Here is a 57,671-nt window from a genome sequence, read left to right on the forward strand (position 1 = left end):
AATTAATCCATGACACCGTCCAAAAACAAATGACCGATGTGCGTGAACAAATAAGCCATAGTTTTAAACAACATGCCAGCTCACTGACCTCACATTTACAATTACTTACAGAAGAAATTCGCTCACATCTGCATAGTTTGACACAGCAAGTGAATAACAAATTAACTGAAGGATTTGAAAAAACCTCATCAACTTTCATCGATGTGGTGAAACGATTAACCATTATTGATGAAGCACAAAAGAAAATTACCGAACTATCAAGCCATGTGGTTAGTTTGCAAGATGTACTCGTCGATAAGAAAGCACGTGGTGCTTTTGGTGAAGTGCAATTATCGACATTAATTAGCAATATGATTCCTGCTAACCACTATCAAATGCAATATACTTTAAGCAATCAAAAACGGGCTGACTGTATCTTATTTTTACCGGAACCTACAGGCAATGTAGTCATTGATGCCAAGTTTCCGCTGGAAACATATCAGCGTCTGATTAACATTGAGCCAGGCTCAATTGAAAAAAAATCATTGCAGCAACAATTTCGGCAAGATATTCAAAAACACATTAAAGACATTGCTGAAAAATATATTATTCCGAATGAAACCACCGATGGCGCCATGATGTTCATTCCCGCAGAATCCATCTTTGCGGAAATTCATGCCAATTATCCGGATTTGGTTGCCACATCACAACGCTTAAAAGTATGGCTGGTTTCTCCCAGCACTTTGATGGCCGTATTGACCACCGCCAAAGCAGTACTCAAAGATGATGCTACGCGCAAGCAAGTGCACATCATCCAAAAACATTTACATGCTTTGGCTGATGATTTCCAACGTTTTGAAAAACGCATGGATAAATTATCCAAGCACATTAATTTGGCGCATCAAGATGTCGGCGAGGTAAGCACTTCAGCGAAAAAAATTACGTCTCGCTTTCAGAAAATTGAATCAGTGGATATTCAGTTGGATGAGTTAGAATTAATTGAAAATAATACCTCAGCAACTGAAGAAGCACTGCTTATCTGAACCAGCGATTTAATGGCAGTGAGAAGATATGCAGCGACATCTCGACGCCTTGGCATCAAGATTACCAAGAAGGCTTATGGAGGAATTATCCAACACGCGCCCTTGCTCATAGAGACACTACACTATTTTTTTCTGCATCCAGGTATCGCAACTAAAATGCCCTGTTTGTCCTAGAGGAGCGTTTAAAAATTCAAATCCATGACGGCGATAAAGGGAAATTGCTTGAGTCATACTCGATAGTGTTTCCAAATAAATCGTATAATAATTTTTTTCTGCTGCCGCAGCTAAAGCAAGCCGAAGCAACTCATCCCCCACCCCTAATCCTCGCGCAGCACTAGATAAATACATTTTCTTTAATTCACCGATAGACTTATCGACTCCAGACAGTGGCCCAATGCCAACTCCTCCCAATAATTCATTTGCTTTTTCAGCAACTAAATAAATTTTATCTTTTCCCTGATATGCTTCAAACATGATACTAAGTTCAGCATCACAAAATGCAAACCCAGGTTTATTGGCACCAAATTCTGTTAATACCAATTTAATAAGGTTACTAAGATTAGTATTATCGCGTTTTTCAATAGGCCGAAAGCGAATACCTTGCAAACGGCGAGATTTTTTAAGGGCATTTGCATATAAATTCAATCCTTGCTTTATTGTAGAAACACCTTGCTCATCCAGATAATTCAACGCAGTGAGCACCTGTGCCTGAGCAGCATGGTTAATTTGTGTAATTAATTCCTTACCTTCCTGTGTTAGCGAAATATTTTTTACCCGACTATCAGAGGGGCAATTCACGATTATTAATAATTGCTTGCTTTCTAATGACTTCACCAACTTACTAATGTAAGACTTATTCAATCTTAAATTATTTGCCAATACTTGCTGGGTGATGACTCCTTGTTGTTCACATTCTAGCAATAGGTGTACTTTTGCAAAATTTAAATTGAGCGCTTGATAAGGATTGCCTAAGAATCCAAATTCTCGTATTAACTCACGCGCATAATAACGAAGCGCGTCTACATTTTGATTATTTTGTTTCATAACAAGACCATATAGTTTCCAAAGGAAACTATATTAATATAAAATTAACGAATAGCAAAGGTGCGAATACTTTTTCTCTGCAAACAGGTTTATACAGGTCATACATCAAATTCCTGAGTTTCGCTACACTGTGCCTGAGCGACGCGCCAATGCTCAAGAACTTCGCATCCGAACGTTAAGTTAAAACCAATTTAGTAATTTTTAAATAGATAAAGTTTGGGCCATCTAGCCTAATAGATCGACTGTTGGGTCTTGACCCAACCTACGTATTTTTTAATATCAGCAAATTAAGTGCAACAAAAGCAATACAAAGGTATAATAGCTATTTTTTCAAGCCGATTGCATAAGTCATGACCATGAATACGCTACTTTACCAACCCACGCAAGCCAAACAAATTTGGGCACAACTCCAAGGAAGCAGTCTACCACTGGCCTTGGCTGAGTACTGTCAGCAAACTCCTGGCATCAAATTATTGATTGCTCAAGATAACCTCTGTGCCAATCAATTACAGGCTGAATTAGAGTTCTTTTTAGACCAACAGCATTCGCCCCAGGAATTATTATTCTTCCCTGACTGGGAAACATTGCCTTATGATCAATTTTCGCCGCATCAAGACATTATTTCGGAACGACTCTACACGTTAAGCCGCATCCAACAAGTCACCAATGCCATTGTCATCACGTCAGCAAGCACCTTGATGCACCGCTTGTGTCCGCCTGCGTTTTTAAATCAATACGCCCTCATGCTTAAAGAAGGACAAACGCTGGATCTGTACGCCTTTAGAAACCAATTGCAACAATCTGGTTATCACAGCGCAAATAAAGTTTTGGAACATGGTGAATATTCCTTACGTGGCTCGATCATCGATGTCTACCCCATGGGTTCAGGCTTGCCTTTTCGCATCGAATTGTTTGACGATGAAATTGAAAGTCTGAGAAAATTTGACCCAGAAACACAGCGCACCATAGAAAAAATCACCCAAATTAACGTATTACCTGCGCGTGAATTTCCACTAAATGAACAAAGCCAACTCTTATTTCGCCGCGCATTTCGCGAGTTATTTCCAGGTAATCCGAGCCACTGTCCGCTGTATGAAGCAATCAGTGAGGGACAATTCCCCTCAGGCATAGAATATTACCTACCCCTGTTTTTTGAAAAAACGGTGACCTTTTTTGATTATCTGCCAACCAACGCCAAAGTATGTTTAATTGAAAACATCCAAAATAATGCAGAACAATTCTGGCAAGAAGTAAGTGAACGCTATGAGCAACGACGCCATGATGTAAGCCGTCCGATTTTGACACCAACCGCCTGCTTTATTAATCCAACAGAACTTTTAACCAAAGCGAATGAGTATGAACAGTTACGTTTATTCCATCATGCCTCAGAGAAAAAAGGTGCAATCAACTTTGATATTGCCCAAGCACCACAATTACCTATAGATAGAAAGACCGAAGAGCCGTTAAAAAATCTCCGCGAATATTGCGCCGACACCTCTCGTCGGTATTTGATCGTAGTTGAAAGTGCCGGACGACGTGAAGTATTGCTTGATTTACTCAAACTAAGTGGCATCTTCCCAAAAGTACAAGCATCCTGGCACGACTTTATCCATGATACAGCCCCAATTAACATCAGCACTGGCGCCCTAACCTTAGGTTGTGAATTAACTGCAAACACAACTGTTTTGATTGTTGAATCACAATTATTCGGTGAACAAAGCACGCCACAACGTCGCGGCACACAAAAAGCAGTCGATCCTGATTTAATTATTCGTGATATGGCCGAGCTACGCCTAGGTGCTCCGGTAGTTCATTTGCAATTTGGTGTGGGGCGTTATCAAGGATTACAGCATATCGAAAGCAATGGCGCCGCCAGTGAATTTTTAGTGCTTGCCTATGCCGGCGAAGATAAGATTTATGTCCCCGTTACCTCATTGCATTTGATTAGTCGTTATACCGGGATGGATAGTGAACACGCACCTTTACATAAATTAGGCTCAGATCAATGGCAAAGAGAAAAGAAAAAAGCTGCCGAAAAAATTCATGATGTGGCGATCGAATTACTCGACCTCTATGCCAAGAGAGAAGCACAACCAGGGCATCAGTACGAGTTAAACCATAGTGAATACATCAAATTTGCCAGTGCCTTCCCGTTTACCGAAACCGTTGATCAGTTACAATCGATTAACCAAATCATCACGGACATGCAATCGTCACGGCCAATGGACCGACTGATCTGTGGTGATGTAGGATTTGGCAAAACAGAAGTAGCCATGCGCGCTGCGTTTGTCGCCGTACAAAACAATAAACAGGTCTGTATCTTAGTCCCCACTACGCTGTTAGCAGGACAACATTTTGAATCCTTTAGAGATCGATTTGCTGATTTTGCCGTGAACATTGAATTACTTTCTCGTTTTCGCTCAGCCAAAGAAACCGAAGGCGTACTTGCCTCATTAAAGTCAGGAAAAACCGATATAGTCATTGGCACCCACAAATTATTCCAAAGTAATATCGCCTTTAAAAATCTGGGCTTATTAATTATCGATGAAGAACATCGATTTGGCGTAAAACAAAAAGAACACATCAAAGCCTTGCGCACCCATGTTGATATTTTATCCATGACGGCAACCCCTATTCCGAGAACCCTGAATATGGCCATGGCAGGCATTAGAGATATTTCTTTAATGACCACACCACCAGCGAAACGCCTAGCCATTAAAACCTTCTGGCAAGAGAAAAAAGATTCGGTCGTCCGTGAAGCCATTTTGCGGGAAATCTTAAGAGGTGGACAAGTATTTTTCTTGCATAACAATGTAGAAACCATTGAGCGAATTTGTCAGGATCTGCAAACCTTAGTTCCCGAAGCCAAAGTGCGCAGCGCTCATGGACAAATGCGTGAGCGCGAATTAGAACGTGTGATGTCTGAATTTTACCACCACCGTTTTAATGTACTGGTCTGCACTACGATTATCGAAACCGGTATCGACATCCCCACCGCCAATACCATTATTATCGACCGAGCGGATAAATTTGGCTTAGCCCAATTACATCAATTACGTGGTCGCGTTGGGCGCTCACATCATCAGGCTTACGCTTATTTGTTAACACCTGATGAAAAACTGTTAACCTCAGATGCGGTGAAACGTCTGGAAGCCATTGTCTCACTCGAGGATTTAGGTGCAGGGTTTACCTTGGCAACACACGATCTGGAAATTCGCGGTGCAGGCGAACTCTTAGGTGAAGATCAAAGCGGCAATATGCATGCAATTGGCTTTAATTTATTTATGGAAATGCTCGACAGAGCAGTCAGTGATTTAAAAGCTGGAAAAATCCCTGAATTATCAGCGCCAATGTATCAAGGCCCTGAAATTGATTTACGCATTAGCGCGATTATTCCTGAAGAGTACATTGCGGATATTCATAACCGCTTAATCATGTATAAACGAATTTCCAATGCGAAAGATAAACAACAATTACATGAGCTGCAGATTGAATTAATCGACCGTTTTGGTTTATTACCGCAGCCAGTGAAACATTTATTACTGATCACCGAATTAAAATTAAAAGCACAGGATATGGGGATTCAAAAAATCAGTGCGGGTGCTCAACAAGGTAAATTGGAGTTTAGTGAACAGCCTTCTATTGATCCTGGCGCATTAATTAGCCTGATCCAAGTTCATGCTAAACGCTACCAAATGGAAGGTCCTCAACGCCTACGCTTTACCTTAGACAGTGAAACTCCTGAAGAACGTATTTTTGAAATCAGTTCATTACTGAATAAATTAATGGCTAAAGCGTAGGAAAGAGTATTGACAATTGGTTCACACGACCTAGATGCCTCGGCTTACCGGGGCATCTAGTGAATGGTGAATTTAACATCTTCATTTTAAAAGAAATAAGCCCTTGCGCTTTGATAATAACACATCGCACTGAGATTATAATTCATAAGACTTATGATTTAGCGCATAGAATACATTTGTTCTATTTCTCCTAAAATATTACTTACTGCAAAAGGTTTAAAAAACAGAAAACGTCGTTTTCCACCAAATTTAACAAACTCTTCCTCTTCTTGTCGTTTTAATGTCTTTTCTAAAATTTTTTTTGATCCAATATTATCTGGATGAACTGTAGCGACTATTTCTCTAATCAAACCTTCAAGTGAGTCTGTGGGGGCTTCTGTAACAATATGTTTTATGTATTTCTTACCAAGAATAGCAATTTCAGTACCATATCCCTTTCCCCAAAAGGGTTGGTCAATAATGTAACCAATCTCAGCAACATTCTCATGCCCCACTCCCACTTTAGCAAATCCAGCAACTGAATGATCAATATTGAGACAACCCATAAATTCATTGGTTTCTTTATTAAAGATAGTAAACACCGCAAATTTTTGATTATCGTTCCATTTTTTCATCTCACCTTGGACAAACTCTGTAACCTGAGTCAAAGTCCAAGGCTTGCCTTCACCGAATAGAGCTACATTTTTAGAGTTCCCCAATAAGGCGGCATACTGTTCGATTAAGAACGATTCTTCATTTTGATTAAATGAGCGAAGTACTAATCGTGCCGAACAAATAGTGTATTGGTTTGCGTCATGACAAACCTCTACCACCCCTATTTTTTTAGATGAATAACTTTTTATTGGCATAATCAATCCCTTAATTAGTCACGGAGAATTAACATTAGGTTCTTTTTAGGCTACAACCATTTCACGTCGGTATAAAGGCACTTGTAATAAAAATTCACTGGCATTGTGCTTAACTACGTCTTTGAGGCAATGATTGTGCTCGAACACTTTTTTTTGGCGTTCCGAACTTGTACCCGAATCCATAATCGCCTGGAGGGTGGAAAAATAAGTTTGATAATCCAAGTGTTCAATGTAAGGTTGTAATTTTTCAATCCACTCCTGTAGGTCTTCACGCATTAATTTAGTTTTACCATCCGTATTCATCACTAATTCAGCATCTAAACCATAACGAATAGCACGCCATTTATTTTCTCGCGCCAGCCAATAGGGCGGATATGCTACAGATTCAAGCCAACTGCCATTATCCGTAAACCAATGTGCAAGAGCATGAATAAAAGCCACCAAGGCTAATGTTTCTGATAAAGTAGCAGTACCATCACAGACACGAATTTCCAGGGTACCAAAACCTGGACTTGGTCTTAGATCCCACCATAAATCTTTAAGTGATTTAATTGAATCACAAGATTTCAAACTCTTATAAAGGTATTCAAAGTCTTGCCAGCTACGTACTGGATAAGGCTGTCCTGCTGTCGGAAGCGCCTCATAGGTCGTTGGACGACATGAAGCCAATCCTGTATCAATACCCTGCCAAAAAGGCGAACTTGAAGATAATGCGAGCATATGAGGCAGAAAATACATAAAAAAATTATTAAAGCGGATGCATTCTTCACCACTAGCCATACCCAAATGCACATGCAAACCATACACGCTCATACGTCGAGTGAGCCATTGATTACGATCAATTAACTCTTGATAGCGTGTTGTTGGTGAAACCATCCAATCAGTGTATTTGGAAAATGGATGCGATCCCGTAGTTGAAAATAGAATACCCAAGTCTTTTGTAGCATATTGCAATGCAGCTAAGGTTGTGTAAAGGTCGTCTTCAACGTCTTGAACTGCAACACACTTACCAGTATTTACTTCAATCGTGCTTAAATAAAATTCTGGTTTAACTTTTTCAAGATGAGTGGTAGCCTTTAGCACTTCTTCCGCTCGTGCGCACAGATTATAGCTTTCAGGGTCAATCAATTGAAGTTCAATTTCCACTCCTAAAGTAAGTATACCATTACTGTTAAAGTAAATTTCATCCGCTTCTGAGGTATGCATTGATTGAGAAGCCAATTTGTTTGGCTTTAAGGATTTATTGATTTTTTTATGCATTATTAATCCTCCCTTTATAGGTAATATTTTGAGAGTTGCCAAGGTATTTGGCATTTTGAACGTTAAATCCGCTACTATTTTTGCAGGCGCTTCTATAGTTATATTTAATACTTGGATACAATAGATAATTCCCGTAAATATTAATCATTGTTGATATGATTCGTACACAAATCATTTATCATACTAACGATTTAACGGGGTCATTTCAACCTTAAATACTTAAAAGATCGTTTATGACTCATATCGGCAAAGAGCAAATTGAAGAACAAAAACCTGAAACCCCTCAGTCAGAACAACGCTCTAAAAGCATTATTCTGGCCTTGCGCAAGATCATGCAACAGATGGATTATCACTCCAGACGATTAAACAAATGTTATGGCTTAACTGTTCCACAAATTGTCTGTTTATATGAAATTCATGAAAATGGAATCATGACCTTATCCAGTTTATCGAAAAAAGTTTATCTCTCAATGAGTACACTTGTAGGCGTTATCGATCGTTTAGAAGAAAAAGAATTTGTTCGCCGAACCAGAGACAGCAAAGACCGCCGCATTATTTACATTGACATTACTGAAAAAGGCAATGAGTTTGTAAAAGCAGCCCCCTATCTTCTCCATAATCGACTACATGAAAATCTTCAGGTTTTAAGTGAAGAAGAACAATTAACTCTTGCTAACTCCATCAATCTATTAGTTAATCTCTTAAAAGATATATAAGTTAACATGAGTCCGGGATAAGAAGGTGTGCAGCACCATTTTAATGCCTTGGCATCAAAATTACCAAGGCAATTACGCTACCGATGGCGTAATCCAAAAAACAACCACTTGTTTTTCGGCGGTTTTAAAATAGCGCCAACCTTGCGCATGATAGGCGATCATTTCTTCATTGATTGGCAAATGCTTTGATGCAAGCCATGCATGGGTTCGATTAATGCAGTCTGTAATAAGACGAACATCATCTTTAATATTCTTCCCACAAATAATTGCACCATACTCTTGATTCCATGTTGCATGTGGATTAACCAGTGCCGGCATTTGATCAGGAAAAAAAGGTACTGCACGGGGATGATTTGGCAAATAAAAAGCCAAAGCAGCAGGATGATCCGGCCAACTAAAGCCACTAAGCCAGTTAAATTTTTTCCCAGGAAACTTTTTTTCAAACTGCTGTGCAATAGCTACTGCCATTTCTTTATTGGCTTCCGCATAATCTAAGCGATTTTCTTTCTGAGCTTGGTATGTCGCTACAAATAAAGTAAAAACCAATAAAAAAGTAACGGTAAAAGCCCAAAAATACGTTAACCTCTTAAGCAAGACAGTTAAGGGGACTTTAACTAAATCAACATGTTTACTCAATAGATTAGCCATCAAAATAGGTAATGCAAACCAAACTGATGTAGCCCAACGCTCCATTAAATGAATATTAAAAACAACAGCGCTTACGATTATAAGCGAAATGGGCAGAAAGCAGAGGTAATTTAAAACCCGCTTATTGCTCTTTTCGATACATGGCGCAGCAGACGACTTAGGAGTACGCTGTCTTAATATCAACCAAGTAGTCCAGGAGAGGACAAAATAATAAATGCCACTTAATGAAAAATTAATTATATTTGACAGGCATTCCCATAATGTAAAATTATTTTCGGGGATCGTACTTAAATAGCGGGAAGTATAGGTGCGAAAGGGAAAATCCATCCGCACTTCCCAGGCAATATGAGGCGTTAATAATAATAAAAACAATGCCAAACAGGCATATGGAAATGGGGTTTTATACCAAGCTCGATAACGTTGCTCGACAATCGAAATAATAAATAACGTAAATAAAAGCACCACTGAAAAGTATTTACCCAATATACTCGCAGCTGCTAACACGCTGAATAATAAAGTCCATAGCCATTTTTTAAATGAAGCGGTCGTATCCAGCGAAGCCAGGAATGCAACAGCAGTCCAAGGCCACAAGGAAAATAAGATGGTATCGGCATTAAATTTTACTGCATAAAGGTTATAGGGATAGGCAAAAAGACAGAAAAGCAGAACCAAGAATAAAAATAACTGCGTCTGAGCAAGATTAGATTGCTCCTTATTGGGGAGCAATTGTCTTGATAAACACAGAATGCCTAATAATGCGAGCGCATTATTTAAATAGGACAACGCATAGTATGCTATGGTGGTTGTGGGCCAGAGCATAAACCACCAACGGGTTATCCAACTAAACAGTGGTGGATGTTTGAAGGAGCCCCATTCAAAGGTTTGTCCCCATGCGTAATTTTCAAGCATGTCATGCCCTAGATTAGGCAAGCAAAACCACGCCAGAATGGCAAAAATGGTACAGTGTATGAAAACAGTACGAGATAATAAAAATGAAGACACAGCGCCCAAGACAGTATTTTCTTTTTGAAGAAAATGATGATTAGACATGGTATTTTTATCCATAATAATATCTAATTGATGACCTACAAAAAAATAGTCCCTTATTACCAAACTTTTTCCTATAAACAAGTTTTAGTTTCTTATTAAGGTCTGTTGACATGTCACTAGACCGAGCCCAAACCGGCTTATTTTGAGCACCTAAGCGGAGCATCCATCCGAGGAAAAAATATTATTCTTTGCGCCGCAATCCCGGATTAGGCTGTGCTAATCCGGGCTACGATCGGCCCGATATTTTAACTAGTACCACCTACAGTCAAAGCATCTATTTTTAAGGTAGGTTGACCAACGCCTACGGGTACCGATTGACCCTCCTTACCACAAACACCAATCCCACGATCTAATGCCAGGTCATTACCAATCATACTGATTTTTTTCATGACATCAGGACCATTGCCAATTAGTGTAGCGCCTTTAACCGGTGCCGTAATTTTTCCATTTTCAATAAGATAGGCTTCGCTCGCAGAGAATACAAATTGGCCAGAAGTAATATCTACCTGCCCCCCACCAAAATTCACCGCATACAAACCACGTTCTACAGAACGGATAATCTCTTCAGGATCATGCTGTCCAGCTAACATATACGTATTGGTCATGCGCGGCATAGGCACATGTGCATAAGATTCACGACGACAATTACCGGTGGATTGCATTCCCATTAATTTTGCATTCAATTTATCTTGCATGTAATTAACCAGCACCCCATTATCAATCAAGGTAGTACATTGAGAAGCTGTTCCTTCATCATCAATGGTTAATGAGCCGCGTCGCTCTTTTAAAGTACCATCGTCAACTACAGTAACACCAGGTGCAGCAACCTGCTGGCCAATACGCCCAGAAAAAGCAGATAAGCCTTTACGGTTAAAATCACCTTCCAAACCATGGCCGACAGCCTCGTGTAATAAAACACCGGGCCAACCTGGGCCTAAAACAACAGGCATTGTTCCTGCTGGGGCAGGTTTTGCGTCCAGATTAATTAACGCTTCACGCACTGCTTCACGGGCATAACTTAAAGCATTTTCTTTTTCAGTAAAATAAGAATAGGCCATGCGACCGCCACCGCCTGAACGCGCTGACTCTCGTCGGCCATTTTTATCTTCGACAATAACACTGACGTTGACGCTAACTAAAGGTCTAACATCAGCCACCATCTGCCCATGCATGTCAGCGACCATAACTACTTCATAGCAGCCACTAAGCGAAGCATTAACTTGTATCACGCGCGGGTCAATACTGCGGGCCTCTTTATCAATCGCTTCCAATAAGGCAATTTTTTCTTGCTTACTCATTCCTTCAATTGGATTTAAACCACGATAACGGCTTTCAGCAATGGTTTTCACGTGAACAGGTTGCACGGCTTTAGCGCCCGTCAGTGCAATCGAACGTGCCGCATCTGCTGCACGCAGCATGGATGGCAATAAGATATCGTCACAATAAGCAAAACCGGTTTTATCGCCACTTACTGCACGAATACCCACGCCTCGATCTAAGGAATAGCTACCGCTTTTGACCACCGAGTCTTCCAAATACCAGGATTCAGAACTGCAACTTTGAAAATAAAGATCCGCATCATCAATATGATTGCTCATCATTGTTTTAAACAATTTTTCAATACCAGTTTCATCCAACGATGCGGGAGCTAGTAAAATTTGTTTTGCTGTAGTTAGAGCTTCTGTCATTTAATTACCCTTTAAATTTAATACATGATGGTCCACACTTGGAAACGTTTTTCGCAAATGCTGTAGACCTTGCAAATCAATTTCCGCGGTCACTACGCCTATTCCATCCGCTTGCTGCGCGAGCACTGCCCCCCATGGCTCAATAATCATGCTATGCCCATAGGTCGAACGTCCGTTTTCATGATGCCCGCCTTGATTTGCGGCTAATACGTACGATAAATTTTCTATGGCTCTTGCTCTTAATAATACCTCCCAATGAGCAAGACCGGTTACTGCAGTAAATGCAGAAGGAACGGTAAATAACTGCGCACCTTGTATGAGTAGTTGTTGATACAGTTCCGGAAAACGCAAATCATAACAAACAGTTAAACCGATTTTACCAACAGGAGTATCCACGACAACAAGATCATGGCCGCGCTCGATAGTTGCTGATTCACAGTAAGCTTCTTGTGGCGATACACTAACATCAAATAAATGAATCTTGTCATAACGTGCAGCACATAAGCCTTGCTCATCATAAACAAGACAGCTGGCTCTGACTTTGGAACCACTCCCTTTCAAAGGCATAGTGCCTGCAACAACCCACAAACCTAATTGTTTTGCCAATTGACTTATTTTTTCCTGAATTGGTCCTTGACCATAGACTTCACCAATATGCAATTTATCGGTTTCATGACGCCCCATAAAAGCAAAATTTTCAGGTAATAAGACCAGCTGGGCATCATCTTCACGTGCTTGAATCATCAATTTTTCAACTTGTTGCAGATTTTCAACCACGTTTGCTGAAGAAACCATTTGTGCCAATGCAACACGAGCCATAATGAGCCTCAATTCACTGGGGTCTGCTGCAACCACTGCCATTAAGTTAAGGAAATCTGTCATTCCCGCGCAGGCGGGAAACCATCCATGAATTGGCATTATAGCCAGTGAAGAATGGATCCCCGCCTATGCGGGGACGACAGGCTCTGATAAATTTGAAGCCTAAAATCCTTAACTTAATGGCAGTGGCTGCGGCAATAGCCCCTACAAAAATTTAATTCATCATACTATAGAGTAGTATAGATTCTCAAAACAAAATTAATGATACAATTCCAGTGATGCAACAATACCCAGCTACAAACAAGGAAGTTTCAGTTATGGCAAAATTTATTAACGATTTTGCCTCGAACTACTTGAAATATAGGCAACATATCTATACATATGCTAGACTAAATATAAACAAAGAGGAGTTCTACACGATGAACCGCAATGATGTCACGCTAATCAGTCAGCGCAAGGAATCAGTGCTTTCAAGCAATAAGGTACTGCGTAATACATATCTGTTACTTAGCTTAACGTTCTTATTTAGTGCGTCCACAGCTTATTTGTCTCTTACCAGTGGCGCTCGCCCCATGAACCCATTGCTCATGATTGTTGGTGTTTATGGTTTAATGTTTTTAACACAAACGCTACGCAATAGCGTCTGGGGATTAGTTAGTGTTTTTGCCTTCACCGGCTTCCTTGGCTACACTCTAGGTCCAGTGCTTAGTTTTTATATTCATAATTTTTCTAATGGCCCACAGCTGGTTGCTACTGCTTTAGGTGGTACTGGCGTAATTTTCTTTGCTTTATCAGGTTATGTATTAACAACGAAGAAAGATTTCAGCTTCTTAGGTGGATTTCTTTTTGTTGGTACCATGGTGGCTTTGTTAGCAATGGTCGCAGGAATATTCATCCACATTCCTGCATTACAATTAGCTATTTCCGCTGCATTTATCCTGATTTCTTCCGGATTAATCCTATTGCAAACCAGTGCGATAATCCATGATGGCGAAACAAATTACATTTCAGCAACAGTAGGGCTTTTCGTATCAATTTACAATTTGTTCGTCAGCCTGCTCAATATATTAAGTGCATTTTCAGGCCGCGATTAGATTGTACCGGTCTCCTCTACCTGATCCCGGTTTCGACCGGGATTTTTTTTGCATGTTGGGTAAAAGGTAGCTCAAACAATACACTGCATTTAATTAGATCCGTGCCTAAACCTTAGTCCAGACTGAACACTAATTTCCTCACACGGAGTATTTTCATCAGATGTGAAGAACCGATGTCTTAAATTATTATCAAGGGTAAGATTTTTGCTCACTATAGATGTTTGGCAACGCAAGGAGCCATTCATCGTTGCTGCAATTTGAGTCACATTGTGTACTCCCAAAATCCCCATCAACATCCCCTCAAAATTACCAGACCAATCATAAGCATCAAGCAGATCTACTTGATGTACCTGACTCATGCCCAAAGAACTTAAGGATTGCTCAAATTGCATTCTAAATTCATTGAGATCACAACGAAGGACCATAAAATGGCGTCCTTTTTCCCCTAAATCAGCAGCAATACCGTTCATCATCAAAGCCAAAACCCCATCAAATCCATCTGATTTTTTGCAGTATGGGACATATTTAAGTTGCTCAACATTGGAACAATCATCGAGATAAAATAAACAACCAAATACTTTCTTAACAATAAATCCATGTTCTTCCAGTATTTGATATGTCGTATTAATAACACGCGCTTCAAATTGTTCTTTAAGAAAAGAAAAGGTAGCATTAGCTTTAATTTTTTCTTCCTTATCTAAGCCAAAATCTATTTCTGGTTGCTCAAAGGAATGAAGGATAAATTGCCCTTTTCCAAGATAAGCCATTTGTAAATCAAGATGATAAGTCCATTGTGGAATAAAAAGTAACTTCTTTTGTGGGCAGCAAAGTTCTTCTGTAATAAGCTGTATTGCCTCTTCACGTGACACCTTGTTAAAGGCCATAGTGTCTGAAAGAACATTCTCACCAATTAAATAAAAACGTTCGCCAAGCGGATTAATCGCACAGAAAAAATTCCCCCCTTCAAGCATTGTTTTGTGCACTAACGTAGTTTCATTTAATACATCAATGGCTCTATCATTCCACTCAGTAGATGATTTCAGATTAAGCTTAGAGTGATGATGCTCATTCATCTGCAGTGGTTGATAATAAAGACGAGTATTTAATTTTGCTTGCTCCATAAAGAAAGGGGTCATATAGCCGCTATCCTTTTTAATTGGTGCAATCACTTCTTCGCCGGTGGATACCAAATAATCTTTTGTCCAATAGCTCTCACTTAAATGATGGCTTCGAATATCAAAGCCTAAAGCCATGGAAATTTCTTTTATTGATTTATAATAGGGTGAGTCTTGATGAATAAATACCAATGAATTAGCGGTAACTACATCCTCAGCAAAAAGAACGCTGTGATATAACTGATTTAAATCGTCTATGAGTTTACCCGCTAGCTGATAAATCTGTAATGCAGCATCATAAGACTTTTTAAAATTATTCTTTTTTAACTGTTCTATGGCATCGTATAAAGATTGTTCCGCTATTTCTCTTTCTGGAGATTGGAGCTCACCAACGAGTTCAGTTAAACACCCAGTAATAAAGTTAATATTTACTTTGCCCATAATATTTTCATTTAACAAACAAGAAGTCAATTTTAATCCACTTGTATTAAAGAAATATTAAGTGGGTAATATTGGATCATAAAATAGATATAATTACGTGCAGAAAATGCCGCATAATGGAATAAAATTCTTTTGTTGGTACTAAACGAACTGTATAAACTGGGAGGATGTCCCCGGTGCAGCCCAATATGAGGAAGGTCGCTTCGCTCTGTTGTTGGGCTTAACTTGAGGAACTCGGATTAGGATGGGCTGCATAATATCCTGGCTTTTCCTCCGCAATGCTCCGTGTTAATTTTAGCGTTGTTGCCAAATAAAATGCTTCTAACACAGTGTTAAAACAACCACCATCAAAGGCGCTTCACCATGATAAAGCTTGGCGTAAATCGCTTTGGCTTGTTTTGGTGGGTAACCCTGTTGAGGCACCGGCACGTTGTACATCAATCAATACTAAGGGCAATTCAGCAATTACTGCGAGGCCAAGACTCTCACTTTTTAAATCCAAACCTGGCCCCGAAGTACAGGTTAAAGCCAGTCTTCCACCATAAGCTGCGCCAATACATGCACAAATCGCCACAATTTCATCTTCTGCTTGTAATAATTGCACCCCAAAATCCGACAAGCGCGCACATTCATGCAAAATAGCCGAAGAAGGGGTAATTGGATAGCCAGAGACTAACATGGGTATCTGTGTGTGTTGCCACAGTTGCCAGTGCTAAACCTATTGCTTCAACCCCAGTAATTTGTCGGTATTCACCAACCTGGCGATTTGTCTCACCTAGCATATAATCACGACGTGCCAATTCTAAGGTCATCGCGTAATTGTAGCCAGCTACTAAAGCCGCTTCATTTGCTTTGGCAATTACAGGATTTGCTTTAAATTTTTTCGTAATGAATGCTTCATAAGCCTTAGTAGGTAAATCAAATAACCATAATACCAGCCCTAAAACATAAAAATTCTTGGTCTTGGTTGCCTGCGGCTTTGTTAATTCCAGTGCAGCTACTGCTTGCTGGGTTTGCGTGATCAAGGGGAAAGAAACAATATGGTAGTGTTCAGCACAATTATCAAGAAAACGCTTATCCATCCCTGCTTTTTGCCAATCTTTATCCTGATAGCTGTCTTCGTTGATAATCAATAAACCACCCTGATTCAAATGCTGCAAAGAATTTTTCAACGCGGCAAGGTTTAATGCCACTAAACCCGCGGTAAAAATAGCCTGTTCTGCCATGGCCAACTGGAAACCAGAGACACCACAGCTACAGTTCCTGCTGGCGCCCTGATTTCTGCTGGAAAATCTGGTAAAGTACGAACATCACGGCCGGTCAGCGCTGCACTGACGGTTAGTTGCTCACCAACCAGTTACACACCATCTCCTGAATCCCCGGTTATACGAATAACAATCATGTTAGTCGTTGACATAGAGCCTCGCTTCTAGCATTAATTGACGCATGTGTTTTACTGCTTCTTTCATTCCGCAAAATAAAGCGCGAGCAATAATGGCATGGCCTATGTTAAGTTCAAGTAATTCGTTAATTGCGGCTATGGGCTGCACATTGTGATAATTCAAACCATGGCCTGCATTTACAGTAAGATTTAAACTGGCGGCATATTCAGCGGCCTGTTTAATCCGTTTTAATTCGTGCTGTTGCTGCTCAACATGGGTTGCATCCGCATAACAACCGGTATGCAATTCAATTACAGAGGCGCCTATCTCTGCCGCAGCTTTAATCTGATGCGGATCAGGATCAATAAACAAGGACACTTCACTGCCCATAGCCTGCAAACGTTTCACCGCATGCTCAACAGATTTTTGGTGCGTTAAAACATCTAAGCCACCCTCTGTCGTTAATTCTTCACGTTTTTCTGGAACCAAACAAGTATGTTCTGGAGAAATTTCTTCTGCAAAATCAAGCATTGCCTCCGTAACCGCCAGCTCTAGATTCATCCGTGTTTGCAATACTTGTTTTATTACCCGTACATCCCGTGCCTGAATGTGGCGCAAGTCTTCGCGCATATGCAGCGTGATTCCATCGGCACCCGCTTCTTCAGCATCCAAGGCAGCCTGGACGGGATCTGGATAACGAGTACCACGTGCTTGTCGTACTGTAGCTATATGATCAATATTCACACCTAATAAGATTAGCTTACTCATTATGCATCCTACAATATAAAATGATAAGTATAATGTTCCTCCTTCCCTAAACTCAATTAGAAATTGCATTTAAAGACCGCTTCTGAGTTTAGAAACATTTAAGAAGCCAGAAATTACCTTTTTAGATCAGCTCGCTGTACTTGTATCTTTCTATTGCTTTTTTTATGTGGAATAATTACATATCCAAGCAACCATGGCGTTGTATTAAGTAGAGGAATGTCCGCATTTTTCGTTTTCCAGGCATGAATAAGTGTTCTAAACCAACCATTAATGGTTTAATTTCACCTCAATATTTCATATTCAAAAAATTGTTCTATCGAAAACAATTTTTCCCAAAATGGAAATTTTTAGTGCCTTGATTTAGTTGCAAAATCTATTTAGAAGACTATAAATACAATTAGCATGCTCATTTTAAGAAACGTTTAACATGGATATTTTATCTTGTTTAAAAAGCTTTACCGCAACGGTGGACTGCAAGAGCTTTTCTGCGGCAGCGCGCTCTTTATACATATCACCTTCGAAACTGAGCAAACAAATCAGCTGGTTAGAAGAAGAGCTTGACATCGCCCTATTTGTCCGCTCTACAACACGCTTAGTTTTGACTGAGCCTGGTCAACGCCTTTATGAGAAAACATTGGTTCTCTTAGAACAACTAGAACAAGTTAAAGCTATTGTGAATCCTGGAAAAGCAGAATTACAAGGAACCATTCAACTCTATCTTACAGTAACCCCTGCAATACCCTATCTAACCTCATTAAGCATAGAGTTTATGCAGAAACATCCTAAAATTAGTATGGATATTCTGGTGGGTTCAGAAGATGTCGGGATTTATTCATCTACCTTTGATTTGGCGCTCTCCTTTGAGGTGATTAAACATCCCAAACTTAGTTGTAGCAAATTATTTTCCATCCAGAGAAATACATTTGCTTCGCCTGCTTATCTTAAGCAATATGGGAATCCGCACACAATTGAAGAATTGGCAAAACATAATTGTTTAGTGAATACGCTCTATGGCTTGCAGAATAAGTGGATATTCAATAAAAAAATAATTCATGTTTCCGGAAATTTTAAAAGTAATAATGCGTCTGTTTTAAAACAGGCTGCCGTTGAAGGCGTAGGCCTTATTTGGGCCCCTTATTTTTCAGTAACGGAAGAAGTAAAAAAGGGCCTATTAGTTCCCGTATTACCACAAGAAATTTCCCCAGACATTACGCTTTATGCCATCTATCCTAAGCATTTAGCTCATGACCGTAAAATTAATCAGCTCTTGCATTTTTTTTATCAAAAAGCTTTAGCACAAAAAATTATGAAAATTCAAGACAAACAATAGGAATTACTAATACCAACATGCGCGCACAGAAATAGCGCGTGTTTATTAACCATATAATGCTCGCGCCTTAATCTCACGCCCACCAAGCAAATGCTCTATGGCCTTACGCATAATATGTTTCGCTGATTTAAGACAATCAATCTCATCCAAATTATCTGCTGCCAAAGCAAGAATATGTGCTCCAGGAATACCGCGATTAGCGATAATAAAGCCTTCACCAGCAATAAATTGGTACGATAACTCAGCAACAATACAGTCATCAGTTCGTGCCTCATGCGTAAAGGAAAATGAATAGCCACAAACCTTGAGCAAAGTCCATTCAAAGCGCCTTAATAAAGATTCAAGCGCCAAACGATCTTTGGTTAGAACTAAGGCATTTAAAGTAAATAAATAAGCATCAAATAAGGCGGTATCAGGGTAATGCGGACTTAATGCATGATAAAGGATTTCATTAACATACAATGCGGAAAAAAGAGAATGTCCTACAAGTTGTAGCGTCGGGGAAATGCTTTCTATTGTTTTAACAAAGAATCGCTCATATCGTTCATCAACTGTGAGCCATGACGGGGTAAATGCCTGCAAAAGAGCTTGCTTTTTAGGAGTACGCCCCCCTTTGCAAAGACAATGGATTAAACCAAATTCACGGGTAAAAAAACTCACTCTGGCACTAGTATCACCAGACCATTGTTTATGTATGACCCATGCTTCGATGGTCTTAGTCATAACCTAATTGTTTTAACATGCGCTCATCATCAGCCCAGCCGGATTTAACTTTACACCAGCATTGCAAAAATACTTTTTTGCCTAACAATTTTTCCATATCCAGGCGTGCACTCGTTGCCATTTCTTTTAGTTTTTGTCCTTTGTCACCAATAATCATTCGCTTATGATTGTCTTTTTCGACCAGAATTAACGCATGAATGCGCACTAAGTTCCCTTCGTCTTTAAAGGATTCAATATCTACGGTCACTGCATAAGGTAGTTCCTGGCCACAAAAACGGAAAATCTTTTCACGTAATAATTCAGCACATAAAAATTTAGTGGGGCGATCAGTCAGTTGATCATCAGGGAATAAATGAGGGCCTTCGGGCAAATAATTTACTAGTTTTGCCTGTAACTCATCAACTTGTACGCCTGTTTTTTGCGGATATGGGGATAATTGCAACAAACTCATGTTTTTGGCTCATTTGTTCCATCCATGGCAACAATTGTGCTTTATCATCAATCTTATCAACTTTATTCACAACGAGAATGCAAGGCACGTTGGCTTGTTTAATTAAACTCAAAACATACTCATCTTCTTCTTCCCAATGAGTACCATCCACAACAAAGGCAGCCACATCGACATCACGCAATACACTGAGTGCTGTTTTATTCATTAAGCGATTCATTGCTTTTTTACTGCCGCTCTGATGAATGCCTGGTGTATCCACATAAACAAATTGATGCGCACCTTCAGTACGAATCCCCAAAATACTGTGTCGGGTTGTCTGTGGTTTTTTTGAAGTAATACTTATTTTTTGCTCTAAAATACAATTTAGAAGCGTTGATTTGCCCACATTAGGCCGACCAACCAAGGCAATGTAACCGCAATAACTAGACATTAAAAATTTCCTGTATACTTTTCAAACATTTTACCAGTACCACCTGAAAATATCCAGTTATCTGCTTTATCCCACTTGTTATTTTAAAGAAAAACCAAGTATGCTGAACATCATATGCACAAAGAACGATTTTCATGGACGAGTTTGCTACTACAAATGAACACACACAAATTATCGTTCCCTTGACGATTATGCCCTTTAGCCATCAAGCGTCACCAACAATAACCGGAACCCTGTTCAGCACTGACACAAAAAGGTTATCGTGACTTAAATAAGTTAATTGCTTATTTACTAAAAAAACCAACGCCCCCTAACCGCAATAAGCACAGAACAGGCGCAAAAAGTACTGAGCCACCAAAGTGCAGGAAACGTGGGTCGTCATCGCCAATGAACAACGAATTCTCATCCGTCAAGAAAACAAGCTAATGTATTTAGGGTATTTCATTCAAAATGAACTCATCTATCCCTTACCCAGTGGCCAAGATTTATATACTCTAGCTCAAGTCAGCAAGCGCCATCTGTATTTACCAGAATGAGTTAGTCTAAAAATTAAAGCATTCCTTTCACGTACCCCCGGTTTTTTTATTAATATTTACCAGAATATGCATCGATATCATGCGACTTATCGTCTTTCCCGGTCTGCAATTGCTCAAGAATCTGATTATTCTGCCCTTCATTGATATGTTTTCACTGCTGATGCGTCTGGGAATCATGGTTATTAATCTCTTAAGCCGCATATCTGCCTATACTCTAGGACATATTCTTTATACTTTTGGAACTATCTGGGATCCTTCCATAGGTTTTTTATTTTCAGCAAGTGCCCAAGAACTCACACTATTTTTTAACGAGCTAGATAATGTAGCCGGCAAGATGAAACAAAGTATCCTCTTTTTTATTGAAGTTACACGTAGTCATTTATGTCAATGGGCCTTTGTTGATAGTAGGATCCCAAAACGTTGCGAACGCATTCCCCATGACGATAAGGGATGTTTATTAAAAATGCTCCTGGATAAATCATGCGTAAAACCAGAATCAAACCATCTTGCAGTGACGAACCCCGTTCATTCGCAATTGTTTTCCAAATCCTCAGCAATAAGCACATCAGGTCATTCTCTTTCTGATAAGAAACCCTCATCTGAATTAGGTATACTGTCGAATTAAGGCTCTAGCTCCCCCTCTTAATCCCATTTTTTTTGCTAAATAGACATTTAATCCTACAAAAATAAGTTAAAACATAGTAAAAATATCTATATCTATTGAATTTACGCCAATAATTGGTGTTTTATTGATCAGTTTTGTGTATAATTAACTTAACTGGGGCCATCGAGAGAGATTTATGAGCTTAGACAAAATACCTACAGAGAACCAACAGTTATTCTCCCCTACCCCAAGTACTTCGCCCGAATTAAATGAGTGGCTAGACTCCGCTATTGCCGCTAAAGCCGGACAAATGCGCTTTGACCCTCCTTCTGATGAGATAGACTTTGACCCAAACTCACCAATCAACATCAGTCGTTTTGGTTTTAAAAATCCTGGTGACTTAAAAGTCTTTTTATTATCGCCCGCAGGAGAAGCTAAAATAGGTGAAATGGGCGCTAAATTAGCAGAAGAAAAAGCGGTTGAAGATCAACAAAGATTAAATAATCAAGAAGAGGCAAGAATGCACAGCCTCATAAAAATTCATCTGTTACTTTGGTTAATGGAAAAAGAAGCCCACGCTGACTCCTTACTCAGAGAACACATCGATGAGTTCAATCAAAAGGCAATAAATCAAAGCAAACCAGCCCCTCAAAGCACGCAAGCAGCGCCAAAAGCAAACAAAGAATTGCAACAAGCAATGGCAAGCTATGAAGCCGCTATTAGGCAATATCAAGAAGAACACAATAATCTTGCCAAAAATGAAGAAGCACTAGATGAGCGCCTGGCAAGTCTTGAGCAACAACAAACAGCCCTTACAACTAAATACAATGTATATAATGCCAGCCTTGCCGAATTTGCACAGGAGTCTGATGAATATGAAGCATTAAAACCTGAAGATTTAGATACTCTAATTGAGGACCTGGAAAATCACATCCACGCTCAAACGGAAACCATCACTACCTTACTCGAGAGTGGCGATCCAGCCGATGAAGAAGAAGCGCGTCAATTATTAAATAAACAAAATGCATTAAATTTACAAGTAGCAAGCTTAAAAGACTTACGCTCAACACGGCAAGAAGAAAACGCCAAGAAATTTTTTAATGCCGACGGAATACAAGTACCTTCACAAAAAGATGCCTCCTTCATTACCAACCACGATCAAAAAATCGTTAAAAAAGATGGGGAATATTATCTTTTAAAAGCCGATCAAAATATTGATGAGTTATCTGATGCTGACAAAGAAGATGCGAAAGAAGGTTTTAAAAGTGCTCAACACGAATTAATGACCGTTCAAAAAGCAGTTCAGCATACCCATAAATTAGAAAAAAGCTTTTTTGCGACGCAAATTATTGAAGTCACTGCACAAAAAGAACAGAACACCGCAGAAAGAATGACACTGGAAAATCAAATTAAACTGATGCAATCCGTGCGCGCAACCTTGGCTCAACCCAATGCAGGTTTAGAAAAAGATGCGCAGGCAATGCCAACGCCAACAATGTCAGGCAAGATGATAGCGGTACCAGCTCCACCCAAATCAGCCATAACTTTTGCTAATAGTTTGGGGCCTATCTTTGGAAAACTGTTTCCAATGACTAAAGACAAGTTATCAAAGCACGTAGATGAGCATGCAAAAGATCATAAGCTCAGTCCTAAAGACATTAAAGAACTGAAAGAATTTTTGAAAAAAGCCATGGCATTATTAGGTCTAGGCACAATACCCTCACTGGCTCCTTTGCCGCAAACAACCATGGAGTCGTTACTGAAAAATATGGCGCGATTTGGTGCCGATCCTTATAAACCTGGATTAACACCAATACAAAGTCCAATGCAAACACCGAAACCAAGCCCGATGCAACCACCCATGGACTCACCAACGCCCAAATCTACAACTATGCCAAAACCCGAGCCAGAACCAGAACAGCGTTTTAATCCTACGCCTTTGGGTACGAAGCCATATTCATAATAATGGGGCTACGCAATAATATCCGTAAGCTATAGGCTAAGCGATGGAGCTCAGCCTATAATTGATGGGCCATTTGACTCAATATTCGCTTTAACGTTGCTGATAGATACTACTATTGGATCAAACGACCTGACCTACGATGGCATGTAATAAAATAACACTAAAGCCATTCAAGCTCCGCTAACTCAATACCTTATAAAGATACATTTAAGCTTTACAGTCTAGCCTAGTCCGTTTAATATAAAATATTATTGCGTTACCAAAAAACGGAAATCATTATGATCTTAGATAAATTGCTGGGTAATCAATCCGTAATCATATCATTGGATGTCGATGATTTGTTATTTGAACGACTACAACAAATTGCTGACGCTGGATTTTCTTTAGTAGAAATTAACTCTACCGATACTACGCTGTTGACGAAGGCTATTGCCCAATATCCCACGATTAAAATCGGAGCTGGAGGCATCATTGAGGTGCAGCAATTAGAAAATTGCTACCGCGCCGGAGTGCATTTTGCTACTAGCCCAGGATACTTACCCTCCATTGCACAAACAGCAAATATCTATTCCATAAACTACTTACCAGGCGTCGCAACGATTTCAGAGGCCATGGCCGTAATAAGCTTTGGCTACACCCACGTTCGCCCCTTCCCTGCAGATTTAGCTTTTTGTACGGTATTAAATAAATCATTACCGCGCCTAAAACTATTCCCTGCTGAGATTGAATGGGAAGAGGCGGAACATTTTCTAAATTTACCAGCTGTTGCTGCTGTAGGTATCAATAATCCAGATAAAAAACAACTCAGCGCACTTGCAGCAAGTATTTTGATCTAAATTAACGTAAGTTCAAGGTAGGGGCTCGAGCAAGACTTTACCTCAATCTGTTTGGGTGCGCATTAGTATCAAGATTAGCAAGACTGCAAGCAATACGCTAAGAACGTAGTGCATTGTAAAATAAGAAGTTTTAACTTTTCCCATCCCATTTTAAATTATTGTACGACTTAAGTTTAAAAATAGGATATCAATCCATATAATACAAACAAATATAGGGTCAATTAACACCTTAAATATCCCAATCAGTGCGTCTATATGCCCCATTGACAGCATACCTCCTTCCAAATAACATGATTATTCTTTATACTGGCATGTTTTTTGAATTTGGAATTCGCTTTTTATTAGTAATATTTAAGGATTTATATGTCTAAAAATTTTATCAGCAAAATTAAGATACCACTCATTCTTTTTGCGACACTTTTACTTCCTATATTTCTGGGTTCACAAATTCCCCTTGAGATAAAATCCATTTTCTATGCTTTTAGTTTGAGCATAAAAGCGATTCTGGAATTTGTTTTACCATTTATTATTTTTAGTTTCATCTTTTATTGTCTTTCAAACCTGCAAAAAGGAGCTATCTTTTTTGTATTCTTATTAATAACGTGCGTCTTTATATCGAACTTTACCGCATTGATGGTTGGCTATAGTTCGGGTTACGCTGGTCTACATTTCTTACATTTTACAGCCCAAGCAATTAGTACTTCTGGTCCACAATTAACACCAGCCTGGCAGCTGCATTTAACCAAATTAATCTCCAATGACATCGCCCTATTATGGGGTTTTTCGATTGGTATATTTTTTTCTATTTGGCCAAATCCAAAAGCCAAAAAAGTTGCTGTGAAATTAAACTGGTTAGCTAATATCTTTTTAAAGAAAATCTTTATTCCCCTTTTACCTTTATTTATTTTAGGCTTTGTTTTCAAACTGGAACATGAACATATACTGAAAACATCGTTAAGCCTCTACGGCCCTATACTAATTTTAATCATTGCCACACAATGGCTCTATATCAGTTCATGGTATTTAGTCGCCAGCCAATTTTCACTTAAAAAATTCTGCTACTACCTGAAAAATGTCTTACCAGCCAGCCTAACTGGTCTTAGCACTATTTCAAGTGCGGCGGCAATGCCGGTACTTCTTTTATCAACAGAAAAAAATCTGGATGATCCAGAACAAGCGAGAATGCTGGTTCCCGCAATTATCAATATTCACACCATAGGTAGCGCAATTGGTATTCCTATTTTAAGTTTGGCAACCATATTAACCTTTGGTTTACCTATGCCATCACCTTCGGTATTTATTGTCTTTGCTCTTTACACTGCATTAGCAAAGTATGCCGTTGCGGCCGTCCCAGGTGGTGTAATTATCGTAGTAACGCCCCTGTTAGAAGCCCATCTTGGTTTCTCAAGCGATATGATTGGATTAATTACCGCCATTTATTTAATCTGTGACCCTTTTGGCACAACAGCAAATGTTACTGCTAATGGTGTTTTCCCCATCTTATTTACCAAGCTACACAAACGCTTGACGCAATTCTTTCCTGCGGCAGCCGGCGAAAGCCATGAGTCAACTCCTCAATTTGAGCGCCAAGGAAGTGGTCAGCCCACTTAAGCTCGCGGTCAGTTAGAGAGGTTGGAGGCATTCACTCCAACCTCGCAAGACAATAAATTTAACCCCGATTAGCGAAACCATAATCTAGAAATATCCCTGACCTTTAGACAACTCTGCATGACTAGTGACAACAGCATTCATTAATCTATAGCCTCAGTAATATTTAAAATCTGAATGGGTAATTTTGTACAATTACTACACATATTTACCAGGTCTTGATTTTTTCCTTTACAAAATAAACCAAAACCTGTTGAGTCAGGTTTTCCGCAAACCAGACATATTACCACTGAGCTCACAAAGTCTTGCTTAGGTTAACCCCATCATTTTTATATACTTTGGTGATGGTTCACTATTTTCGTTAGATTCTTCGTAGAGCGAATCTTCATCAATACTTGCACGACGTTTTTTTGCTCCAGATGCAGGAGCACCTTCTCTTTGAAAAAATTGATCGCGTCCTGACTCAGAAAAAGATATTCTATTGAAACATTGATGTGATTATTTTTGTTGCTAATGGGTCTTTTATTTATCAAAAATTTGTTGGTTATGCTGTTGTATATTAAGCTGCTGTTCCAGGGCCTCATATCTACATTGTAACTCATCATATTTACATTGCAGTTCATTGTTACGATGTAACAGTTCCTCGTTGCGGATCTGCAGAGTTTCCTTTTTATCTAAATGCTCTTTAGTCAGCAGTCTCACCAAACCACTATCAGCTCCTGATGTAAAATCGCTAATCGCCTCAGCAAGTAAGGTATTCTCATTATTTACCACAATAAAATCTTTTTTATTTACTTGATCAGGGAACTGTTCGCAGATCAAAGTGCAAATTTGTGAGCCTTTATCTAAAAACATCAAGATTACATGACCTTGGATCGCTTGAGCTTCTTAATAACAGCTATCCCCTGTCCGTGGTGTGATTTGATTAAGGACTCATTCAGTGTATTCATATCACCATTTTAGCCAATTAGCCCAACACTTAAATTAATTGGGCGAGTCGTTTGGGTTACCAAATCTTTGAATAAAGCCCATTGTCCTTTGATAGCCAACATCCAAGCTACAGACGTATTTCTTCCTGGATGTCCGTCATGGGTGAGGACTGCATTAAGATAGGATGTACCAATATAATTGATAACGATTTTTGAGCCATTCCAACAACGCGGGACGTTTAAGAGAATCAGCACAACAAATAGAATATAAGAAACTCTTGCGATTAACTAAAGTTGCTTTGCTGCTGCTTTGGGTAAATAAATAGTCAACCACATCAACATGACCATGCAAAACTGCTATGTCTATGGCACTACGATGTTGATCTAGAGGGAGTTGATTTGGGTCGATAACTCTTTCTCCAATAAGTTTCTTGATCACCGCCAAGTTACCTTCTTCTATTGCTTTACGAAATATCACCTCATTTGTCATTTTCTTTTAAAATTTAGAACCAATAATTGTACGCAAAAACAAAATATAGGCACTCTGATAATAAATTATTCTCATTATAGCCAGTTTGATATGTCCTATTTTGTTTAAAATATAGATGGGCAACTAAGCTCCTGCAGCAAGCCACGGAACGTAGGTTATTAAAAGTTCCTCAGCAAACCTGGAGTTCCAAAATTTGCGCTGTGATGCAAAAGACAAATTCAATAGTAAGGCACATTAAACTGATAATAATATATATATACATTTGAAGAGGTTACGTGAAAAGATCCCGTATTACGCTATGTTAATACGGGCTACGCTCATATAAACCGGAAACATCATTTCGGTGAATTACTTACGCGTAAGGAATACATCTAAAACAAAAAATGCCGCGCCTACACAAATTGCACTATCCGCAATATTAAAGGTTGCAAAATGATGGTGTTGGTAATAAACATCAATGAAGTCAATCACATAGCCATAAAATGCACGGTCAATTAAATTACCAATCGCCCCCCCTAAAATAAGGCTAATTCCTGCGGATAACAAGCGTGCCTGATTGGGGATACGATAAAGCCAAACAATAAGAACAGCGCTCATGATTAAACTAAAGCCGGCAAAAAACCACCGATGCCAATCACCTGCTCCATTTAAGAAGCTAAATGCCGCACCGGTGTTAAATGCTAAAGTGAAATTGAGCATAGGAAAGACTGGCAAAGGTTTATATGGGATTAAAGAAACGCCCGCCCAGTATTTACTTGCCTGGTCACAAACAATAACTAAAATACTTAGCACAAACCAATGCCATTTCTTCATATAAATTGCCTCACTTCATCTTGACCGCTAATGTTACCAACACAGCGTAAACAGAGTTCAGGATGCTGAGCATCTTGACCTACATCAGGTCGTCTATGCCAGCAACGCGCGCACTTCTCATGAGTACTTGCTGCTACGTGAATAGCCACACCATATTCGGTAGTCGCTAATCCAGCTGGAGCAGAAGCCATGGGATGTACTGTCGCACCTGAAGTAATTAATAAAAAGCGCAATTCTTCGCCTAAACGAGTTAATTTAGGGAACATATTACTGTCTGCATACAATGACACTTCCGCAGCCAGAGCCGAACCAATCTCTGCTTTTTTCCGTGTTTCCTCAAGTGCCTTATTTACTTCATCACGAATTAAATGCAATTCATCCCATTCAGCCATATTGACCGCATCAATCACAGGCCAATCCTTATACCAAAGTTCGGTGAAGATTGTTTGCTCCGTATAGCCTGGAATATAACGTGCAATTTCTTCAGCCGTAAACGACAAAATAGGCGCTAACCACAGCGTAAACGCTCTAATGATGTGGTACATCGCAGTTTGGCAAGAACGTCGTGCTTTGCTTTGTTTCCCCGTGGTATATTGCCTGTCTTTAATTAGATCCAAATAAAAACTACCCATATCTACAGCACAGAAATTATGAATTTTCTGATAAATTACATGGAATTGATAGCTTTCATATGCGGCAATAATTTCCTCTTGCAGGAGCTGGCAACGCTTGATTGCCCACTTATCTAATTCCAAAAGCTCATCAGCTTGCACTGCTTCTGCTGGCGCAAAGTCAAATAAGTTAGCCAATAAGAAGCGCGCTGTATTTCGAATTCTTCGGTAAGCATCTGCGTTACGTTTAATAATTTCATCGGAAATACTTACCTCATGCCGGTAATCCGTTGATGCCACCCATAAACGTAAAATATCAGCACCATGCTGATTCACCATTTGATCCAATGCTACATAATTTCCCTTGGATTTAGACAACTTTCTGCCTTCGGCATCCACGGTATAGCCATGGGTTAATACCATTTTATAAGGGGCGACGCCATACATAGCTACCGAAGTAGTTAGTGACGAATTAAACCAGCCGCGATGTTGGTCTGAGCCTTCAAAATAAATATCTGCAGGAAATGCTAACTCATTATTTTGTTTTAAGACACAGAAATGCGTGACGCCAGAATCCAACCACACGTCCATGGTGTCATTGATTTTATCGTACAATGGCGCATCATCACCAAGCAATTCCGCCTTATCCATCTCAAACCAGGCATCAATTCCTGATTCTTCAATACGTAATGCGACCTGTTCAATAAACTCCAAAGTTTTTGGATGCAATTCACGCGTTGTACTGTGTACAAATAAAGGCATCGGTGTACCCCAGGCCCTTTGCCTTGATATACACCAATCGGGTCTATTTTCAACCATATTGCTAATCCGTGCCTTACCCCAATCAGGAACCCAGGTCACCTTATCAATTTCTTTGCTAATGTTTGGTCTTAAGTGATTTTTGTCCATTGAAATAAACCACTGCGGTGTCGCCAGGAAAATCATTGGCGATTTATGACGCCAGCAATGTGGGTAACTGTGACGAATCGTATCTCGAGCTAACAACGCACCATTTGCAACTAAGGCTTCAAGAATAGGCTCATTCGCTTTTAATACATGAAGTCCAGCAAATAAGTCCACATCTTCTGCAAAGCAGCCATTCGCTTTGACCGGATTAATTAAAGGCAGATTATAAGCTTGACCAATCACATAATCGTCTGGTCCATGTGCGGGTGCTGTATGTACGCTACCTGTACCTGAATCCGTAGTAACATGCTCTCCTAATACCACAGGAACAGTACGATTATAAAAGGGATGCTTTAATTTTAAATGCTCAAATACCTTCCCTTTAGCAGAGCCTTTAATCGTATATTCGTCAATGCCATAGCGTATCATCGCCGCTTCAACTAAATCGGTGGCTAAGATTAGATAAAAAACCCCGGCATCAACTAAAGAATAATCAATCTCAGGATGCAAACACACCGCCTCATTAGCGGGTAAAGTCCAAGGAGTCGTTGTCCAAATCGGGACGCTTAATTTTTTAGCCTCACCAAGCACATGAAAAGGCGCAATAAACTCTTCTGGATTTATCGCTGTAAATGCCACATCAATTGAAAGAGAAGTTTTTTCTTCATAATCGACCTCAGCTTCAGCTAATGCCGAACCGCAATCGATACACCAATGAACGGGCTTAAAGCCTTGTTGCAAATGACCATTTTGAATCATTAACCCCAAAGCACGAACAATATTGGCTTCATAGCGAAAATCCATAGTAACATAAGGATTATACCAGTCACCAAAGACACCCAGGCGCTGAAACTCGTCACGTTGAATATCAATTTGGCTACCGGCGTATTCACGGCATTTAGCGCGGAATTCCCTTGCGGTAACTTTATCACCCACACGGCCGATTTTTTTCTCTACATTCAATTCAATTGGCAAGCCATGGCAGTCCCAGCCAGGAACAAAAGGCGCATCATAGCCACTAAATGATTTCGATTTAATAATGATGTCCTTAAGAATTTTGTTTAATGCATGTCCGCAGTGCAAATGGCCATTTGCATAAGGAGGGCCATCATGCAAAATAAATTTTTTGCCACCGGCACGTGCTTTACGAATTTGTTCGTATACTTTTTTTGCCTGCCAATCAGCCAAAGATTCTGGCTCACGGGTTGCCAGACTTGCCTTCATTGGAAATGAAGTATTCGGAAGGTTTAGTGTATCTTTATATTCTGCCATAACTGCCCACCACTCTGCGAAGTCGTTAAATTGTTGACGAATGCTTTCGCCACCGCAATATCATCATAAATTTGCGCGATCAAGGCATCCACTGCAGTGAATTTAACCTCATCACGCAACTTGTGCAAGAAAAATACTTGCACTAACTCACCATAAATTGACTGATCAAAATCAAATAAATGAACTTCCAAAATATTTTTGCTACCGTCTACTGTAGGACGTTTTCCTATGTTGGCCACACCATAGACAAGCTGTTGTGAGGCAATAAGGGCCTTAATAACAAAAACACCCTGTAAAGGTACTGATAAACGATGCAGTCCCAAATTCGCCGTGGGAATTCCCCACTGACGTCCTCGTTTATCACCATGCATCACACGCCCACAAATACTATAAGGTCTTCCCAAATACTTGGCTGCGGTTTTCAGATTGCCCTCTTGTAAAGCGGTTCTGATTTTTGTAGAACTAATGCGTTCGTCACTAATACAAAAATCGGAGTACACTTGCACCTCACAAGCATATTCTGAACGGAGACTTTTAAGCAAGTTCACATCACCTTCTCTGTTTTTTCCAAAACGAAAATCTTCACCAACAACCAGATGCTTTACATTTAACATAGAAAATAAATAATGATGAGCAAAATCAGTTGCTGTCGTTTGAGCAACAAGATCGTCAAATTTAATACAATAAATATAGTCAATCTGACACTCACGTAACACAGCCAATTTTTCTCTTAAACTAGAAAGCCTGGCAGGTGCTTTATCTTTTTGAAAATATTCCCGCGGTTGTGGTTCAAATAAAATTAAAACCAAGGGAAGTTTCAGCGCGTCAGCTTTATTCCTTAAAACTTTAATCAGATTTTGATGACCTAAGTGAACTCCATCAAAATTACCAATGGTAGCTACTACGCCTTTATCAAAAACAGAAAAATGTTGAATACCACGCAACAATTTCATTGAATAATTCGATCAGTAAATTAAAACAAAATAGTATACTTGTTTTCTGCTCTCTTGAGAAATGATAACTGGGGGAGCTGCAGGGCCCACTGCCATTAAGTTCCTGCAAGGCTCGCAAGTAATGGAGTCCCTATCAGCATTATCAATGGAGGTTTTTGATTCCTGAATGACATTGGGTTCTCTACATGTGAAAAATAGTTTAAAACTTCCTGCATTTTGCAGGCTCCTTTTTTAGTAAGAGCTAAATATCCCTCTTTTTCACTGATTCTTAAACTATTATTTTTTCATGCGTAGGCCCTAGTATCACCTAAGATCCTTACTGTAATGTGCATGTAGATATATTATTCTCTTTGGTTTTAAGCACCGTATCTAATTGATTACGAACCGCTTGCCAAAAAGATAAGGCATCTTCTGATGACTCTATTTTATGGCAAGAAATAATTATCGCCTGCTTATGCGTTAAATTTACACTCTCTTGTAAGGAAATATTGTATTAACAAACAAAAAAACAGACTCTACGTCCCGCTGCTTGTCCGCGGGACGTAGAATTAGGGGGCAATGCCAAATAAAAAGCCTTAAGTAAGCCCATTAGTCAGTTTGCCAAACCTACACCAATGTTATATAAGGTAATTTCTTATTTCTTAGCATGCTTCTCATCGACTATGGAGCGCACAATCAAAACGTCACACTGCGCATTATGCAAGATTGAATTTGCAGTAGAACCTAATAATAAAGAGAGGCCATGTTTCCCATGACTTCCAGTAACAATTAAATCAATATTACGTTCCTCAGCAACCCTTAATATTTCATTCTTGGTAGAACCAAATTCGATAAATCGGTGTTTCACATCAACGTCTAATTTTTCGGCAAGTTCATTAAGTTCTTTTTCAGCCTGCTCACGGATGGACATTTCTACTTCCGCAAAGCCTGCAAAACCAGGATATGCATAAGCAGGAATAGGTTCAACTACATGAACTAAGATCAAATCAGCCCCATTCTCATCAGCAATTTTCTTTGCCTTATGGGCTGCCAACACGCCTACCTCATCAAAGTCGGTCGCAAACAATACCCTCTTATACATCGTTTTCTCCTTAAAATACTGATGCCTATATAAAGACTAGCAGATTTAAAATTAATTGCATCACCAGAGAAAGTTGTTTACAACAGAACCAGTTCATAGTGCTAAAAACATGGCTCGACTAAATTTAATCAGAAGCTTATGACGCTCGTTACTCTAAATTTTTTTCCCGTAACTTAATCTGTCCCTCTGCTTTGGCAATTGCCTTGCGGATAGCCTGGGCTTCATCGGATTGTGATGGTGCTAATTTAAGTAATTGTTGCCAATAGCTAATTGCATCTTCATAGGCATGGCTTACATAGGCATCCATAGCCAACATAGCTAAAGCATCAGGTTGATTGGAATTATTTTTTAATAATATATTGAAAATTTCCTTAATTTGCTCTGTAAACTGGCGATTATTCAATTGCCATAAGCTATGCGCATAATTTACTGCATATTGTTCTTCATTGGGATTAAATTGGTACGCCTTAGCAAAAGCATCAACTGCTCTTTGTTTTTCATCTTGCCCTGCATACAAACGCCCAAGAAGATACCAACCTTTGGCACTCTCTGGAGAGTCATCCAATTTAGCACGCAATTTATCAATTAGCTCTTGTGGATTCTTAATTGCTTTAAGCATTGCCTCAGCTTGTTTTTGTTTTTCCTGATGTTGGATGTATTCTTGCCACTTGCCAAAACCACCCCAATAGTAATACCCAGTGAATGCCATGCTAAAAATAACTGGCACAAGAAGTAAGCTGGCAATTAAATGACGCCTTAACGGATAAACTATTAAAATACTTGCGACAAAGGTTATCCCAATTAGTACACTTAGCAACCACCACTCATTCATAAGAAACTCATTTACTCTTGTTAACGTACTAGGTGCTTGCTTTAGCTATTAAGCACCATTCTTTTATATGGATCTTTTAGATTTTAGTGAAGATCCTTCTGTCTCAACGCGCGCCCTGCTTAACCCCAAAACACGTTCGCCAAAAAATGACAAAGCCTAATAACAAAAATAAAGCCGGTCCAAACCACAGCAAATAGGTTACAGCCTTCACCGGAGGCTTAAATAAAATAAAATCCCCGTAGCGAGCAGTAAGATAATCACTGATTTCACTATCACTCTTTCCCTCTTTCACCAGCAGATAGACTTGATTACGTAAATCTTTAGCAAGATCCGCGTTGGAATCAGCCAAGTCTTGATTTTGGCAGACTAAACAACGTAAATCTTTTAAAAGATGATTAAATTGAGCTTCTTTTTGAGCAGAATCCAAAGGATAAATGCTGTTTGCTAAAGCCGGGGCAATGCCAAGCATAAACAACAAACTAAAACAAATAAAACGTACACGCTTCATGCCGTCTGCTCCAATTGTTCCATTAAGGGCTTAATTTCTTTTTGCCACAATTCTTGATTCATAATCCCTGCATGTCGGTAACGAATTATTCCTTTTTTATCAACAACAAAAGTCTCAGGCGCCCCATAGACCCCCAAATCAATAGCGACTTTTCCATCACGGTCCTGAGCGACTAGCTTATAAGGATTACCCCATTGCGCTAACCACTGCAAGGCATCTTCGGCTCTATCTTTATAATTCAAACCGTAAATAGGCACTCCTTCACGCGCTAACTGCAACATAAACACTTGCTCATCAGTACACGCTGCACACCAACTTGCCCAAACATTTAATAAAACAACCTGCTCACGAATTTGCTCAGAACGAAAAAATAAATCAGGATGTTGCAGTTGTGGTAAAGTAAAATCAGGTAATGATTTACCCAGCTGAACCGAAGGCAAATCACGAGGGTTTAAAGACAAACCACGCCACAGAAAAATGCTCAACAATACAAAGAGGATAATAGGGATCATACGCCAGCCTATTTTTCTCATGCCTTTGACTCACCCGCTACCCGTTTTTTCTGATAATATCTTCTATCCGTTAGCGCCAAAAAACCTCCTGCCAAAATCATAAAGCCACCAGCCCAAATCCAACGCACAAAGGGCTTGTAATAAAGGCGCACAGACCAAGAATCATTAGATAAAGGCTCACCTAAAGCCACATAAATGTCACGAAATGGTGTGACATCGATTGCTGATTCAGTCATCGCCATTTGGCCAATAGTGTAAAGCCTCTTTTCAGGATAAATCACTTTTGTTTGATCCTGATGACTGATTTTAAATTGTGCCTGGGTTCCCTTATAATTCGGCCCAACCAAGGGTTTTTGATTAACAAACTCAATGGAATAACCTTCCAAATCTATTTTGCTCCCTGGCTCCATTTGCACATCATCTTGCACACCATAAGTAGTAGATACCGCAATACCAATTACTGTAGCAGCAACACCAAAATGAGCTAAAACCATCCCCCAATAGGATTGACCTACGTGAATTAAACCACCGCGGTCTTTAGCTCGCTTAGCGACAGCCCGAGTCGTACTTAAAATAATCCAGGTCGCTAAAATTAATCCTATAAGTGCGGAGGCAGCAAATTCATGGTGAGTCAGTAACAGTAAAGCAACTGGCAAGACAATGCTCAGTAAAGCAACACGTGAAAGATTCTTAAAGAGAACGCGCCAATTGTCGTTATTCCATTTTAAATGAATACCCAGCCCCATTAAGAGCAACATAGGAATCATTAAAGGCACAAATACAGCATTAAAATAAGGAGCACCTACAGATAATTTACCTAATCCCAAGCCTTCAACCAGTAATGGATAAACGGTCCCCATTAGCACGGTAAGCATGATCACGACCAAGAAAACATTGTTTAATAATAGAGCACTTTCTCTTGAAACAGGGCTCGGGCTGGTTGTCGTTTGTAAGGTTTGTGCTCTAAAAAGAAATAACAACAATGAACCACCAATGACCAACAATAAAAATCCTAAAATATACAAACCGCGTTGTGGGTCTACGGCAAAAGCATGTACTGAAGTTAAGACACCAGAGCGCACTAAAAACGTGCCAATTAAACTCAAAGAAAAAGCAGCAATAGCCAATAACATAGTCCAGGCTTTAAATTGTTGACGCTGTTCCGTAACGGCTAAGGAATGCAATAAGGCAGTACCCACAACCCAAGGCATAAACGAAGCATTTTCCACCGGATCCCAAAACCACCAGCCCCCCCAGCCTAGTTCTCGATAAGCCCACCAGCTCCCGAGCGTAATTCCGGCGGTGAGACAACACCAGGCAGCCAAAGTCCACGGTCTCGTCCATTTAGACCAACTGGTTTCCACTTTACCTGCCCACAAAGCCGCAATCGCAAAGGCAAATGCAACAGAAAAACCAACATAGCCCATATACAACATCGGAGGATGAAATAAAAAGCCAGGGTCTTGTAACAACGGATTCAAATCACGACCGGGTGTATTTAAAATTTGAAACTGACGTAGAAAAGGGTTTGAAGTAGTTAATAAAAACAAAATAAAACCAATACTTAACCAGCCAAGCACTACTAAAACACGGGTACGCATTTCTTTATCCAAACCAGAACTAAAAAAAGCAACCATCAGCGTCCAAAAACTTAAAATCGCAACCCACAGCAACATCGAACCTTCATGTCCCCCCCAAACAGCACAAAGCTTATAAAACCAGGGTAAGGCAAGGCTCGAGTTACTCATTACATAAATAACAGAGAAATCATCTTTTAAAAAACAAACAGTGAGCAAAATATAAGTAAGCGCAATAAAGAAAAATTGAGCTACCACATAGGTTTTCGCAGAATCCATCCAATCACGGCGCTTTAATTGCAATCCCAATAACGGAATTAAAGCAAGTGCAACAGACGCAATTAACGCCAAAATCAATGCAAAGAGTCCTAATTCAGCAATCATGAATCCACCTTTTTAGCCAAAGCGGCCTTAACTTCCGGAGGCATGTAATTGGCATCATGTTTTGCCAAAACCCGAGTGGCTTGAAAACGTTGATTATCCAGCAACCGTCCTTCGACCACCACCCCCTGCCCTTCACGAAACAAATCAGGAAGAATACCGGTGTGTAAAACCGTCACTGTTTTCGTAAAATCAGTAACTTTAAATTCAACATCTAAACCTTTGGATGCACGAATAAAAGAACCCTTTTCAACCATACCGCCAATGCGGATGGCATGTTGTAATGGCGCCTGCCCTTCAGCTACCTGTGTTGGGGTATAAAATAAACTAATATTTTGTCTTAACGCATACAAAACCAGCCCTGCAGCAATGGATAAGACCGCCAAAGCGGATAATAAGATCAGTATTTTGCGTTTGCGCGCTGGATTCATCATATTATCGTTATCGCTTAAACCATTGTTGCTAATTTTGACGGGTCTGTTTCTTTTTTCCATTTCATCCCTAAAAGGTTCATCACGAAAACAACACCGACTAAGCCATAAGCTGGCCAGACATAGATGGAATAACCGCCCATCGCGAACCATTCAACAAATTGATTCATTTAAATTCCTCATCAAATTGAATCTTCACCCAAGCTTGCCTTTTTTCCCTAAGCAGCAATTCTTGACGAGCTTTCTCTAAAATAACCCATAAACAATATAAACAGAATCCAATAATGGTCAGCAATAAGGGGTATAACATGCTGCCATCAATCTTTGGTTTTGCTAGTATGGATAAAGTAGAACCTTGGTGTAAGGTATTCCACCAATAAACGGAATAGTGGATAATCGGTAAATCAATAAGCCCTACTAAAGTTAAAATCGCAATAATCTTATCACCATCTTCTTTATTTTTTACTGCCTGATGCGTGGCTAAAATCGCAGCATACAACAATAACAGAATTAATTCTGACGTTAAACGCGCATCCCACACCCACCAAGCCCCCCACATCGGCTTACCCCAAATACTGCCAGTCACTAAAGCAAGAAAAGCCATACATGCGCCCAATTGCGCCACTTGGCTGATTAATAGACCCGCAATTTTAATCCGCCAGACCAAAAGTAAAACAGAGAGAAATCCCATCCAGCCATAAAGAGCCATCGATAAAAACGCACTAGGAACATGCACATAGATAATCCGAAAGGCATCACCCTGTTGATAATCAGGTGGTGTAAATGCTAAGCCCCAAATTACACCAATGAGCAGAGTGAGCAAGGCACTTATTGCTATCCCTGGAATAAAACGTCCGGCAAAGGAATAAAAAGATTTAGGTGAGGCCAGTTGATATAATAATTTCCACATAGGAATAATTGCGATCAAAAAAGATGGATTTTATCATGTATCAGTTCTTTCGCAAACTAGAATAGTTGATTTGCCAGGAATAAGCACTTATTTAAAAATAAAACTTCTTCTCTCTAAGAAGCAATAAACTTTAAGTAAGTGCCATTAAGTGTAAAAAACCGACGTATTTATTCTCTAATCTGTATGACTTATACGAATTACTCCAGCAATAGCAAAGGGCAAAAAAGAAATAGAAATCAAAGAAATAGCCGATAACAAAGCCAAATAACCACGAACAGGTAAATCTTGCATCGCAATATTAATTGTTCCACTACCAAAGATAAGCAATGGCAATGTCAGTGGCAGTAAAATCAAGGCCATTAACACCCCGCGTTGATTAATTCCCACGCCAAAAGCAGCAACCAAAGCGCAGAGAAATAATAAGGCAGGCGAACCACACAGAACGGTAAGTGCTAAAACCCATACTTCCCATGCACTTAATGAAAATAACAAGGCCACTAAAGGGCATAAAATAAGCAGAGGGAGCAAATTAAATAACCAATGCGCAATCACTTTAGCACTGACTAACACAGGCAACGATTGCCCTGAAACTAGCCACTGCTCCATTACTCCTTGCTCATAATCCTGCTGAAACAAACGTTCTGCTGAAAGCAACATCGATAACAGTATGGCCATCCACACTAATCCTGGCGCGATGGTTCGCAGTAATGCAACTTCGGGTTTTAATGTCAGTGGAAACATAAACAGAAAAATTAATAAAAAAAGAGACGAATTGATTAAGAAACGAATTTGCCGCACTTGAATTAATAGTTCACGACGACATTGTTTGGTAAATAACGAAAATACTGTGGTCACAAACAGTACTCCAGATAATCCGAAGGATTTAATGGTAATTTTTGATGAGAGGTGAGTAAAACCGCCCCCCCCTGCGTTCGGTGCCTATTGATTTTATTCATGATGAGTTCTAGAGCCTTATCATCCAAAGCAACCAAAGGTTCATCAAGTAACCATAATTGAGCATCCGACATCCATAAACGTAATAAACCAACTTGCCTTCTTTGTCCTGCAGATAATAACCCAGAGGGTGAATCCAGATGACGCTCTAGTTTGAAAATTGCAATGAGTTCCTCTATCGACATTCCATTATATTGAAGGTCAAAAAAACAATTCTCTCTTAATGTTAAACTAGGATTAATTCCCGTTTTGTGTCCTACAAAACAGAGTTGACGCTGATAAGCGGCAAGATCCTGATGTATATTTTGTCTAAAAAAAAGGATATCCCCTTCTGCTGGGCGATACAAACCAGCAATTAACTTAAGTAGCGTCGTTTTTCCGGCGCCATTTGCCCCGCGCAGATGCAATAAACCTCCGGCTGGTAAATGAAAAGTCACCTTGTTTAATAAAGGTTGTTCCTGATAATCAAAATTAAGGTTAAGCACATCAAGCATGGATAAATCATTCACATTAGGTGGGTTAGGATTAGCTACTGTCTTGGCGAAATGGTACTAGAACTAAAAAACAAAACAAGTTTTTTTAGTTCTAGTAATCCTAGGACGGTTAACATTTCGCTAGCCTGAGGCAAAAAAAATTGATTATTGAGCACCAAAGCACTGTAAATCAACCTTTTCGGCCTGGATAGCGCTAATGTTAGCCGCTCCTAGGAAATTCCTAACTTTATTGACTTTTCTGTACTAATATCTTGTTTACGCTCATTTACCATATGCTCAAAGGCACGCAAGGAAGAGGTTGGGCGATGAAATCTTAGGCTGATAAATCCTTGGCCTGTAGTCAGTACATCATATTCTACTTTTTTTTGAAATTCCGTGACCAGGTCGTCAACTTCTTGGTGTGTTTTAGCATCCATAAGCTGCATTTTAAAATCTAAAAGAATTTGACTCTTTAGATGATCGCCTTTAAATTTTTGTAAATGTTCTGGCAATCCTGCGAACTTAGTTCCAGATACCTTATATGCGTGAAACCTGCCGCCAGCCTCATTATATATTGCATGACGATAATGATACGCTACATTCCTTTGCGCTACATCCTCTTTTGAATACAACTCAATAATCGGTTTCAAAATAACATCTTTCAGATTTTTAATATCATCCGTTCCTGAAAACTCCTTCTGCATGCGATTACGCGCTTGAAATTCCTCATATTTTGCTGATCCTGCAGATTCTATTGATTCCAGTGATTCCGGCTTTAAAAAAAATATTGCTGCTGATTGAGGAAACTGCGCTAGTTCATAAGCTAAAAAAGCTTTCTCTAACCCCTCATTACGCATAAAGGTATTGCGTCCAGCATCCGGCGCTAAATTTATCATCCGGGCGGTCAATTGATGAAGAGTTGCTAACGTCAATCTGGGGGCAATTGCTAAAACAAAATCATTTATTGCATCTGATTTCCGGTGATTTTTATCGGTAATCGGTTGATTAATATCAACAAAACCCTTTGATTTTGGAAAGGACTTTAAATCCATTAAGGTTTTCAATTCCCGATCGCTAATTGTTCCGTTAATTAGTTTTTCTCCATAACGTTTCATTAATGTATTAGTTTGTTTTAGAAGCATTTTATTCTCTTATTCATGAACTATTTGCTTAATTATAGCGCAAAAAACATGTTTACTCTTGCACACACCAGTATTGAGCGCCATAATCACTTTTTATTTATTTAAAAGGTCAAGAATGGAATTTTTAAGTCAATATGGTTTGTTTTTCTTAAAGTCGTTAACCGTGGTTATTGCTTTTTTAGTAATTTTCGCAGGTTTTTTTGCGTTGAGCCGCAAGCCTAAACCTAAATTAGAGATCACATCATTAAATGAGCATTATGAACATTTGCATTCGTTAATGAATAAAGAAATTCTTGGCCAAAAAACACCTAAAAAGAAAAAAAATAAAAACGCCAAACAACCTACATTGTACGTCCTTGATTTTCACGGTGATATCAAAGCCTCGCAAGTAGAACAACTTCGGGATGAAATCACGGCTATTCTATGTACAGCCAAACCTGAAGATGAAGTTTTAGTACGCTTAGATAGCCCAGGAGGCATTGTTAATAGTTATGGTTTGGCGGCATCACAACTACAGCGTATTCGCGATAAAAACATTCCATTAACCGTGAGCATCGATAAAATTGCAGCCAGCGGCGGGTATTTAATGGCCTGTGTAGCTAATCGGATTATTGCAGCTCCTTTTGCGATTATTGGCTCCATAGGCGTGGTCGCCCAAATTCCTAATCTTCATCGTTGGCTTAAAAAACATGACGTTGATATCGAATTATTAACGGCAGGTGAATATAAGCGCACCTTAACGCTTTTAGGTGAAAATACCGAAAAAGGGAGGAAAAAATTTCAGGAAGATTTAGAAAAAATTCATACCGCATTTAGAAATTACATTGCCACAAACCGTGATCAGCTTGATATGGATAAAATTGCTACGGGTGAACATTGGTTAGCAAAAGATGCCTTGGAACTGAATCTTGTCGATAAGCTGTCTACCAGCGATGAATACCTCTTAGATAAAGTATCAACATACAAAGCCTTTAAATTAACCATTCCACCTAAAACATCATTGGCAAATAAATTACTCAAGCCAGCGCTGCGATTCATGCATCCTTGGGGTTAGCCAATCACAGCCCGGATTTAGGCAGCAGCTATAATTCGGGAACGCTATTCGTTCCTACAGCCAGATTACCCTGCCAGCAAAATAAAAAGTAATGGTGTATAATATATATATATATTACCCAATGGAGTGAATGAGCAATGAGCGACATGAAATCTAAACTACCTGACTTTAAAGAACTGGCTTCAATGACAGGCAAATTATATAACGATATAAAAACGAGTGTGGGGCAAATTATTCAGGATTATAAAGATATTAGAGCTCAATCTGGCGTAGATGGGGACACTTCCGAAGAAGTAAAACCCGAGGCGTCTAAACCCGCTAAGGAATCAAAAACCGAAGAAAATCAAAAGTAATAGCGCATTTAAGATTTTAGCAATAACTCCTGGGAGAATATCCAAATCTTGATGAACAGTCGGGTTTGAAAACAGTAAGATGTGCCAAATACGACTGTTCAGAGGATAGGGCCGCCCTGCTACAGATTTTAAGAACATAGCCTGGATGAAGGCAAGGCGCAGTAATCCAGGCTATCTATATTCCAAAGAATATATTACTAGGCCTCCGCTCGTTCAGGGCGAGTAAGTCCATACTTACGCATTTTTTCAACTAACGTTGTACGTCTCATATTTAGATAGCTAGCAGCACGTGCAACAACCCAATCGAATTCATTTAATGCCTGGCTAATCAAAGCTAATTCCGTTTTCACGAGATGCTCTTTTAAATCGATCCCCTTTAGTGATGCTGACAGCGATTCTTGCTTAATAACTTGCCATAAAGCCTCACGCTCTGATAGTTCCACCATACACGAAGATTTATAGTCACCGCGAATACGCAGTGGTAAATCATCCTTATTGACAATACCATTAGGATAAAGAACGATTAGACGCTCCACTAAATTAGCTAATTCACGAATATTACCAGGCCAATTGTATTGTATTAAAGTATTCATAGCATCGGGCATCAAACGAACTATAGGACGACTCTCACGTTCCATTCGAGAAATTAATTCATTAAATAAAAGTGGAACATCTTCTCCTCTTGTCCGTAATGGGGGCATTTCGATGGGAAATACGTTAAGCCGATAAAATAGGTCTTCTCTAAACTGCCCCTCTTCAATGGCAGCTTCCAAATTTCTATGAGTCGCAGCAATAATGCGTACATTCACGCCAATACTTTTATTAGAGCCTACACGCTCAAAGCACCGCTCTTGTAATACACGCAACAACTTAACTTGCATGGCTAATGGCATATCCCCGATTTCATCTAAAAATAAAGTACCACCGTTCGCCAATTCAAATCGCCCTTGTCTCGAAGTTACCGCCCCTGTAAAAGCACCTTTTTCATGACCAAATAGCTCACTTTCTAATAGTTCAACAGGAATGGCACCACAATTAATCGGTATAAATGGCTTGTTTGCACGTGATGAAAGCGCATGGATATTACGTGCAGCGACTTCTTTGCCCGTTCCTGATTCACCTAAAATTAAAACACTAGCTTCAGTATTCGCTACTTGCTCTATAAGCTTACGAATATGAGCAATAGCATCACTATTCCCCACCAGGCTGCGAAACACAGGGATTTGTTGAGCACTTGTCAGAATCGATTTTATTGTGTCGCGGGTAATGTGGCATTGATGCAATGCATCCAATATTTGGGCATAGCTAAAGGGAAAGGGCAAACAGGTAACTACATTCCTATCCATACGCTGTTCGCTATTTAATTGTTTGCCAATGACGATTATTGGCACATTGATAAACTGTTTTACCAACAAATCCAACTCATTTAATGTATCTTCAACTGTCTCACATGCGCCAAGAAGAATAACACCGGGTATTGTATTAGCAAGCCTACTCCATGCACCAAACTTAACGACTTCGGTCAATTCACCGATAAACTCAAGTACCGTACTTAATTGATCACTTCGCCTTGCATTATTATCAATGATAAAAACCTTGTCCTTACTACTCATAAAACTATCCTTAACTTATCAAAATAATATGGCTTAGCGATAACAAACTATTATTTTAAATGCATTACATTGATTACCAAAACATAACTCTTGGCTGCCAATGCTCTGAGTTGCACTTACTTGTGTTTCTTTAACAAAATGCTTAGCTTGTATAAAACCCATGCGACTACAAAATGAATTAGCGGCGCGTAAACCACAACCACTGTTTTTGTTATAACACCAATCTACACGATAATGATTAAAACGCGGATCAACAAATCGCTTCTTACGATAATGGTAGGGCTTAGGCGGAGTATGCACCAAATTAGTAGAACAACCGATGGTCATAAAACCATTACAGCGCCATCCCTTACAGCGGGCGTGGCTAGAGATATAATGTGTTAAACCAATGTTGTACGCAATAACATGTTGGCTGGCATGATCATAACCGAGCATTTGACAATAACGGTTAGCAACCGCTTTACCGCATTCTTTGCCATCAACAGTACAATAATCCAGGCGCCCGCCATTATACGTTGGATGCCAAAAATTTCGGAACGCCTTATTTTGCTTATCAGTAGAAGTTGAATGGACTGAAAAAGAACAAAGTAAAACAACACAAACCATTAAGTATCGAAAATTGATCATTAAAACAATCCTTTAGCGATTATAAGCCCATGTTAGCTTATGAGGCAGACAGGTACAAGAGCACAGAGCGGTTAAATAAGGCCATTCACGGCATTTAATGCGACTTAAACCAATTGAATGGGAAGGTGGAATTTAAACAGGGTTATCACTATCAACAAACAAATGTTCTAATTTAAAATAAGAAGCAAGATACTCACCCAAAGCCTGGATACCATAACGCTCAGTAGCATGATGTCCACATGAGTAATAATGAATACCAAGCTCTTTAGCCTGGTAGTACGTACGCTCAGATATTTCACCACTTACATAAGCATCCACCCCCAAGCGATGAGCCTCTTCAATAAAATCTTGAGCCCCACCACTGCACCAGGCAATACGACTGATTGTCTTATCATTACCGGCAATGGCTAAGGGTGCACGCTCCAACTTTTTGTTCAAAAACGCACCCAACTCTGCATGAGTCATGATTTTTGGTAAATGGCCAGACCAAAGTAAATTATCCGTACTGCCTGCACGATGCATTTGGAGCGCATCTACTTCAAATAATTTAGCCAAACAGGCATTGTTTCCCAATTCAGGATGGCAATCTAGCGGTAAATGATAAGCAAAGAGATTAATATCATGACGCAGTAACTTATTAAGGCGTTGACGTTTCATGCCGGTAATTACGGGAGCTTCACCACGCCAAAAATAGCCATGGTGCACCAATAACGCATCGGCCTGCCAAGCAATCGCCTGCCTAATTGCCTCTTCAGAAGCAGTCACTGCCGTGCAAATACGCTGGATGTCATCCTTGCCCTCAACCTGCATACCATTGGGCGCATAATCATTATAACGATCGCAACTCAATAATTGATGCAGGTATGAAGTCAGTTCTTTGTGCGTAATCACCTGTCAGTAACTCGCTTAATATCAGCACCTAATAAAGAAAGTTTCTCTTCGATACGCTCATATCCACGGTCAACATGGTAAATACGCTCAACGGTTGTTTCACCATCAGCAACTAAGCCTGCTAAAATCAAACTTGCTGAAGCACGTAAATCAGTTGCCATAACGGGGGCACCCGTTAATTTTTCAACACCATTGATGATGGCTGTATTCCCATTCAATTGAATTTGTGCGCCCATACGTTGTAATTCTTGTACGTGCATAAAACGATTTTCAAAAATTGTTTCCACAATTGTTGAAGAACCATCAGCTACCGAATTCATTGCCATAAACTGAGCTTGCATGTCAGTGGCAAATGCCGGATAGGGAGCAGTAGAAATATTAACTCCTTGTGGGCGCTTATTGTGCATATTAAGACTAACCCAGTCTTCACCAATGGTTAATTCAGCGCCCGCTTCTTCAAATTTACACAGTTGCGATAATAAGGTGTCAGGACGTACTCGTTTAACCGTGACATGACCACGAGTCAGAGCACCAGCAGCCAGATAAGTACCTGCTTCAATACGGTCAGACATTACTGAGTAAGCACCACCAGATAATGCCTCAACTCCTTCAATTTCGATAATTGAAGTTCCTGCGCCAGAAATTTTGGCACCCATTTGAATTAAGAAATTAGCCAAATCCACTACTTCAGGTTCACGTGCTGCATTTTTGATAACCGTTGTACCTTCAGCCAGAACGGCAGCCATTAAAATGTTCTCTGTACCGGTAACAGTAACTGTATCAAACATGATTCGCTTACCTTGCAAACGACCACGTTTGCAACGCGCATTGATGTAGCCATTTTTAACAGTAATATCAGCGCCCATTGCCTTTAAAGCTTTTAAATGTAAATCAACCGGACGTGTACCAATAGCACAACCACCTGGCAATGATACATCCGCTTTACCAAAGCGCGCTAACATAGGTCCCAATACTAAAATAGAGGCCCGCATTGTTTTAACCAAATCGTAAGGTGCAACAAACTCGTTCACTTGGCAGGCATCAACCTGAACATTCATTTTTTCATCAACAATCAAATGAGCGCCTAACTGACCTAATAACTCCATCATCGTGGTAATGTCTTTAAGATGGGGAACGTTGGATATCGTCACATGGTCACTGGCAAGTAAACTAGCTGCCATAATCGGTAAAGCTGCGTTTTTTGCACCTGAAATAACCACCTCACCATTTAATGCCTTACCGCCGTTAATTAATAATTTATCCATGTTCTCTCCCCCATTCTTCTTTTGTCCACGTCTTCATGCTAATTGCATGAAGCATGCCAGTGGTAATAAACTCTTTAAGTTGTGCGTAAACCCACTGCTGCCGAGCTACTTTAGATTTATCTATAAACACATCACTAACTACGGTCACCTGGTATTGATAACCGTCCCCGTCCACTTTAACGAAAAACACCTCGTCAATGGATCTAAGTTTTTGTTCAACATCTTCATTACTTAACATTAAAATTAGCTCACAAATTCAAATAAATACAATTTTCTACTAATTATGTAGATTGCGCCATAAGGCTGAACGATCCTTCACCAACCTACCGCAAATAGTGACAAAATAACAACTTGGGGAATTATAAAATACTAGGCCCTACACTGCTTCCAAGATATTTTTCACACCACAAAAATCCGCCAAAGACCGGGTCTCTGAGGACATACCGATAATCTCAAAAGTCTTATTATTTTTTTTACACAACTTTCTGGCTTCTATCAGCAATGCCATCCCTGCACTATCACAATGAGTCACGTCGCTTAAATCAAGGCTAAAATGATCATTTGTGTTATCCATTAAGGCTTTATAGAGCTGCGCTCGCACATCAACTGCTGATCTGAAAGTAAGCTCAGCTCCTGGCTTAAAATGAATAGTCTTCACCTTAAGAAGCCTTTTTAATTTGTTTTTGCTGCATTTGTTTAATCAACTCATCAATACTGGAGTTTTGCAATGCTTGGGCAAATTGCGATCGAAAGCTTTGTAATAAACTCACACCTTCAACACTAATATCATAAATTCGCCATTGACCATTTTTATCTACCAGACTATACGTTAATGGAATATTTTGACCTTGTGAGCGTACAATCAAGCTATTCACACGCATAAAACGGGAATTCAACGCTCCTCTTACTGGTAAAAATTGCACTGTTTCATCAGAGTATTGTGCTAAAGGACTAGAATAAGTACGAATAACCAAACGAGTAAAGGCTTGAGAAAATTGCGTTCTTTGTGCTGCTGAAGCCTTATTCCAGGCTTGTCTTCCTAAAACAGAACGTGACATACCGGCGACATCAACAATCGGCAATAAATGTTTTTCTACCGCACCATAAATAATATTGGGATCACTTTTTAAACTGGATTTATTTTCTTTCAGCGTCGAAATGATGTCATTTGCAGTTTGTTCTAACATAGGAACAGGGGAGCCTTGAGCCATCATCGCTGGAGATAAAATCACACCGACAACTAATAAAATTGTTTTTAGTATTCTCATGTCTCACCTTATTTTTTAATATTAAATAATAATTGACCGATTAAATTTTCAAGAATAATTGCTTCTTGCGTTTTTGCAATCACATCGCCATTTTGCAAATAGGGATGCGCTTTATTCTCTTCATCATCAAAACCAGGAACAATACTAATATAATTAGAACCAAGCAAACCTTGAGTTAAAATTCGTGCCGAAGAATCTTCATAAGGTATTTTTTTATCGCTTTGTAAGCGCATGGTTACCTTAGCATTAAGCTCACCAGGTTGTAATTCAATGTGTGTTACCTCACCAATTTTAACCCCAGCCACAGTCACTGGTGCTCGCACTTTTAAACCACCAATATCGGTGAAATCTGCAGTCACATTATAACTCTTAGCAGACATTAAATCAGAAATATTACTGACCTTCATTGCCATGACCAGTAAGGCCAATAAACCAAGCAACATAAATAGGCCAACACTTACATCCACATAACGTTGCTTACTCATTTACCAATCTCCAATCATCATTGCAGTCAACAAAAAATCAAGTCCTAACACAGCAAGCGAAGAATAAACTACTGTTTTGGTCGTCGCTTGACTAATACCTTCTGCGGTAGGCACGCACTCAAAACCCTGGAATACTGCTATCCAGGTCACAACAAAAGCAAAAACTAAACTCTTGATGATACCACTCAGTACATCGATACGAAAATTTACTGCTGCTTGCATGTTGGACCAAAAGCTACCTGCATCAACTCCTAACCAATGCACACCAATGAAATAACCACCCAAAATAGCTACTGCTGAAAAAATTAAGGACAACACCGGCAATGTAATAAAGCCAGCCATAAAACGCGGATAAATAACACGGCCTAAAGGGTCAACACCCATCATATCCATACTGGATAATTGCTCTGTCGTTTTCATCAGACCAATTTCCGCCGTAAGCGCAGATCCTGCCCGGCCAGCAAATAATAAGGCACTGATTACCGGTCCTAATTCTCTGGAAATACTTAAAGCCAATAACTGTCCCAGTTGACTCGAAGCACCAAACTTTTGCAATGTATTATAACCTTGCAGACCCACAACCATACCTATAAATAAAGCAGAAACCACGATGATTAAGCAAGATAATACACCAACAAAATAAATCTGATGACATAATAAAGGCCATAATCTTGAAATATTGGGTCTTCTAAACAGCATAAAAAATAAAAATAGCCCGGAAGTGCCTAAGTCATGTAAAACACGAGTACCGCGATTCCCTAACCGCGTGATGAACTCAAGCATCTAATAGCTCCTCTGTGTAAGGTCTGGCTGGATAATGAAAAGGAACAACACCATCCGCTTCCCCATGCATAAATTGTCTGACCTGAGGTTCTAATGACTGTGTTAATTCTTCAGGAGTCCCCTGCCCGATGATTTTTCCACCAGAAATCAGATAAATGTAATCGGCAATAGAGCACGTTTCCTCGACATCATGAGACACAATAATTGTTGTCGTATGCAATAACTGATTTAGGCGTTTAATCAAACGCACTAAGACACCTAGAGAAATAGGATCTTGTCCGGTGAATGGTTCGTCGTACATCATTAATTCAGGATCTAATGCGATGGTGCGCGCTAAAGCAACGCGTCGTGCCATACCGCCTGAAAGTTGTGCTGGCATTAACCCAGCAGCGCCACGCAATCCTACAGCTTCAAGCTTCATCAAAACAATGTCGCGAATCATAGACTCATTTAATTGCGTATGTTCACGGAGGGGGAACGCAACATTTTCGAATACTGAAAGGTGCGTAAACAAAGCCGAACTTTGAAACAGCAATCCCATATCACGCCGTGCTTCATACAAAGCTTTTCGAGGTAATTGATGTATATTCTGATCATTAACCTGAATAACACCACTATCCGGGGTTAACTGGGCACCAATCAATTGCAACAATGTTGTTTTTCCAGAGCCACTAGGCCCCATAATGGCAGTAATTTTACCCTGCTTTACGACCATATCAATGTCATTGAAAATGCGGCGACTCTCGCGAGTAAAGATTAGATTATTTATTTCAACCCAATTTTCAGGCATACGTTCAAATTCCAATGATGGCCAAAAGTAGAAGTATATACTGGTTCCTAAAAAAAAATGAGGCTTTTAACTCTATTTAATCTAAAAAATTCAATTTCAAAAGCTTGAGCTGTATGTTTTTGCCATAAGTGATCAATAATAAAGCACAAATTGACTCCCCTTTTGCAACGACGAGTCATTGTGTTAGAATGAAAACTAAACAAAAAATACACAGAAAATAACCTATGAATTTTTGTACACTTGGACTTGCCGTTATCGAAACCGAAGCACAAGCGGTCTTTGAATTAACTCAACGCATTGATTCTCGGTTTGAAAAGGCCTGTGAATTATTACTTGCATGCCAAGGGCGTATTGTCGTAACGGGCATGGGCAAATCAGGACATATTGCTAACAAAATAGCGGCGACGCTATCCAGCACGGGCAGTCCCTCATTTTTCATGCATCCAGGTGAGGCCAGTCATGGTGATTTAGGTATGATAACTCGTCAGGATACAGTTATTGCGATTTCAAATTCGGGCAACACTACTGAATTAGTTACCCTACTCCCTTTATTAAAGCGTTTGGAAGTGCCACTCATTACCCTAACCGGTAATACTGAATCAATCCTCGCGCGCGCTGCGGACATTAATTTGGACGTCAGCATTAAACAAGAAGCATGTCCACTTGGCCTGGCACCAACAACCAGTACAACGGTTTCATTGGTAATGGGAGATGCCTTAGCGATAGCCTTATTGCAGGCAAGAGGATTTAGCGAAGAAGATTTTGCTTTATCGCATCCAGGTGGCGCTTTAGGAAAACGCCTCTTACTGCGCGTTGATGAATTATGTCATCAAGGCAACGATCTGCCGTTGATTAGCGAAAATGCCACAGTTAGCGAAGCACTGATTGAAGTAACCAATAAAAAACTTGGAATGACCTGTGTCGTGGATCAAAAAGGTTATCTTGTGGGCGTATATACAGACGGGGATATTCGTCGTACCTTAACACGGCAATGTGATATTAATACAACACAACTTAAAGAGGTTATGACGCGTAGCGCACGGACTATCCACAAAGGAATGCTGGCCGCTGAAGCCGTGGCCATCATGCAAAAACACAGCATCACCTCTTTGATTGTAGCGGATGATAAAAACCACCCTATTGCCGTGCTTCATCTTCATGATTTGTTAAAAGCAGGCGTATTTTAAATGAATAAAATATTAGAGTTGGCAAAAAAAATACAATGCCTCATCTGCGACATGGATGGTGTACTAACTGACGGCCTCTTATACATTGATAACCATTTTAATGAGCTAAAAACCTTTCATATTCATGATGGCGTCGGATTAAAATTACTCATGGCAGCAGGAATTGAAGTAGCCGTCATTACCGGATCACGTAACGCCGTGGTTGATCACCGCATGCAACAATTAGGCATCAAGCATTACTATAAAGACCAATTAGACAAACAAGCAATGTACCGGCAATTGAAAAAAACACTAAACCTTGAAGATGAGCAATTTGCTTACATTGGTGATGACCTTCCTGATGCACCGCTCATACAACAAGTAGGCTTTGGTGTTGCAGTGGCTAATGCCGTACGCCAGATTAAAGAAATTGCCGATTGGCAAACAGAACTTCCAGGTGGTCGTGGGGCAGTACGCGAATTATGCGACCTTATTCTCAGCGCACAGAATAAAATGGACTTGGCAATCACAGGTTACTTAAAACAATGAATGCAGCAAAGCAGGTTATCTGGCTTTTTTTCACGTTAATCACCCTGGCCTGTTCAGGATGGTATTACAGTCACTCATCGCTGATCACGCGATTGGATCGTGAAACCTTAGCCAATTCAGTAGAAATGACCGTTTCTCATTTAAAAGTACGCCAATTTAATACGGATGGTATGTTGGTGAATCTATTAACTACCCCCATAATGCAACATATTCAAAACGGCGACGTGTACCTCTTCCAAAAACCACACATTCTAGTAAGCCAAGAAGAGCAACCGCCATGGGATATACGTTCCAATAATGGCAAATCTGTTGAAGGGGGTAAGCGCATTACCTTTAGCGGAAATGTTATTGTGCATCAAAAACCAGGAAATAAAACGCAAGAAAGTACGTTAAAAACAGAAGAGGTCATTTATTTTCCTAATGAAAAAAAGGCAAGCACTGATCTTCTGGTAACCTACGAGCAACCAGGCAATATCATCCAATCAGAGGGTATGAATGCTTATTTGGATGAAAAAAGAGTGGAATTGCTCCATCAAGCGAGAGGAAGTTATGTTCCCAAAAATGGTTAAGCACATGCTGTATCTTATACTCATTATGCTAACCGGTGCAGCGTATGCCCTGCCTACAGATAAAGAACAAGTGATGCATGTCATGGCTGACTCCGCTGATTTAAGTCAACAAGATCATAAAGGAACTTATGTGGGCAATGTTGAACTAATCCAAGGTACCACCAATTTACGCGCGGCCAAAGCAATTACGCAAGGGGATGATAAGAACCAGCTCGTCTTAGCTATAGCCAATGGCAACAAAGAAAAACAAGCACATTATTGGGCCATTACCGATCCCAAGAAGCCTCCTTTTCATGCCTATGCAGATACCATCCGTTATTATCCCCTACGCCATTTGATTGAATTGATTGGCAATGCTCGTGTAGAACAAGGTGATAACTCATTTAGCGCCGCTAAAATAACTTATGACACCATAAAACAGCATGTCCTGTCTCAAGGAGATAGGAAACAAAGAATAACTATTATTTATCACCCTGAAAAGAAACCAACATGAGTTTATTAGAAGCACGAAACCTAAAAAAATCATTTAAATCACGAACCGTAGTGAATGGTGTTAGTATTCATATTAATAAAGGCGAATGCGTTGGTTTATTAGGACCTAATGGAGCAGGTAAAACGACTTGTTTTTACATGATCGTCGGCCTGCAATCATGCGACAAAGGACAAATTTTTTTGGATGGGCAAGACATAACGCTCAATGCCATGCATCAACGTGCACGTTTAGGCATCAGTTATCTCCCCCAAGAAGCCTCTGTCTTTCGTAAACTGACTGTTGCTGAAAATATCATGGCTATTTTGGAATTACGTCCTGATTTAAATGAACAGGCACGCCAGGAAAAGTTGGATTTATTACTGCAGGAATTTCATATTACGCACATCAGTAATAGCTTGGGGATGGCATTATCTGGAGGCGAGCGGCGGCGTGTTGAAATTGCCCGGGCCTTGGCTATTGAACCCTCATTCATTCTTTTGGACGAACCTTTTGCAGGGGGTAGATCCCATCTCGGTTATTGACATCAAAAAAATTATTCAGCATTTATGCAATAAAGGCATTGGCGTTTTAATTACTGACCATAATGTTCGTGAAACATTGGATATTTGTGAACGTGCATATATTGTGAGCCAGGGAAAAATCTTGTGCGAAGGTACGCCGGATGTAATCCTTGCGAACCAACAAGTGAGGGCTGTTTACTTGGGTGACGATTTTACTTTGTAAGTTATGGAACTATGCTGCTCATCATTGACAATTATGATTCATTTACCTATAACCTGGTACAATATTTTCAATGCTTACAACAAGAAGTAGTTGTCTATACCCATGATCAAATCAGTTTAGCGCAAATTAAAAAACTAGCCCCTGCGTATCTGGTCATTTCACCAGGACCTAAAGCACCAGATGATGCCGGTATTTCCATGGCGGCAATCCGTGCGTTTTATCAAACCATTCCTATATTAGGCATTTGTCTTGGGCATCAATGCCTCGCTCAAGTATTTGGCGGCCAGATTATTTCCGCACCAGAAATCATGCATGGAAAAACATCAGTGCTCCAACATAACCAGCAAGGCTTATTTCAAAATATTCCAAATCCATTTCAAGCGGCGCGCTACCATTCCCTTGCCGTTGACCAATCCAGCTTACCTGACTGTTTTTCTATTGATGCCTGGGTAGATGATACAATTATGGCAATTTCGCATCGTCAATATCCGGTTTTTGGTCTACAATTCCATCCAGAAGCTATTTTGAGTCAATACGGTCACCAATTATTAGAGAATTTCTTACGCTATGAAACCCAATCTTCTATTTGAACATCTACTTGCCAAACGCGATTTGAATTCAGAGCAAATGCAACAAGTAATTCATGCATGCATGTCAGGCCAATATAATGACCTGCAAATTGCCACTTTTTTAGCATTAATGCGGATGAAAGGCGAAACAGCCAATGAATTAACCGCCGCCGCGCAAGTGATGCAACAATTGGCGCATTCTATCGATTTGGGAACTAATTTAATTGATATCGTAGGTACTGGAGGTGATGGTAAAAATACCTTTAATGTCTCCACTGCATGCAGCTTTGTAGTTGCCGCTGCAGGAATTTCGGTGGCGAAACATGGTAATCGCTCCGTCTCCAGCTGCAGTGGCAGTGCCGATTTATTAGAGCAGGCTGGCTTTGTGCTTAATTTGTCAGATCATCACATGCAGATCTGCCTACAAAAATGTAATTTAGCGTTTTTGTTTGCACCCAGCTATCATCCAGCCATGCGACATGTACGTACAGCACGCCAACAACTCGGCATTAGAACCTTATTTAATTTGCTTGGCCCGCTAATTAATCCTGCTCGAGTAAAAAAACAAGTCGTCGGTGTCTTCTCAACGACTTGGCAGAAACCGTTGGCCTCGGTACTTGCTAATTTAGGCAGTGAACACACTTTAGTCGTTAGTTCTCAGGATGGCTTGGATGAAATCAGTATTGCCGCACCAACACACGTAATTGAATATCAACAAGGTCAATTTACTGAATGGATAATTAACCCAGCAGATTACAACATGCATCATCATTCTTTAGACGAAATTATTGTTGACTCGCCGAGCCAAAGTTTAGCAATGATTCAATCCGTATTTTCGGGAAAACCAAGTGCTGCGCGTGATATGGTACTTCTTAATTCGGCAGCGGCAATTTATTGTACCCATGAAAATATCTCATTCACCCAAGCCTTAGAACAAGCTAAAACAGCTATAGACAGCGGCAAAACAAGCGAATGTTTTAACCAGCTCCGTCAATTAACCCAAAATTTACCCAGGGTCACATCATGAATAGTGTATTACAACGCATCGCCCAACATAAATTAGAAGAAGTAGCCTTAGCGAAGAAAACAAACCCGTTAAACTCATTGCCACAACCACATTTGGAACGACGCGACTTTATTACAGCGTTACGTGCCAATACAACTCCGGCCATTATTGCAGAAATTAAGCGTGCCTCCCCTAGCAAAGGATTAATCAGAGAAGATTTTGATGTGGCACAAATCGCAGCAATCTATGCTCAACATGGTGCACGTTGTTTGTCAGTACTAACGGATATTAAATTTTTTCAAGGTCACCCTGATTATGTAGCACAGGCTAAAACACACTCCCATTTACCCGTACTACGTAAAGATTTTATTCTTGACCCCTACCAAATTCATGAAAGCTTATCTTTAGGCGCCGATTGCATTTTATTAATTGTCGCCCTATTAGACGATGCACAATTAGCAGATTACTGTCAGTTAGCACAGGAACTCCAGATGGCAGTTCTGGTAGAAAGCCATACCCGAGAAGAATTAGAACGCGCCTTACACTTACCTACGCCTTTAATTGGAATTAACAACCGCAGCCTACATACCTTCAAGACAGACATTCAGCTTAGCATTGAATTAAAAGAATCTATTCCCAATGATCGTCTGGTAATTGCTGAAAGCGGGATTAATACGTATGCCGATGTGGTATTAATGCAATCCCATGGCATTAACACCTTTCTTATTGGCGAAAGTTTGATGCGTGCAAACGACATAGGTAATGTTTTAGACAATCTGATCAAAAGTCATGATTAATTATTGGACTCGCTAAATGGTGCATTACTTTTTTGAATGCTATTCGTTTACACAAACCCGTAGATTAGTCGTTTACCCCATTAGCCATCAAGCTAAGGGAAAAACGGCTTTTTAATACCCCCCAAACTGTTTGGGTTAAGTGCCATCTCGAAGCTTGTGTCAAAACCAGCAAAACTTCGCGACTGCGCTAAAGCGCTTCCTCAGCCTGAACGGATCAAGGATAAACAAGATCACTCCTGTCTCCCGTTGCAGGAGTAAGGAAGTTTTCGGCTTAGCTTAACCGCCATGAGACATTTGACCCAACCTACACATTCTAATGAACCGTACCCATTAATCTAAATCAGGTTCCGGTGTTTCTATTGGTTCAGGTTCTGGAATAGCAGGATCATTAGGCTCTAGTGGCTCTGGATTTTCTGGGTACTCATCAGGAACATCTGGAAACTCATTAGGCTCAGGTATTTCACTGTCATTGTTCAAAATAATCTCCCATATTTGCACCCTCACATAAAGTATAGCAAAATCAGGTTCCATCACATACAGATATGAAGATACAATAAGCATTTAACTCAAGGATAAACATAGATGAAAGTAGCTGTAATCACCGGTGCGGCAAATGGTATAGGCTTGGCTTTAAGCCAAGTTCATTTACGACGAGGCATCACAGTAGTCATGGTTGATAAAGACAGCAACAAGCTTCTTCACGAGGCGGAACGATTAAAAACAGAATTTCCAGAAAAAATTATCGCCATTTCCTGTGATGTAACGAATAAACATGAAGTAACACAACTGGCACAACAAACACAAAATGAATTAGGCCGTGTCGATTGGCTCTATAATAATGCCGGTATTATTGGCCAATTAGCGCCAGTTTGGGATTTAAATCCCGAATACGTACAACAAGTAATGAATGTAAATTTGCATGGCATGCTGCACATCATTCAAGCCTTTACCCCTTTTTTATTTAAACAAAATATTCAATCGCATATTATCAACATGGCAAGTTTATATGCATTATGCGCAAGCTCACAAACGGCGCCCTACTCCATGTCCAAACATGCCGTACTCGCCTTATCAGAGTCCTTATATTTTGATTTAACACGATTAAATAAACCGGTTGACGTTTCCGTTGTCTTTCCTTCATTTACCGATACGGGATTACTCGCCAATAATACCGAAGGAAATTCATCCTTTCATGATGCATTGCAATCCTTACTATCTCACTCGCGTCCAGCCATGGATATAGCCGAATACATCGTGCAAGAAGTGGAACAAAAGAAATTTTACATTTTTCCAGATAAAGAAGTTAAGGGCTATTGTGAAGAACGAACGCAGGCGCTTTTATTACAAGAAAATCCACATGTTACTAATGTAGAAAAATTAATGAGTGCCTTGATAAGGCGTCAAAAATCACGAACCGACTCCTAATAAGTAACGGTTGCTGTAATTATAATATTACATTTTACGGTGCTGGAAGAGTGCTATATAATTATCGAATAAGTGATAAAAGATCTAAATGATAGGAGTCCTAGACGGTAGGTGCTCCTGCCAGAAAAATGGATTTACTTATAAAATTTGTGGCTTGAGTTTATGGCTTATTCCTGTATGAGACGACTATTTGTCCTTTTATAGGATAAAATCTTTTTATCTAGTTTCGCCTCGCTCTATAGCTATAGAAACCCATGCGTTTTAAAGCAAAGAGAAAGCTTTAGTATGACTTAA

Annotated in this window: 56 protein-coding genes and 3 pseudogenes; 21 read left to right on the top strand and 38 right to left on the bottom strand. The window is 39.8% G+C overall.

Annotated features, from left to right (window positions below):
- A partial coding sequence (locus LDG_RS06505) for a DNA recombination protein RmuC (RefSeq protein ID WP_040534747.1) occupies positions 1-1,022 on the top strand: 1,022 nt, incomplete at its 5' end.
- A gap of 117 nt (positions 1,023-1,139) precedes the next feature.
- On the opposite strand, the gene LDG_RS06510 is transcribed toward LDG_RS06505, so the two are convergent.
- Positions 1,140-2,066: a bifunctional helix-turn-helix transcriptional regulator/GNAT family N-acetyltransferase gene (locus tag LDG_RS06510; RefSeq protein ID WP_006870422.1), complete on the bottom strand. Its 927-nt coding sequence runs from the start codon at positions 2,064-2,066 to the stop codon at positions 1,140-1,142.
- A gap of 350 nt (positions 2,067-2,416) precedes the next feature.
- On the opposite strand from LDG_RS06510, the gene mfd reads away from it, so the two are divergent.
- Entirely contained in the window at positions 2,417-5,866 is a 3,450-nt protein-coding gene (mfd, locus tag LDG_RS06515) for a transcription-repair coupling factor (protein ID WP_006870423.1), read from the top strand.
- A gap of 158 nt (positions 5,867-6,024) precedes the next feature.
- Here mfd and LDG_RS06520 read toward each other — a convergent pair whose 3' ends face one another.
- Both LDG_RS06520 and LDG_RS06525 read right to left on the bottom strand, forming a co-directional pair.
- Positions 6,025-6,714 (bottom strand): GNAT family N-acetyltransferase, encoded by a 690-nt coding sequence (locus LDG_RS06520; RefSeq protein ID WP_006870424.1) that lies wholly within the window; start codon positions 6,712-6,714, stop codon positions 6,025-6,027.
- 45 nt (positions 6,715-6,759) lie between these two features.
- The gene (locus tag LDG_RS06525) at positions 6,760-7,974 is read right to left on the bottom strand and encodes a carboxylate-amine ligase (RefSeq protein WP_006870425.1); all 1,215 of its coding nucleotides are present in this window, start codon (positions 7,972-7,974) and stop codon (positions 6,760-6,762) included.
- A 233-nt stretch (positions 7,975-8,207) separates the two neighbouring features.
- On the opposite strand from LDG_RS06525, the gene LDG_RS06530 reads away from it, so the two are divergent.
- The gene (locus LDG_RS06530) at positions 8,208-8,690 is read left to right on the top strand and encodes a MarR family winged helix-turn-helix transcriptional regulator (RefSeq protein WP_006870427.1); all 483 of its coding nucleotides are present in this window, start codon (positions 8,208-8,210) and stop codon (positions 8,688-8,690) included.
- Between the two features lie 72 nt (positions 8,691-8,762).
- Here the strand turns inward: LDG_RS06530 and LDG_RS06535 are convergent, their stop codons facing one another.
- The 3 genes from LDG_RS06535 to LDG_RS06545 form a co-directional block, all read right to left on the bottom strand.
- Entirely contained in the window at positions 8,763-10,451 is a 1,689-nt protein-coding gene (locus LDG_RS06535) for a glycosyltransferase family 39 protein (protein ID WP_006870428.1), read from the bottom strand.
- 182 nt (positions 10,452-10,633) lie between these two features.
- Positions 10,634-12,076: a metalloprotease TldD gene (gene tldD, locus LDG_RS06540; RefSeq protein WP_006870429.1), complete on the bottom strand. Its 1,443-nt coding sequence runs from the start codon at positions 12,074-12,076 to the stop codon at positions 10,634-10,636.
- The gene (locus LDG_RS06545; RefSeq protein ID WP_040534770.1) at positions 12,077-12,895 is read right to left on the bottom strand and encodes a carbon-nitrogen hydrolase family protein; all 819 of its coding nucleotides are present in this window, start codon (positions 12,893-12,895) and stop codon (positions 12,077-12,079) included.
- A 419-nt stretch (positions 12,896-13,314) separates the two neighbouring features.
- Here LDG_RS06545 and LDG_RS06550 point away from each other — a divergent pair, with 419 nt between their 5' ends.
- Complete coding sequence (locus LDG_RS06550; RefSeq protein ID WP_040534749.1) at positions 13,315-13,989, top strand: Bax inhibitor-1/YccA family protein; 675 nt, start codon at positions 13,315-13,317, stop codon at positions 13,987-13,989.
- Between the two features lie 89 nt (positions 13,990-14,078).
- On the opposite strand, the gene LDG_RS06555 is transcribed toward LDG_RS06550, so the two are convergent.
- The 3 genes and pseudogenes from LDG_RS06555 to pdxJ form a co-directional block, all read right to left on the bottom strand.
- Positions 14,079-15,545 (bottom strand): hypothetical protein, encoded by a 1,467-nt coding sequence (locus tag LDG_RS06555; protein WP_006870432.1) that lies wholly within the window; start codon positions 15,543-15,545, stop codon positions 14,079-14,081.
- Positions 15,546-15,849: 304 nt separating this feature from the next.
- Positions 15,850-16,902, bottom strand: a pseudogene (locus LDG_RS20605) (2-oxoacid:acceptor oxidoreductase family protein); the annotation flags it as partial.
- A 46-nt stretch (positions 16,903-16,948) separates the two neighbouring features.
- Complete coding sequence (gene pdxJ, locus LDG_RS06565) at positions 16,949-17,695, bottom strand: pyridoxine 5'-phosphate synthase (RefSeq protein ID WP_006870435.1); 747 nt, start codon at positions 17,693-17,695, stop codon at positions 16,949-16,951.
- 427 nt (positions 17,696-18,122) lie between these two features.
- On the opposite strand from pdxJ, the gene LDG_RS06570 reads away from it, so the two are divergent.
- Positions 18,123-19,025 (top strand): LysR family transcriptional regulator, encoded by a 903-nt coding sequence (locus LDG_RS06570; protein ID WP_006870436.1) that lies wholly within the window; start codon positions 18,123-18,125, stop codon positions 19,023-19,025.
- A 45-nt stretch (positions 19,026-19,070) separates the two neighbouring features.
- Here LDG_RS06570 and recO read toward each other — a convergent pair whose 3' ends face one another.
- Both recO and era read right to left on the bottom strand, forming a co-directional pair.
- A complete protein-coding gene (gene recO, locus LDG_RS06575; RefSeq protein ID WP_040534751.1) occupies positions 19,071-19,748 on the bottom strand; it encodes a DNA repair protein RecO in 678 nt (225 codons plus the stop codon).
- A pseudogene (gene era, locus LDG_RS20505) lies at positions 19,741-20,629 on the bottom strand (GTPase Era). The gene recO and the pseudogene era overlap by 8 nt, the downstream one beginning before the upstream one ends.
- Before the next feature lie 359 nt (positions 20,630-20,988).
- On the opposite strand from era, the gene LDG_RS19595 reads away from it, so the two are divergent.
- From LDG_RS19595 to LDG_RS06600, 5 genes are all read left to right on the top strand, one after another.
- Positions 20,989-21,165, top strand: a complete 177-nt coding sequence (locus LDG_RS19595) for a hypothetical protein (RefSeq protein WP_006870440.1) — start codon at positions 20,989-20,991, stop codon at positions 21,163-21,165.
- A 79-nt stretch (positions 21,166-21,244) separates the two neighbouring features.
- Positions 21,245-21,790, top strand: coding sequence for a hypothetical protein (locus LDG_RS06585; protein WP_006870441.1), 546 nt, complete (start codon positions 21,245-21,247; stop codon positions 21,788-21,790).
- A 175-nt stretch (positions 21,791-21,965) separates the two neighbouring features.
- The gene (locus LDG_RS06590; RefSeq protein WP_006870442.1) at positions 21,966-23,732 is read left to right on the top strand and encodes a hypothetical protein; all 1,767 of its coding nucleotides are present in this window, start codon (positions 21,966-21,968) and stop codon (positions 23,730-23,732) included.
- Positions 23,733-24,010: 278 nt separating this feature from the next.
- The gene (locus tag LDG_RS06595) at positions 24,011-24,568 is read left to right on the top strand and encodes a beta/alpha barrel domain-containing protein (RefSeq protein WP_006870443.1); all 558 of its coding nucleotides are present in this window, start codon (positions 24,011-24,013) and stop codon (positions 24,566-24,568) included.
- A 363-nt stretch (positions 24,569-24,931) separates the two neighbouring features.
- Positions 24,932-26,179, top strand: a complete 1,248-nt coding sequence (locus LDG_RS06600) for a cation:dicarboxylate symporter family transporter (protein ID WP_040534753.1) — start codon at positions 24,932-24,934, stop codon at positions 26,177-26,179.
- A 519-nt stretch (positions 26,180-26,698) separates the two neighbouring features.
- On the opposite strand, the gene LDG_RS06605 is transcribed toward LDG_RS06600, so the two are convergent.
- The 16 genes from LDG_RS06605 to LDG_RS18440 form a co-directional block, all read right to left on the bottom strand.
- Positions 26,699-27,031 (bottom strand): hypothetical protein, encoded by a 333-nt coding sequence (locus tag LDG_RS06605; RefSeq protein WP_006870446.1) that lies wholly within the window; start codon positions 27,029-27,031, stop codon positions 26,699-26,701.
- Between the two features lie 249 nt (positions 27,032-27,280).
- Positions 27,281-27,583, bottom strand: a complete 303-nt coding sequence (locus tag LDG_RS06610; protein ID WP_233491428.1) for an ankyrin repeat domain-containing protein — start codon at positions 27,581-27,583, stop codon at positions 27,281-27,283.
- 360 nt (positions 27,584-27,943) lie between these two features.
- Positions 27,944-28,408, bottom strand: coding sequence for a signal peptidase II (lspA, locus tag LDG_RS06615; RefSeq protein ID WP_006870449.1), 465 nt, complete (start codon positions 28,406-28,408; stop codon positions 27,944-27,946).
- Positions 28,405-31,197: an isoleucine--tRNA ligase gene (gene ileS, locus LDG_RS06620; protein ID WP_006870450.1), complete on the bottom strand. Its 2,793-nt coding sequence runs from the start codon at positions 31,195-31,197 to the stop codon at positions 28,405-28,407. Before ileS ends, lspA begins: the two co-directional genes overlap by 4 nt.
- Positions 31,173-32,150: a bifunctional riboflavin kinase/FAD synthetase gene (ribF, locus tag LDG_RS06625; protein ID WP_040534758.1), complete on the bottom strand. Its 978-nt coding sequence runs from the start codon at positions 32,148-32,150 to the stop codon at positions 31,173-31,175. The genes ileS and ribF overlap by 25 nt, the downstream gene beginning before the upstream one ends.
- Before the next feature lie 634 nt (positions 32,151-32,784).
- Positions 32,785-33,231: a universal stress protein gene (locus LDG_RS06630; RefSeq protein WP_006870452.1), complete on the bottom strand. Its 447-nt coding sequence runs from the start codon at positions 33,229-33,231 to the stop codon at positions 32,785-32,787.
- 148 nt (positions 33,232-33,379) lie between these two features.
- Entirely contained in the window at positions 33,380-34,063 is a 684-nt protein-coding gene (locus tag LDG_RS06635) for a tetratricopeptide repeat protein (RefSeq protein WP_006870453.1), read from the bottom strand.
- Between the two features lie 103 nt (positions 34,064-34,166).
- Positions 34,167-34,571, bottom strand: coding sequence for a cytochrome c-type biogenesis protein (locus LDG_RS06640; RefSeq protein ID WP_006870454.1), 405 nt, complete (start codon positions 34,569-34,571; stop codon positions 34,167-34,169).
- The gene (locus LDG_RS06645; protein ID WP_006870455.1) at positions 34,568-35,104 is read right to left on the bottom strand and encodes a DsbE family thiol:disulfide interchange protein; all 537 of its coding nucleotides are present in this window, start codon (positions 35,102-35,104) and stop codon (positions 34,568-34,570) included. Before LDG_RS06645 ends, LDG_RS06640 begins: the two co-directional genes overlap by 4 nt.
- A complete protein-coding gene (locus LDG_RS06650) occupies positions 35,101-37,044 on the bottom strand; it encodes a heme lyase CcmF/NrfE family subunit (protein WP_006870456.1) in 1,944 nt (647 codons plus the stop codon). Before LDG_RS06650 ends, LDG_RS06645 begins: the two co-directional genes overlap by 4 nt.
- The gene (gene ccmE / locus LDG_RS06655) at positions 37,041-37,472 is read right to left on the bottom strand and encodes a cytochrome c maturation protein CcmE (protein WP_006870457.1); all 432 of its coding nucleotides are present in this window, start codon (positions 37,470-37,472) and stop codon (positions 37,041-37,043) included. Before ccmE ends, LDG_RS06650 begins: the two co-directional genes overlap by 4 nt.
- 17 nt (positions 37,473-37,489) lie before the next feature.
- The gene (ccmD, locus tag LDG_RS06660) at positions 37,490-37,642 is read right to left on the bottom strand and encodes a heme exporter protein CcmD (protein ID WP_006870458.1); all 153 of its coding nucleotides are present in this window, start codon (positions 37,640-37,642) and stop codon (positions 37,490-37,492) included.
- The gene (ccmC, locus tag LDG_RS06665; protein ID WP_040534760.1) at positions 37,639-38,382 is read right to left on the bottom strand and encodes a heme ABC transporter permease CcmC; all 744 of its coding nucleotides are present in this window, start codon (positions 38,380-38,382) and stop codon (positions 37,639-37,641) included. Before ccmC ends, ccmD begins: the two co-directional genes overlap by 4 nt.
- A gap of 174 nt (positions 38,383-38,556) precedes the next feature.
- A complete protein-coding gene (ccmB, locus tag LDG_RS06670; protein ID WP_040534762.1) occupies positions 38,557-39,237 on the bottom strand; it encodes a heme exporter protein CcmB in 681 nt (226 codons plus the stop codon).
- Positions 39,234-39,830 (bottom strand): heme ABC exporter ATP-binding protein CcmA, encoded by a 597-nt coding sequence (ccmA, locus tag LDG_RS06675; protein WP_006870462.1) that lies wholly within the window; start codon positions 39,828-39,830, stop codon positions 39,234-39,236. The genes ccmB and ccmA overlap by 4 nt, the downstream gene beginning before the upstream one ends.
- 209 nt (positions 39,831-40,039) lie before the next feature.
- Positions 40,040-40,951: a hypothetical protein gene (locus tag LDG_RS18440; RefSeq protein ID WP_006870464.1), complete on the bottom strand. Its 912-nt coding sequence runs from the start codon at positions 40,949-40,951 to the stop codon at positions 40,040-40,042.
- 115 nt (positions 40,952-41,066) lie between these two features.
- On the opposite strand from LDG_RS18440, the gene sohB reads away from it, so the two are divergent.
- Complete coding sequence (sohB, locus tag LDG_RS06685) at positions 41,067-42,005, top strand: protease SohB (RefSeq protein WP_006870465.1); 939 nt, start codon at positions 41,067-41,069, stop codon at positions 42,003-42,005.
- Between the two features lie 146 nt (positions 42,006-42,151).
- Positions 42,152-42,358, top strand: a complete 207-nt coding sequence (locus LDG_RS06690) for a hypothetical protein (protein ID WP_233491429.1) — start codon at positions 42,152-42,154, stop codon at positions 42,356-42,358.
- Between the two features lie 197 nt (positions 42,359-42,555).
- Here the strand turns inward: LDG_RS06690 and LDG_RS06695 are convergent, their stop codons facing one another.
- The 10 genes from LDG_RS06695 to LDG_RS06740 all read right to left on the bottom strand — a co-directional run bounded on the left by LDG_RS06695 (position 42,556) and on the right by LDG_RS06740 (position 50,080).
- Positions 42,556-43,971 (bottom strand): sigma-54 dependent transcriptional regulator, encoded by a 1,416-nt coding sequence (locus LDG_RS06695; protein ID WP_006870467.1) that lies wholly within the window; start codon positions 43,969-43,971, stop codon positions 42,556-42,558.
- A 33-nt stretch (positions 43,972-44,004) separates the two neighbouring features.
- The gene (locus LDG_RS06700; protein ID WP_006870468.1) at positions 44,005-44,598 is read right to left on the bottom strand and encodes a hypothetical protein; all 594 of its coding nucleotides are present in this window, start codon (positions 44,596-44,598) and stop codon (positions 44,005-44,007) included.
- A gap of 132 nt (positions 44,599-44,730) precedes the next feature.
- Positions 44,731-45,489, bottom strand: coding sequence for a Nif3-like dinuclear metal center hexameric protein (locus LDG_RS06705; protein ID WP_006870469.1), 759 nt, complete (start codon positions 45,487-45,489; stop codon positions 44,731-44,733).
- Positions 45,486-46,754: a UDP-N-acetylglucosamine 1-carboxyvinyltransferase gene (gene murA, locus LDG_RS06710; RefSeq protein WP_006870470.1), complete on the bottom strand. Its 1,269-nt coding sequence runs from the start codon at positions 46,752-46,754 to the stop codon at positions 45,486-45,488. Before murA ends, LDG_RS06705 begins: the two co-directional genes overlap by 4 nt.
- Positions 46,747-46,992 (bottom strand): BolA family protein, encoded by a 246-nt coding sequence (locus LDG_RS06715; protein WP_006870471.1) that lies wholly within the window; start codon positions 46,990-46,992, stop codon positions 46,747-46,749. Before LDG_RS06715 ends, murA begins: the two co-directional genes overlap by 8 nt.
- Before the next feature lie 138 nt (positions 46,993-47,130).
- A complete protein-coding gene (locus LDG_RS06720) occupies positions 47,131-47,412 on the bottom strand; it encodes an STAS domain-containing protein (RefSeq protein ID WP_006870472.1) in 282 nt (93 codons plus the stop codon).
- A 1-nt stretch (position 47,413) separates the two neighbouring features.
- Entirely contained in the window at positions 47,414-48,022 is a 609-nt protein-coding gene (locus LDG_RS06725) for an MlaC/ttg2D family ABC transporter substrate-binding protein (RefSeq protein WP_006870473.1), read from the bottom strand.
- Positions 48,023-48,030: 8 nt separating this feature from the next.
- Entirely contained in the window at positions 48,031-48,507 is a 477-nt protein-coding gene (gene mlaD, locus LDG_RS06730) for an outer membrane lipid asymmetry maintenance protein MlaD (RefSeq protein WP_006870474.1), read from the bottom strand.
- Positions 48,508-49,290 carry a lipid asymmetry maintenance ABC transporter permease subunit MlaE gene (gene mlaE, locus LDG_RS06735; RefSeq protein ID WP_006870475.1) on the bottom strand — a complete coding sequence of 261 codons (783 nt, stop codon included), beginning with the start codon at positions 49,288-49,290 and terminating at the stop codon, positions 48,508-48,510.
- On the bottom strand, positions 49,283-50,080 hold the full coding sequence (locus tag LDG_RS06740) for an ATP-binding cassette domain-containing protein (protein WP_006870476.1): 798 nt from the start codon (positions 50,078-50,080) through the stop codon (positions 49,283-49,285). The genes mlaE and LDG_RS06740 overlap by 8 nt, the downstream gene beginning before the upstream one ends.
- Before the next feature lie 224 nt (positions 50,081-50,304).
- Here LDG_RS06740 and LDG_RS06745 point away from each other — a divergent pair, with 224 nt between their 5' ends.
- From LDG_RS06745 to trpC, 8 genes and pseudogenes are all read left to right on the top strand, one after another.
- Positions 50,305-51,267 (top strand): KpsF/GutQ family sugar-phosphate isomerase, encoded by a 963-nt coding sequence (locus tag LDG_RS06745; RefSeq protein ID WP_006870478.1) that lies wholly within the window; start codon positions 50,305-50,307, stop codon positions 51,265-51,267.
- Positions 51,268-51,795 carry a KdsC family phosphatase gene (locus LDG_RS06750; protein ID WP_006870479.1) on the top strand — a complete coding sequence of 176 codons (528 nt, stop codon included), beginning with the start codon at positions 51,268-51,270 and terminating at the stop codon, positions 51,793-51,795.
- On the top strand, positions 51,792-52,364 hold the full coding sequence (lptC, locus tag LDG_RS06755; protein WP_006870480.1) for an LPS export ABC transporter periplasmic protein LptC: 573 nt from the start codon (positions 51,792-51,794) through the stop codon (positions 52,362-52,364). The genes LDG_RS06750 and lptC overlap by 4 nt, the downstream gene beginning before the upstream one ends.
- 4 nt (positions 52,365-52,368) lie before the next feature.
- Positions 52,369-52,857 carry a lipopolysaccharide transport periplasmic protein LptA gene (gene lptA / locus LDG_RS06760; protein ID WP_407635267.1) on the top strand — a complete coding sequence of 163 codons (489 nt, stop codon included), beginning with the start codon at positions 52,369-52,371 and terminating at the stop codon, positions 52,855-52,857.
- Positions 52,854-53,580, top strand: a pseudogene (gene lptB / locus LDG_RS06765) (LPS export ABC transporter ATP-binding protein). Before lptA ends, lptB begins: the two are co-directional and overlap by 4 nt.
- Before the next feature lie 11 nt (positions 53,581-53,591).
- A complete protein-coding gene (locus tag LDG_RS06770) occupies positions 53,592-54,170 on the top strand; it encodes an aminodeoxychorismate/anthranilate synthase component II (protein ID WP_006870484.1) in 579 nt (192 codons plus the stop codon).
- A complete protein-coding gene (trpD, locus tag LDG_RS06775; RefSeq protein WP_006870485.1) occupies positions 54,148-55,176 on the top strand; it encodes an anthranilate phosphoribosyltransferase in 1,029 nt (342 codons plus the stop codon). The genes LDG_RS06770 and trpD overlap by 23 nt, the downstream gene beginning before the upstream one ends.
- Positions 55,173-55,952 (top strand): indole-3-glycerol phosphate synthase TrpC, encoded by a 780-nt coding sequence (trpC, locus tag LDG_RS06780; RefSeq protein ID WP_006870486.1) that lies wholly within the window; start codon positions 55,173-55,175, stop codon positions 55,950-55,952. The genes trpD and trpC overlap by 4 nt, the downstream gene beginning before the upstream one ends.
- Before the next feature lie 330 nt (positions 55,953-56,282).
- Here trpC and LDG_RS19830 read toward each other — a convergent pair whose 3' ends face one another.
- Positions 56,283-56,429 (bottom strand): hypothetical protein, encoded by a 147-nt coding sequence (locus LDG_RS19830; RefSeq protein ID WP_006870487.1) that lies wholly within the window; start codon positions 56,427-56,429, stop codon positions 56,283-56,285.
- Positions 56,430-56,534: 105 nt separating this feature from the next.
- Here LDG_RS19830 and LDG_RS06790 point away from each other — a divergent pair, with 105 nt between their 5' ends.
- Positions 56,535-57,377 carry an SDR family NAD(P)-dependent oxidoreductase gene (locus tag LDG_RS06790; RefSeq protein ID WP_006870488.1) on the top strand — a complete coding sequence of 281 codons (843 nt, stop codon included), beginning with the start codon at positions 56,535-56,537 and terminating at the stop codon, positions 57,375-57,377.
- Positions 57,378-57,671 lie beyond the last annotated feature (294 nt).

Source organism: Legionella drancourtii LLAP12 (assembly GCF_000162755.2).
In the GTDB taxonomy this organism is placed as follows: domain Bacteria; phylum Pseudomonadota; class Gammaproteobacteria; order Legionellales; family Legionellaceae; genus Legionella; species Legionella drancourtii.

Excerpts from the sequence above, each read along its gene's own strand:
- LDG_RS06770 (WP_006870484.1), top strand. The coding sequence starts at position 53,592 with ATGCTGCTCATCATTGACAATTATGATTCATTTACCTATAACCTGGTA.
- LDG_RS06725 (WP_006870473.1), bottom strand. The coding sequence starts at position 48,022 with ATGAGAATACTAAAAACAATTTTATTAGTTGTCGGTGTGATTTTATCT.
- ccmC (WP_040534760.1), bottom strand. The coding sequence starts at position 38,382 with ATGTGGAAATTATTATATCAACTGGCCTCACCTAAATCTTTTTATTCC.
- ribF (WP_040534758.1), bottom strand. The coding sequence starts at position 32,150 with ATGAAATTGTTGCGTGGTATTCAACATTTTTCTGTTTTTGATAAAGGC.
- LDG_RS06585 (WP_006870441.1), top strand. The coding sequence starts at position 21,245 with ATGCGACTTATCGTCTTTCCCGGTCTGCAATTGCTCAAGAATCTGATT.
- LDG_RS06645 (WP_006870455.1), bottom strand. The coding sequence starts at position 35,104 with ATGAGAAAAATAGGCTGGCGTATGATCCCTATTATCCTCTTTGTATTG.
- LDG_RS06630 (WP_006870452.1), bottom strand. The coding sequence starts at position 33,231 with ATGTATAAGAGGGTATTGTTTGCGACCGACTTTGATGAGGTAGGCGTG.
- LDG_RS06605 (WP_006870446.1), bottom strand. The coding sequence starts at position 27,031 with ATGTTTTTAGATAAAGGCTCACAAATTTGCACTTTGATCTGCGAACAG.
- LDG_RS06510 (WP_006870422.1), bottom strand. The coding sequence starts at position 2,066 with ATGAAACAAAATAATCAAAATGTAGACGCGCTTCGTTATTATGCGCGT.
- sohB (WP_006870465.1), top strand. The coding sequence starts at position 41,067 with ATGGAATTTTTAAGTCAATATGGTTTGTTTTTCTTAAAGTCGTTAACC.
- LDG_RS06635 (WP_006870453.1), bottom strand. The coding sequence starts at position 34,063 with ATGAATGAGTGGTGGTTGCTAAGTGTACTAATTGGGATAACCTTTGTC.
- LDG_RS06745 (WP_006870478.1), top strand. The coding sequence starts at position 50,305 with ATGAATTTTTGTACACTTGGACTTGCCGTTATCGAAACCGAAGCACAA.
- trpD (WP_006870485.1), top strand. The coding sequence starts at position 54,148 with ATGAAACCCAATCTTCTATTTGAACATCTACTTGCCAAACGCGATTTG.
- LDG_RS06790 (WP_006870488.1), top strand. The coding sequence starts at position 56,535 with ATGAAAGTAGCTGTAATCACCGGTGCGGCAAATGGTATAGGCTTGGCT.
- LDG_RS06690 (WP_233491429.1), top strand. The coding sequence starts at position 42,152 with ATGAAATCTAAACTACCTGACTTTAAAGAACTGGCTTCAATGACAGGC.
- LDG_RS06650 (WP_006870456.1), bottom strand. The coding sequence starts at position 37,044 with ATGATTGCTGAATTAGGACTCTTTGCATTGATTTTGGCGTTAATTGCG.
- ccmE (WP_006870457.1), bottom strand. The coding sequence starts at position 37,472 with ATGAATCCAGCGCGCAAACGCAAAATACTGATCTTATTATCCGCTTTG.
- LDG_RS06600 (WP_040534753.1), top strand. The coding sequence starts at position 24,932 with ATGTCTAAAAATTTTATCAGCAAAATTAAGATACCACTCATTCTTTTT.
- ileS (WP_006870450.1), bottom strand. The coding sequence starts at position 31,197 with ATGGCAGAATATAAAGATACACTAAACCTTCCGAATACTTCATTTCCA.
- mfd (WP_006870423.1), top strand. The coding sequence starts at position 2,417 with ATGACCATGAATACGCTACTTTACCAACCCACGCAAGCCAAACAAATT.
- tldD (WP_006870429.1), bottom strand. The coding sequence starts at position 12,076 with ATGACAGAAGCTCTAACTACAGCAAAACAAATTTTACTAGCTCCCGCA.
- LDG_RS06740 (WP_006870476.1), bottom strand. The coding sequence starts at position 50,080 with ATGCCTGAAAATTGGGTTGAAATAAATAATCTAATCTTTACTCGCGAG.
- LDG_RS06555 (WP_006870432.1), bottom strand. The coding sequence starts at position 15,545 with ATGGGCAAAGTAAATATTAACTTTATTACTGGGTGTTTAACTGAACTC.
- LDG_RS06525 (WP_006870425.1), bottom strand. The coding sequence starts at position 7,974 with ATGCATAAAAAAATCAATAAATCCTTAAAGCCAAACAAATTGGCTTCT.
- LDG_RS18440 (WP_006870464.1), bottom strand. The coding sequence starts at position 40,951 with ATGCTTCTAAAACAAACTAATACATTAATGAAACGTTATGGAGAAAAA.
- lptA (WP_407635267.1), top strand. The coding sequence starts at position 52,369 with ATGCTGTATCTTATACTCATTATGCTAACCGGTGCAGCGTATGCCCTG.
- LDG_RS06750 (WP_006870479.1), top strand. The coding sequence starts at position 51,268 with ATGAATAAAATATTAGAGTTGGCAAAAAAAATACAATGCCTCATCTGC.
- LDG_RS06595 (WP_006870443.1), top strand. The coding sequence starts at position 24,011 with ATGATCTTAGATAAATTGCTGGGTAATCAATCCGTAATCATATCATTG.
- recO (WP_040534751.1), bottom strand. The coding sequence starts at position 19,748 with ATGACTAAGACCATCGAAGCATGGGTCATACATAAACAATGGTCTGGT.
- mlaE (WP_006870475.1), bottom strand. The coding sequence starts at position 49,290 with ATGCTTGAGTTCATCACGCGGTTAGGGAATCGCGGTACTCGTGTTTTA.
- LDG_RS06695 (WP_006870467.1), bottom strand. The coding sequence starts at position 43,971 with ATGAGTAGTAAGGACAAGGTTTTTATCATTGATAATAATGCAAGGCGA.
- LDG_RS06530 (WP_006870427.1), top strand. The coding sequence starts at position 8,208 with ATGACTCATATCGGCAAAGAGCAAATTGAAGAACAAAAACCTGAAACC.
- murA (WP_006870470.1), bottom strand. The coding sequence starts at position 46,754 with ATGGATAAATTATTAATTAACGGCGGTAAGGCATTAAATGGTGAGGTG.
- ccmD (WP_006870458.1), bottom strand. The coding sequence starts at position 37,642 with ATGAATCAATTTGTTGAATGGTTCGCGATGGGCGGTTATTCCATCTAT.
- mlaD (WP_006870474.1), bottom strand. The coding sequence starts at position 48,507 with ATGAGTAAGCAACGTTATGTGGATGTAAGTGTTGGCCTATTTATGTTG.
- LDG_RS06520 (WP_006870424.1), bottom strand. The coding sequence starts at position 6,714 with ATGCCAATAAAAAGTTATTCATCTAAAAAAATAGGGGTGGTAGAGGTT.
- pdxJ (WP_006870435.1), bottom strand. The coding sequence starts at position 17,695 with ATGAGTAAGCTAATCTTATTAGGTGTGAATATTGATCATATAGCTACA.
- lspA (WP_006870449.1), bottom strand. The coding sequence starts at position 28,408 with ATGAAGAAATGGCATTGGTTTGTGCTAAGTATTTTAGTTATTGTTTGT.
- ccmA (WP_006870462.1), bottom strand. The coding sequence starts at position 39,830 with ATGCTTGATGTGCTTAACCTTAATTTTGATTATCAGGAACAACCTTTA.
- LDG_RS06550 (WP_040534749.1), top strand. The coding sequence starts at position 13,315 with ATGAACCGCAATGATGTCACGCTAATCAGTCAGCGCAAGGAATCAGTG.
- LDG_RS06570 (WP_006870436.1), top strand. The coding sequence starts at position 18,123 with ATGGATATTTTATCTTGTTTAAAAAGCTTTACCGCAACGGTGGACTGC.
- trpC (WP_006870486.1), top strand. The coding sequence starts at position 55,173 with ATGAATAGTGTATTACAACGCATCGCCCAACATAAATTAGAAGAAGTA.
- LDG_RS06590 (WP_006870442.1), top strand. The coding sequence starts at position 21,966 with ATGAGCTTAGACAAAATACCTACAGAGAACCAACAGTTATTCTCCCCT.
- LDG_RS06640 (WP_006870454.1), bottom strand. The coding sequence starts at position 34,571 with ATGAAGCGTGTACGTTTTATTTGTTTTAGTTTGTTGTTTATGCTTGGC.
- lptC (WP_006870480.1), top strand. The coding sequence starts at position 51,792 with ATGAATGCAGCAAAGCAGGTTATCTGGCTTTTTTTCACGTTAATCACC.
- LDG_RS06700 (WP_006870468.1), bottom strand. The coding sequence starts at position 44,598 with ATGATCAATTTTCGATACTTAATGGTTTGTGTTGTTTTACTTTGTTCT.
- LDG_RS06715 (WP_006870471.1), bottom strand. The coding sequence starts at position 46,992 with ATGTTAAGTAATGAAGATGTTGAACAAAAACTTAGATCCATTGACGAG.
- LDG_RS06545 (WP_040534770.1), bottom strand. The coding sequence starts at position 12,895 with ATGGCTCGTGTTGCATTGGCACAAATGGTTTCTTCAGCAAACGTGGTT.